At 60.4% G+C, this 57,671-nt stretch carries 45 protein-coding genes and 1 pseudogene; 23 read left to right on the forward strand and 23 right to left on the reverse strand.

Annotated features, from left to right (window positions below; translation table 11 throughout):
• Positions 1 to 532: 532 nt before the first annotated feature.
• The 8 genes from DWU98_RS19135 to DWU98_RS19170 all read right to left on the reverse strand — a co-directional run bounded on the left by DWU98_RS19135 (position 533) and on the right by DWU98_RS19170 (position 9,975).
• Positions 533 to 1,393, reverse strand: coding sequence for an AraC family transcriptional regulator (locus tag DWU98_RS19135; RefSeq protein ID WP_115497188.1), 861 nt, complete (start codon positions 1,391 to 1,393; stop codon positions 533 to 535).
• Positions 1,394 to 1,472: 79 nt separating this feature from the next.
• On the reverse strand, positions 1,473 to 2,030 hold the full coding sequence (locus DWU98_RS19140) for a YbhB/YbcL family Raf kinase inhibitor-like protein (protein WP_230474949.1): 558 nt from the start codon (positions 2,028 to 2,030) through the stop codon (positions 1,473 to 1,475).
• 112 nt (positions 2,031 to 2,142) lie between these two features.
• Entirely contained in the window at positions 2,143 to 3,348 is a 1,206-nt protein-coding gene (locus DWU98_RS19145; RefSeq protein ID WP_158545122.1) for a M48 family metallopeptidase, read from the reverse strand.
• A gap of 80 nt (positions 3,349 to 3,428) precedes the next feature.
• Positions 3,429 to 4,952: a glycerol kinase GlpK gene (glpK, locus tag DWU98_RS19150; protein ID WP_115497190.1), complete on the reverse strand. Its 1,524-nt coding sequence runs from the start codon at positions 4,950 to 4,952 to the stop codon at positions 3,429 to 3,431.
• An 88-nt stretch (positions 4,953 to 5,040) separates the two neighbouring features.
• Positions 5,041 to 5,601 (reverse strand): hypothetical protein, encoded by a 561-nt coding sequence (locus DWU98_RS19155; RefSeq protein WP_147293377.1) that lies wholly within the window; start codon positions 5,599 to 5,601, stop codon positions 5,041 to 5,043.
• A gap of 86 nt (positions 5,602 to 5,687) precedes the next feature.
• Entirely contained in the window at positions 5,688 to 7,049 is a 1,362-nt protein-coding gene (locus DWU98_RS19160; RefSeq protein WP_230474950.1) for a PepSY-associated TM helix domain-containing protein, read from the reverse strand.
• Between the two features lie 7 nt (positions 7,050 to 7,056).
• On the reverse strand, positions 7,057 to 9,360 hold the full coding sequence (locus DWU98_RS19165) for a TonB-dependent receptor (RefSeq protein WP_115497247.1): 2,304 nt from the start codon (positions 9,358 to 9,360) through the stop codon (positions 7,057 to 7,059).
• Between the two features lie 228 nt (positions 9,361 to 9,588).
• Positions 9,589 to 9,975: a DUF2946 domain-containing protein gene (locus tag DWU98_RS19170; RefSeq protein WP_115497193.1), complete on the reverse strand. Its 387-nt coding sequence runs from the start codon at positions 9,973 to 9,975 to the stop codon at positions 9,589 to 9,591.
• A gap of 160 nt (positions 9,976 to 10,135) precedes the next feature.
• Here DWU98_RS19170 and panE point away from each other — a divergent pair, with 160 nt between their 5' ends.
• The 5 genes from panE (at position 10,136) to DWU98_RS19195 (ending at position 18,672) form a co-directional block, all read left to right on the forward strand.
• The gene (gene panE, locus DWU98_RS19175; RefSeq protein WP_115497248.1) at positions 10,136 to 11,059 is read left to right on the forward strand and encodes a 2-dehydropantoate 2-reductase; all 924 of its coding nucleotides are present in this window, start codon (positions 10,136 to 10,138) and stop codon (positions 11,057 to 11,059) included.
• Between the two features lie 134 nt (positions 11,060 to 11,193).
• The gene (locus DWU98_RS19180) at positions 11,194 to 13,011 is read left to right on the forward strand and encodes an FAD-binding oxidoreductase (protein ID WP_115497194.1); all 1,818 of its coding nucleotides are present in this window, start codon (positions 11,194 to 11,196) and stop codon (positions 13,009 to 13,011) included.
• A 131-nt stretch (positions 13,012 to 13,142) separates the two neighbouring features.
• A complete protein-coding gene (locus DWU98_RS19185) occupies positions 13,143 to 14,819 on the forward strand; it encodes a hypothetical protein (RefSeq protein ID WP_230474951.1) in 1,677 nt (558 codons plus the stop codon).
• Between the two features lie 247 nt (positions 14,820 to 15,066).
• Entirely contained in the window at positions 15,067 to 15,843 is a 777-nt protein-coding gene (locus tag DWU98_RS19190; RefSeq protein ID WP_115497195.1) for an iron-containing redox enzyme family protein, read from the forward strand.
• 129 nt (positions 15,844 to 15,972) lie between these two features.
• Complete coding sequence (locus DWU98_RS19195; protein WP_115497196.1) at positions 15,973 to 18,672, forward strand: putative bifunctional diguanylate cyclase/phosphodiesterase; 2,700 nt, start codon at positions 15,973 to 15,975, stop codon at positions 18,670 to 18,672.
• Positions 18,673 to 18,764: 92 nt separating this feature from the next.
• On the opposite strand, the gene msrA is transcribed toward DWU98_RS19195, so the two are convergent.
• From msrA to DWU98_RS19215, 4 genes are all read right to left on the reverse strand, one after another.
• Complete coding sequence (gene msrA, locus DWU98_RS19200) at positions 18,765 to 19,448, reverse strand: peptide-methionine (S)-S-oxide reductase MsrA (protein WP_115497197.1); 684 nt, start codon at positions 19,446 to 19,448, stop codon at positions 18,765 to 18,767.
• Positions 19,449 to 19,512: 64 nt separating this feature from the next.
• Positions 19,513 to 19,737, reverse strand: coding sequence for an RNA-binding S4 domain-containing protein (locus DWU98_RS19205; RefSeq protein ID WP_115497198.1), 225 nt, complete (start codon positions 19,735 to 19,737; stop codon positions 19,513 to 19,515).
• Positions 19,734 to 20,177 (reverse strand): barstar family protein, encoded by a 444-nt coding sequence (locus tag DWU98_RS19210; protein ID WP_115497199.1) that lies wholly within the window; start codon positions 20,175 to 20,177, stop codon positions 19,734 to 19,736. Before DWU98_RS19210 ends, DWU98_RS19205 begins: the two co-directional genes overlap by 4 nt.
• Positions 20,174 to 20,605, reverse strand: coding sequence for a guanyl-specific ribonuclease (locus DWU98_RS19215; protein WP_230474954.1), 432 nt, complete (start codon positions 20,603 to 20,605; stop codon positions 20,174 to 20,176). Before DWU98_RS19215 ends, DWU98_RS19210 begins: the two co-directional genes overlap by 4 nt.
• A 160-nt stretch (positions 20,606 to 20,765) precedes the next feature.
• Between DWU98_RS19215 and DWU98_RS19220 the strand changes: the two genes are divergently transcribed.
• The 4 genes from DWU98_RS19220 (at position 20,766) to DWU98_RS19235 (ending at position 25,868) form a co-directional block, all read left to right on the forward strand.
• The gene (locus DWU98_RS19220; RefSeq protein ID WP_115497201.1) at positions 20,766 to 21,764 is read left to right on the forward strand and encodes a TolB family protein; all 999 of its coding nucleotides are present in this window, start codon (positions 20,766 to 20,768) and stop codon (positions 21,762 to 21,764) included.
• A 90-nt stretch (positions 21,765 to 21,854) separates the two neighbouring features.
• Positions 21,855 to 23,534 (forward strand): serine hydrolase, encoded by a 1,680-nt coding sequence (locus DWU98_RS19225; RefSeq protein ID WP_115497202.1) that lies wholly within the window; start codon positions 21,855 to 21,857, stop codon positions 23,532 to 23,534.
• Positions 23,535 to 23,602: 68 nt separating this feature from the next.
• Entirely contained in the window at positions 23,603 to 25,240 is a 1,638-nt protein-coding gene (locus DWU98_RS19230; RefSeq protein WP_115497203.1) for an alpha/beta hydrolase, read from the forward strand.
• A gap of 181 nt (positions 25,241 to 25,421) precedes the next feature.
• Entirely contained in the window at positions 25,422 to 25,868 is a 447-nt protein-coding gene (locus DWU98_RS19235; RefSeq protein WP_115497204.1) for a hypothetical protein, read from the forward strand.
• Positions 25,869 to 25,956: 88 nt separating this feature from the next.
• Here DWU98_RS19235 and DWU98_RS19240 read toward each other — a convergent pair whose 3' ends face one another.
• Both DWU98_RS19240 and DWU98_RS19245 read right to left on the reverse strand, forming a co-directional pair.
• Positions 25,957 to 26,382: a VOC family protein gene (locus tag DWU98_RS19240; protein ID WP_115497205.1), complete on the reverse strand. Its 426-nt coding sequence runs from the start codon at positions 26,380 to 26,382 to the stop codon at positions 25,957 to 25,959.
• Positions 26,383 to 26,446: 64 nt separating this feature from the next.
• Positions 26,447 to 28,942 carry a DUF3772 domain-containing protein gene (locus DWU98_RS19245; protein WP_230474952.1) on the reverse strand — a complete coding sequence of 832 codons (2,496 nt, stop codon included), beginning with the start codon at positions 28,940 to 28,942 and terminating at the stop codon, positions 26,447 to 26,449.
• 210 nt (positions 28,943 to 29,152) lie between these two features.
• Between DWU98_RS19245 and DWU98_RS19250 the strand changes: the two genes are divergently transcribed.
• Positions 29,153 to 30,994 (forward strand): ABC transporter ATP-binding protein, encoded by a 1,842-nt coding sequence (locus DWU98_RS19250; RefSeq protein ID WP_196239543.1) that lies wholly within the window; start codon positions 29,153 to 29,155, stop codon positions 30,992 to 30,994.
• Positions 30,995 to 31,178: 184 nt separating this feature from the next.
• Here the strand turns inward: DWU98_RS19250 and DWU98_RS19255 are convergent, their stop codons facing one another.
• Positions 31,179 to 32,966 (reverse strand): chloride channel protein, encoded by a 1,788-nt coding sequence (locus DWU98_RS19255; protein WP_115497251.1) that lies wholly within the window; start codon positions 32,964 to 32,966, stop codon positions 31,179 to 31,181.
• 284 nt (positions 32,967 to 33,250) lie between these two features.
• Here DWU98_RS19255 and DWU98_RS19260 point away from each other — a divergent pair, with 284 nt between their 5' ends.
• Both DWU98_RS19260 and DWU98_RS19265 read left to right on the forward strand, forming a co-directional pair.
• Positions 33,251 to 33,676 carry a heavy metal-responsive transcriptional regulator gene (locus DWU98_RS19260; RefSeq protein WP_115497207.1) on the forward strand — a complete coding sequence of 142 codons (426 nt, stop codon included), beginning with the start codon at positions 33,251 to 33,253 and terminating at the stop codon, positions 33,674 to 33,676.
• Positions 33,673 to 36,180 carry a heavy metal translocating P-type ATPase gene (locus tag DWU98_RS19265; protein ID WP_115497208.1) on the forward strand — a complete coding sequence of 836 codons (2,508 nt, stop codon included), beginning with the start codon at positions 33,673 to 33,675 and terminating at the stop codon, positions 36,178 to 36,180. Before DWU98_RS19260 ends, DWU98_RS19265 begins: the two co-directional genes overlap by 4 nt.
• Before the next feature lie 52 nt (positions 36,181 to 36,232).
• Here DWU98_RS19265 and DWU98_RS19270 read toward each other — a convergent pair whose 3' ends face one another.
• The gene (locus tag DWU98_RS19270; protein ID WP_230474953.1) at positions 36,233 to 37,537 is read right to left on the reverse strand and encodes an Nramp family divalent metal transporter; all 1,305 of its coding nucleotides are present in this window, start codon (positions 37,535 to 37,537) and stop codon (positions 36,233 to 36,235) included.
• 609 nt (positions 37,538 to 38,146) lie between these two features.
• Between DWU98_RS19270 and DWU98_RS22335 the strand changes: the two are divergent.
• Positions 38,147 to 38,386 (forward strand): annotated as a pseudogene (locus DWU98_RS22335) (KGG domain-containing protein); the annotation flags it as partial.
• A gap of 460 nt (positions 38,387 to 38,846) precedes the next feature.
• Here DWU98_RS22335 and ald read toward each other — a convergent pair.
• Positions 38,847 to 39,965 (reverse strand): alanine dehydrogenase, encoded by a 1,119-nt coding sequence (gene ald / locus DWU98_RS19280; RefSeq protein WP_115497210.1) that lies wholly within the window; start codon positions 39,963 to 39,965, stop codon positions 38,847 to 38,849.
• 166 nt (positions 39,966 to 40,131) lie between these two features.
• Here ald and DWU98_RS19285 point away from each other — a divergent pair, with 166 nt between their 5' ends.
• Positions 40,132 to 40,605 (forward strand): Lrp/AsnC family transcriptional regulator, encoded by a 474-nt coding sequence (locus tag DWU98_RS19285; RefSeq protein ID WP_115497211.1) that lies wholly within the window; start codon positions 40,132 to 40,134, stop codon positions 40,603 to 40,605.
• Between the two features lie 254 nt (positions 40,606 to 40,859).
• Here DWU98_RS19285 and DWU98_RS22340 read toward each other — a convergent pair whose 3' ends face one another.
• Positions 40,860 to 41,114 (reverse strand): hypothetical protein, encoded by a 255-nt coding sequence (locus DWU98_RS22340; protein ID WP_329955411.1) that lies wholly within the window; start codon positions 41,112 to 41,114, stop codon positions 40,860 to 40,862.
• A 638-nt stretch (positions 41,115 to 41,752) separates the two neighbouring features.
• Between DWU98_RS22340 and DWU98_RS19295 the strand changes: the two genes are divergently transcribed.
• From DWU98_RS19295 to DWU98_RS19305, 3 genes are all read left to right on the forward strand, one after another.
• Positions 41,753 to 43,654: a hybrid sensor histidine kinase/response regulator gene (locus DWU98_RS19295; protein WP_115497212.1), complete on the forward strand. Its 1,902-nt coding sequence runs from the start codon at positions 41,753 to 41,755 to the stop codon at positions 43,652 to 43,654.
• A 143-nt stretch (positions 43,655 to 43,797) separates the two neighbouring features.
• Complete coding sequence (locus DWU98_RS22345) at positions 43,798 to 44,073, forward strand: hypothetical protein (RefSeq protein ID WP_147293378.1); 276 nt, start codon at positions 43,798 to 43,800, stop codon at positions 44,071 to 44,073.
• Positions 44,074 to 44,168: 95 nt separating this feature from the next.
• On the forward strand, positions 44,169 to 44,477 hold the full coding sequence (locus tag DWU98_RS19305; RefSeq protein ID WP_158545123.1) for a DUF3247 family protein: 309 nt from the start codon (positions 44,169 to 44,171) through the stop codon (positions 44,475 to 44,477).
• Positions 44,478 to 44,483: 6 nt separating this feature from the next.
• Here the strand turns inward: DWU98_RS19305 and DWU98_RS19310 are convergent, their stop codons facing one another.
• Complete coding sequence (locus DWU98_RS19310; protein ID WP_115497215.1) at positions 44,484 to 47,429, reverse strand: bifunctional diguanylate cyclase/phosphodiesterase; 2,946 nt, start codon at positions 47,427 to 47,429, stop codon at positions 44,484 to 44,486.
• A gap of 346 nt (positions 47,430 to 47,775) precedes the next feature.
• Between DWU98_RS19310 and DWU98_RS19315 the strand changes: the two genes are divergently transcribed.
• On the forward strand, positions 47,776 to 48,186 hold the full coding sequence (locus DWU98_RS19315; RefSeq protein WP_115497216.1) for a hypothetical protein: 411 nt from the start codon (positions 47,776 to 47,778) through the stop codon (positions 48,184 to 48,186).
• A 37-nt stretch (positions 48,187 to 48,223) separates the two neighbouring features.
• Here DWU98_RS19315 and DWU98_RS19320 read toward each other — a convergent pair whose 3' ends face one another.
• Together DWU98_RS19320 and DWU98_RS19325 are read right to left on the reverse strand one after the other, a co-directional pair.
• Complete coding sequence (locus DWU98_RS19320; protein ID WP_115497217.1) at positions 48,224 to 48,616, reverse strand: nuclear transport factor 2 family protein; 393 nt, start codon at positions 48,614 to 48,616, stop codon at positions 48,224 to 48,226.
• A gap of 91 nt (positions 48,617 to 48,707) precedes the next feature.
• The gene (locus DWU98_RS19325; protein WP_115497218.1) at positions 48,708 to 49,733 is read right to left on the reverse strand and encodes an aldo/keto reductase; all 1,026 of its coding nucleotides are present in this window, start codon (positions 49,731 to 49,733) and stop codon (positions 48,708 to 48,710) included.
• A gap of 287 nt (positions 49,734 to 50,020) precedes the next feature.
• Between DWU98_RS19325 and DWU98_RS19330 the strand changes: the two genes are divergently transcribed.
• Positions 50,021 to 52,030, forward strand: coding sequence for a S1 family peptidase (locus DWU98_RS19330; protein ID WP_158545124.1), 2,010 nt, complete (start codon positions 50,021 to 50,023; stop codon positions 52,028 to 52,030).
• Between the two features lie 208 nt (positions 52,031 to 52,238).
• The gene (locus DWU98_RS19335) at positions 52,239 to 52,481 is read left to right on the forward strand and encodes a hypothetical protein (protein WP_115497220.1); all 243 of its coding nucleotides are present in this window, start codon (positions 52,239 to 52,241) and stop codon (positions 52,479 to 52,481) included.
• A gap of 23 nt (positions 52,482 to 52,504) precedes the next feature.
• On the opposite strand, the gene DWU98_RS19340 is transcribed toward DWU98_RS19335, so the two are convergent.
• Positions 52,505 to 52,882 carry a hypothetical protein gene (locus DWU98_RS19340; protein WP_147293379.1) on the reverse strand — a complete coding sequence of 126 codons (378 nt, stop codon included), beginning with the start codon at positions 52,880 to 52,882 and terminating at the stop codon, positions 52,505 to 52,507.
• A 694-nt stretch (positions 52,883 to 53,576) separates the two neighbouring features.
• Between DWU98_RS19340 and DWU98_RS21775 the strand changes: the two genes are divergently transcribed.
• Together DWU98_RS21775 and DWU98_RS19350 are read left to right on the forward strand one after the other, a co-directional pair.
• Positions 53,577 to 54,227 (forward strand): hypothetical protein, encoded by a 651-nt coding sequence (locus DWU98_RS21775; RefSeq protein WP_147293380.1) that lies wholly within the window; start codon positions 53,577 to 53,579, stop codon positions 54,225 to 54,227.
• Positions 54,228 to 54,414: 187 nt separating this feature from the next.
• Positions 54,415 to 55,479 carry a glycoside hydrolase family 18 protein gene (locus DWU98_RS19350; protein ID WP_115497223.1) on the forward strand — a complete coding sequence of 355 codons (1,065 nt, stop codon included), beginning with the start codon at positions 54,415 to 54,417 and terminating at the stop codon, positions 55,477 to 55,479.
• Between the two features lie 66 nt (positions 55,480 to 55,545).
• Here DWU98_RS19350 and DWU98_RS19355 read toward each other — a convergent pair whose 3' ends face one another.
• The gene (locus tag DWU98_RS19355) at positions 55,546 to 55,812 is read right to left on the reverse strand and encodes an XAC0095 family protein (RefSeq protein WP_115497224.1); all 267 of its coding nucleotides are present in this window, start codon (positions 55,810 to 55,812) and stop codon (positions 55,546 to 55,548) included.
• A 731-nt stretch (positions 55,813 to 56,543) separates the two neighbouring features.
• Here DWU98_RS19355 and DWU98_RS22025 point away from each other — a divergent pair.
• On the forward strand, positions 56,544 to 57,299 hold the full coding sequence (locus DWU98_RS22025) for a hypothetical protein (RefSeq protein ID WP_158545125.1): 756 nt from the start codon (positions 56,544 to 56,546) through the stop codon (positions 57,297 to 57,299).
• Positions 57,300 to 57,671: the final 372 nt, after the last annotated feature.

A 57,671-nucleotide genomic window follows, 5' to 3' on the forward strand; every position in this document is an offset into this window, starting at 1 on the left:
ATAGGTTTTGCGATGACGCGCGCGGTCTTCACCGCTGTTGGGCGCTTCGTGATGGTGAAAGCCTTGATTGGCCCGTTCGCCGTTGGCGGCTTCGCTAGCGCGTGCAGACATTCGTTTCATTCCCTTCCATGGCGAGTGATGGGTGCGCATGGTGTGTGCACATGCGGTGTGATCTTGCTTGGAGACAACGAACATAAAAGGTGCTTTGTTCGCAAACAAGGTCACCCACGCAACAGGTGCCAATCGTTGATAGATCAATCAGGGCTTTCCTACGCGCAATTCGAAGAACGCGCGGCATTAATCGCAGCAAGCGCATGTGTTGTCATGCGGACCTGCCTGTGCCGGTGAATTCAATTAGCCGATCAACTCGTGCCAGCGCGAGTTGCGCATGACGCGTTTTATCCGCAGTGGGTGTCGGCAGACATCTTGGAAGACGCCACAAGGCTTAGCCTGGAGCAGGCAAGGGCACGATGCTCGGGTTCGCCATATCGCTACGCCACATCTCACGATGAAGGCGTGCAAGCGGGCTGTGTCATCTCAGCGGCAGGAAGATATCGACGACCGTCTCATGCTCCGACACGTCCGGATAAAACCGCACGCGTTGCACGAAAAGCGGAAAATCACGCGGTTCCTCGCCACTCTGAGGCAGCCATTGCGAGTACAGGTAGGAAATAGACTGCAACAGATGGTCGTCCGAGCCGATGTGCCTGAGTCTCGCACAGCGACCGGCGGGGAGCGTTTTGCTCAGGATGCCTGATTCGTCGCTGGAAAAATCATCGTCGACAGCCACGCAAAGGTCAATGCGATCATCATCGTAGAAGATATTGAAGGTGGCGTGGCGGCTGGGGTGAAGATGGTGCTGCTTGCGCCATGCGATGAAGGTGCGGATCGAATCGCCGATGAGGTTGGGATGGCCGCGATGCTCCAGCACGGCGATGTTTGTGTGCGGGAAATCCACGACGTGAACGTCATGGAGCGATGGATCGGTCTGCATGTAGCGGGCCCTCAGTGTGGTGAGCGGTTGGTAAGCCTCATGCCAAGGTTCCCACTGCGGTTGTTTACGGAAATCACGGGGTGCTTGTCCGGCCCCTTTTTTGAAAGCGCGGGAGAACGATTCGCTGTTGTCGTAGCCGCTGTCCAGCGCGATGTCGGTAACCGTCTGATCGGCGCGAAAGGCAAGCTGATAGGCAGCGCGCTTGAGTCGGCACAGCTGCACGTACTTGTAAACGCCGATCCCGAAAAGCTCGGAAAACTGACGCAGAAAATGATGCTTCGAAAATGACGCCACGTCACTAAGCCGCGCTACGGTGAGTTCTTCGGACAGGTGCTCATCGATATACGCGAGTACTTTCTGGAATCGGAGGAGGTAGGCGTCCTTGTGGCGCGGGGTCAATGCGGTATCTCCTTGGCGAGGCAAAGCTTACCGATCGCTACCGCGCAACACCTGACAGAAATTGCTCAATGCATGCGGCTCAATCGCCGTCGCGCGCATACAGGCCGGTAATGTGGCCTTCTGCCAACACATGTCCCTGCAGTGCGGCGTTGACTTGCTCCATGCTCGCCCCGGGCGGTAGCGCTGGAATCACATCCAGCGCGTAGACCCGGAAGATGTAGTGATGCGGTTTGCCTGCAGGCGGGCAGGGGCCGCCATAGCCAATATGGCCGAAGCCGTTGGTGCCTTCGTTACCATGCACCAGTCGCTGCGAGGGCGTGGAGGCACCTTCGGGAAGACGCTGTGTACTGGCGGGGATGCCATAGGCGAGCCAATGCGCGAATGCGGCCGGTGCGTCAGGATCGTCGGTAACGATGGCGAAACTGCGAGTGGCGGTCGGTGGCGATGAAAAGTGCAGATCCGGCGACAGATCGGCGCCATCGCAGGTGAACTTGGACGGGATGTTTGCGCCATCGTTGAAGCTGGCGCTGCTCACCTTCAAGGATGCTGCCGGCTGCGCGGCCTGGACGGCCGTCATGGAGAAGGCCAGCATGGCAAGCCCTATCGCAGCGCGATGGAACGGTGGGTTGCAGGTCATTGCCGTGCACCGTCGAAGAGTCGGGGGCATCAAGCTTAGCGCCAACATCGTCTACATGGCGATGGAAGGAGTAACCGGCGTTGCTCCTTCCAAGGGACGGCCGCCTGCGTGGCTAGGGCGTGCGACATTCCTGTGGTAGTACCGTGGCCGGCATATCGCCGCCGCACGACCAGTGAATGGTGTTGTTGCTCACATAAGGCGTAAGCAAGAGCGTGTGGCCGCGTAGCGCTGCGTTGACGAACGTAATGCTGAGTTCGCCGTTCTGTTCCAGCTCGATGCCCGCAACGGTTCGATCGCCTGAAAATTTTGGCAAACCGAGCTGATCCACGCTGGTTGGCCATTGCTGACGGCTGGTGCCGTATTGTGCGATCGCCTCGCGATACGGTGCACTATCGCTCATGGCGGTGGTCACCGCGACGCGTTCCAGGTAATTCTGGTAGGCGGGGATCGCAATGGCAGCGAGGATGGCAATGTAGGCGACCACGATGATGCCGCCACCGATCCCCAGCCCAGGAATGCGCGGCAGCAACAGGCTGATGGCGTAGGCAAACGGGTTGCGCTGACCGAGTTTGGGCGCGCGTTGTTCGGCCATGGCGCGCAGCCATGCGTGGCGCTTGCTCAGCCACGGATAATCGCCGACCAGCTCGTGCAGTGACATCCAGAACCCCGGTGTGTTGGCCGCACTCTTGCTGTATTCCTCCAGGTCCACCGCCTTCCAGCGCCGCTTGCCGGCCGCAAGCGCAACCAGTCCGTACTGCGCATCTTCCGGGTTGTCGCAAACAGCAAGGCCATGCCGGTCGCAGGTGTACTCGCGTGCGCGCGAATAAGCCGCGCCGATCAACGGAAGAAACATGGCCGGTGCCAGGATCTTTGACCAGGTCAGATGATGGCGCCGCAAATGGCCCAATTCGTGGCCGATATAGAAATCCAACGCACCGGGCCGGTCTTCCATGCTGTCGACCACGTCCGACAGCAGGACGACAAAATTGCGACCGAGAAAACGGGTGGCAAACGCATTGAGCACACCGTTGCCGTTGACGAGATAGGCTTCCGGAACCTGTTCCATCCCCAGCTTGCGTGCGCAGCGATAAATGCGTTGGCACAGATCGGGCATTTGCCTGGGTGTAATGCGGATGGCGTTGCCGCGAAGATGGGCAATCAATGCCGAATGCGCAACGAGCGCGAATAATGCAATCAGCACGACGTAGAGGAGTAAAAACCCGACCGTGCCAAACAGCAGCAGTAACCAGATAATGATGGACAATACGAGCGCAATGGTGCGCAACGTCGTCTCGTTCCTATAGACGAGTTCGTTCATTTCCCTATCTCCCTGTATACGCATCCCCCGATGCGCAGGAGCAGTCTAAAGCAGCCCCGACGATGCGGCTACCGATGAACTCAGGTCAGGTTATTGGGAGGGGTAAACGCCAATACCGCCTGCACGGCCTGCCTCCAGCCAGCGTAAAGCGCCTCCCGGCGTGCGGGATCCATGCGTGGTGTAAATTCGCGTTCCACCTGCCATTGCCGGGCGATCTGCGCACGGCTTTCCCAGAACCCCACCGCCAACCCAGCCAGGTAGGCGGCGCCCAGTGCGGTAGTCTCTCTGACGGTGGGCCGTGCCAGGGTGACATCCAGGATGTCCGCCTGGAATTGCGCGAGAAAGGCGTTGCCGATGGCGCCGCCGTCCGCGCGTAAGGCTTTCAGCGTCAGCCCGGCGTCGACCTGCATGGCATCCAGCACGTCGCGCGTCTGGTAGGCCAGCGACTCCAGTACGGCGCGGACGAAGTGTTCCTTGCGCGTGCCACGGGTGAGGCCGAACAGTGCGCCGCGTACATCGCTGCGCCAATAAGGCGCACCCAATCCCACGAAAGCCGGAACGCAATAGACGCCGTCGGTGGAGGGGACGCGTTCGGCGTAGCTTTCCGATTCAGGTGCGGTATCGAGCATGCGCAAGCCATCGCGCAGCCATTGCACCGCGGAGCCGGCCACGAAAATGCTGCCTTCCAGTGCGTATTCGGTTTGGCCGTCCACATCCCAGGCGAGCGTCGTAAGCAGGCCGTGTTCGGAACGCACTGCGCGCGTGCCGGTGTTCATCAGGAGAAAGCAGCCGGTGCCGTACGTATTTTTTGCCATGCCCGGCTCGAAGCACGCCTGGCCGAACAATGCCGCCTGCTGATCGCCTGCCACGCCGGCAATGGGGATGCGCTGGCCGAAAAATTGTGCCGGATCGGTGTGTGCATACACCTCGCTGCTCGAACGGACCTCGGGCAGCATGACCGCCGGGATATCCAGCATGGCGAGCAGGTCGGGGCACCAGCGCCTGCGGTGAATGTCATAAAGCAACGTGCGCGACGCGTTGCTGACGTCTGTAACGTGCGTGCGATGCTCTGACAGGTTCCATATCAGCCAGCTATCGATGGTGCCGAACAACAGTTCGCCGCGCGCCGCACGTTGGCGTGCACCGTCCACGTGATCAAGTATCCACGCTATTTTGGTGGCGGAAAAATACGCGTCGATCAAGAGGCCGGTTCGTTCGCGCACCAGCGATGCATAGCCGCCGGCTTTGAGTTGTTCGCAGATAGCCACCGTCTGGCGTGATTGCCAGACCACGGCGTTGTAGATGGCCTGTCCGGTATGGCGGTCCCATACGACGGCCGTTTCGCGCTGATTGGTCATGCCGATGCCGGCGATGTACGCGGCGCTTACCTGCGTTTTGGTCAGTACCTCGACGATGGTGCTGCGCACGCTGGCGAGAATGTCGCGTGGATCGTGCTCCACCCAGCCGGGTTGTGGAAACAACTGTGGGAATTCGCGCTGCGCAATACCGACGACTGAGCCGTCATGATCGAACAGCATCGCGCGCGAACTGGTAGTGCCCTGGTCGATGGCCAGAATGTAGGCGGGTGTTTCGCGTTGGCTCATCGTCCGTGTAGCCGCCCCGATTCAGCGCACAGCACGCGGTCGCTCGCAACCTACGCCCGCGTGCGCGATGACTGCCTCGCGCCGCATGTCACTGGCCGGCGTCGGCAAGGCTGACCGTCACAAAGGTGCGGTGGTCGAAGCGGGCGTGCAGTCCGCCTTCGTCCGATGAAAACGCACGTGCGGGCATGGGATTTGGAGGCATCAGATAGGGTGTTTGCTGGCCAAGCAGCAGGAACGGATCCACGCGCGCAAATGACCACGGGCCATTGCTGGCGTTGAGCGGTGTGCTGAGCAGGCCAACCACGGGTTGCACCCAGAAGGAAATGTAGCCGCTCTGCGGCACGACGAACCGTGCGCTATTGGTCGTCAAACCCACCGCGTAGGCGCTGAGAGGCAAGGTGCCAATCAGGTGCACATGCGAGCAATCGCTGCCGCACGCCGCCACCTGCATCACCGTGATCTGTTGTGCGTTGGTTGCGTACACCTTGATCACGTCGCCCTTTTTTAAGGGGTGTGTGCTCTGAAAGAGCATGGGCTGACCGCTGTCGGTCTGCTCCAGTACGGTGAAAGCGGGGTTTTCTGCAGCTTGGGCGGCTAGCGTAACGCCCAAGCTGAGCATGACACCGGTGAGTAGACGTGACGTAAACATGGCCGGAATCCTCCATGTAGGCTGCGATCCCACGACCGCTACGGGCACCATCTTGCGCCGTTTCTTTTTCGTTGTCATGGCCCGTATCAGGCCCGCGAAGCAAGCCCCAGGAACATGCGCGCACGCGCCGAACGGCGCAGGAAAAAGCGCTCGATCATGCACATCGCCAGCATGGAGGCACCAAGCAGCGGCAGAACCACGCCCATGAGGACAAGCAGGCCGACCCATGCATAGGGATAGGCGGTGTCTGCCATCGGCGGCGGCGCACCAAGCACGCCTTCGGGGCGTCGTCGCCACCACATGACGACGGCGCTGATGCACAACGTGATCAATCCCAGTGCGGTGAAAATGCCGAGCATCTGGTTCAAAGGTGGAAACAGTGCGCCTTCGTGAATCGCAACACCGTAGCCGATGATGCGATCCAGCAAGGGTTTCTGCGCGAAGCTCGTGCGATGAAGAACGGCGCCGGTGGCGGCATCGAGCGTGATTTCACTGCGGCGCGGACGATCATCGGAATCCGACCGCGCGGTCCAATGGGGCGCGCGTTGTGAGGGCGGCGCGATGAGCACGGGCGGTACAAGCTGTTGTGCGGCCACAATCGGCACGAGACGGTCGATCGCGGCGTAGTCGGTGGGTGCGGTTTCCATGCTGTACATCGCCATGCCCGGCATATCCATGGCCATGGCAGGGTCGCTGGCGGGCGGCGTGTTCTGGGCGCGGATTTGGGCACGTTCCGATGCACTGCCAGTGGTCCAGTCCTGTGTGACCGCCGTCGATGCACGCATACTGCGCAGCGTGTGCAGCATGCCGCCCCACGATGATGTCCACGGTAGACCCGAAAGCAGCAGGAACAGCGCGAGCAAGGAAATCCACAAGCCCGTCACCGCGTGGAGGTCGCGCCAGAATACGCGCCGCCCGTGCGTGAGTCGCGGATAGAGCGCGCCACCCAGACGTGCATTGCGTGGCCACCAAAGGTAAAGGCCGGTAAGCAGCATAAGGATGGTCCACGAGGCGGCCAGTTCCACCAGCATCGAGCCTCGGCTTCCCAGCATGAGTTCGCCATGCAGATAGAAGATGACCCGCATGAAGCGGTCATTTTCACGCACCACCTTCAACACCTGAAGCGTCGACGGATTGACGAACACGCGGATCAGTTCGCTGCCGTGCCCCACCAATATGCGCGTGGCGGCTTGCGTCGATTCGGGCAGCACATAGGCGTTGAGTACTGAGCCAGGAACCGCGCGCAATGCCGCTGCCACTTGTGCCGAAGGCGGTTGTGCCGCAGCCTGCGTGACATGCGCGTAATGGCGTTCGAGCCACGGCTCCAACTGCGGCTTGAGCAGGTAGATCATGCCGGTGGTCGCCAGCCACAACACGAACGGCAGGCAGAACAGTCCGGCATAGAAGTGCCAGCGCCAGATCAGGCGATGCGCACGGCGTTGGCGCATCGGCCGCTCAGAGATGGAAGGTGAGATTGGCGACATAGGTGCGCTGCGGGAACGGGTGGTAGAGGAAGTATTTTTCGTTGTTGAGGTTATCGACACCCAATGCGACAGACAGCTGCCGATTGATCTGGTAGTTCACGTGCAGGTCCACCACCAGGAATCTGTCGAACGCACCGAACACGTCGGACGTGTTGTCGGTGTTATCCAGGGTGGAGTACTGCTTGCCGCTGTATCGTCCTGCCAGCGTAAAAGCCCACACGGGCGTGGGCCGATAGGTGGCTATGGCTGTGGCGCGCCAACGCGGTACGTAAGGCACATGCTTGCCATCGGCCGTGGTGCCGGTAGCGCTTGCGAAGCTGTCGTCGGACAGCGTGGTGGAATCGACGAATGTCACGCTGCCGGAAAGCGACAGGCCTTGGATCAACACATCATCGTGATCGGCCGCCAGCTCGATGCCGCGATTGCGTACCGCGCCCACGTTGGTCACAAACGTGACCGGCACGGCATACCCCGCTAGCGTGGAGGTCTGCGAGATCATCGCGTTGCGCGTGTTCTCCTGGAACAGCGATGCGCGCACATAACCATCGTCGAGCGTGTGTTCCACCGTCAGCTCGCCGCTAATATCGCGCTCCGGCTTGAGGTCGGGGTTGGGCGAACTAAACGTGGAACCGGTGGATACGAGCTGATACAGCTCCGAGACGGTAGGAAAACGCACGGCCTTTGCCAGTGAACCGGTGATCTGCCAAGTGGGCGTCGCATTCCAACGCAGCGTCGCCTTGGGCGAGAAATCCGAGGCATGCTCTGCGGGTTGATACACAGCCGTCTTGCCGCTGTCGTTGAATCCATCGCTAGCCTTCCACCATTCGTAGCGACCACCGATGGTCGCCAGCCAATCGGGCGCGAACTGCCAGGCATCCTGCAGCCATACCGCTTCGGTCCTGGTCTTGCCGCGACCGGCGGCATACAGGCTGGTGATACTCGACGGATCCTGCCATGTGCTGAGGTTGTACGTGGGATTGGCGAGCGTGTACTGATCCGCGTGTATCCCCGCAGACAATTCATGCGCGCCATCGTAGCCTTGCGGCCGCCAGATCCCTTTGAGGTCAGCCGTGGACCAGTTCGTGCCGCCATAGCTTGCGAGCAATCCGTTCGGCGTGAACGTGGCGCCACCCAGCACGCCGTACGGCGACCATTGGTTGTCCTTGATGAAATCGTAATGCGTCAAGACAAGGGCGCCATCCACATCGCCCTGGGTGTCCGTCTTCAACGAAAGCGCCTGCATCAGGTGGTGCGCGGCGAGAAAATAGTCGTTGCTGGCGAAAGCGGACGACTTGCCATACGTCGGCGCGCCTTGCGCATGGGTGAGATAGGTCTGCACCTGCGACTCACCGTGATTGCTCCAGAAGCCGACCCAGTACGCTGCTTGCAACCATGGCGTGATGTCGTAGGCGAACTTACCGTTCACGTTAAGCTGGCGCGTGTGCAACAAACCGCCCGCACCCAGCACATTGGCCGGCTGGCCCGTTTTGTTGCGCGCGGGGATGGTTCCGCTGGTGCCGGCTGGTGTGGATCCACTGGTAATGAAACTCAACGGCTGACTGAAGCTGTTAAGGCCGCTCGCCCCGACAAACCATGAAAATTTTCCGTCGCGACCACCTGCAGTGATGCTGGTCTTGCTCGTGGCGTATGTGCCCCGCGTGCCATACAGATTGAACGATTGAATCGCTTCGGTTTGCTGGATGGTTACCTCGGGCTTGTCCGGCGTGCGCGTGACGATATGCATCACGCCACCCATCGCATTGCCCGAATAGGCGGCCGAGTAGGGACCGTACAGCATGTCGATGTGATCGATTTCGTCCGGCGAAACCATACCCCAGCGTGGCGCGCCAAGGGTGTTGTTGTTGGCGATCAGCGCGGAGATCGGAATATCGTCCACATACACCAGCGTGCGCGCACTGGAGTTCACGCCCCAGTCGCGCGTGGCGATTACCGGCTGTGTATCGCCTTCGTTGCGCTTGCGGATGAAGATGCTGGGCATGTACTTGGCCGCATCTTCCACATCCACCGCATTCACCGTCGCCTTGATTTGAGCGGCGGTAATGCTGACCTGGGTGGCCGGGAAATCCGGTGTGGATGCCGGTGGCATGCGCGTGGGAGCCGAAACGCTGATCGGCGCAAGCGTGGTTGGCTTTTTCGCCTGGACATGCGTGCCGGGCGCGTGCGCATCCTGGCTGTTCTGAGCCAGCGCAAGGGATGAAGCCAACATGGCAAGCGGCAACGCAGCCAATGCGTTGATACGAAGGGCAGGGCGCATATGAAAGAAAATCTGCTCGATGGTTCCGCCGTCGAAACGGCGCAGAAGTGAAGGTCGATCAACGCATTCGCAAACGCGAGGCATCATCCTGTCGACGATGCGCGCGCACTCAACACAAGGCGGTTAGGCCGATGGGAAGAGCAACGATCCAAGGCTGCGCAGCGATGCACAGCCCAAGCGATGGGTCATGTGTTGATAGGGCAGGCAATGTCGCCAGACATCACACCGTCAGCCGTTGGCAAGTAACGGCGGCCCTCTTGGACGTGCGCTGAGCAACGGTTCGGCAGGAACATTACTCGGTAACGACGCCACTGGCACGAAGGAGACCACATGCGTCGGCAGCACCACCAGCGCGGTGCCACAGCCGAGCACCGGTGTATGTGAAAGCAGCACGCAGTAGCCGCAGCGCGCGGTGGGATCATCCGGATGAGCAGGTACGCCGGGGTGCTGATGACCCGCGTGCAGATGGCACTGATCCGTGCTGCCGGACGACATGCCGGCCATGGCGCCGTCCATCGGCATGGTGCGCGAGACTACCGGCATCAACACGATCAGCGCCATGGCGACCAGAGCCAGCCATGCCACGAGCCGTTGCTGTGCTGCGCGTTTGAACACGCCGGATATCCCGATGCCAAGAAAGCCTGGAGCAGGCTCCAGGTATCATCGCATCAAACGCCGCAAAGATCATGTGACAGGCGGCCACATCCGCAGCGGCATTCAGCGTCCAAGCACGCAGGTGGATAATGCGGCGAGTTTTGTTCACGAAGGTGGAATCATGAAAATTCTCGTCGTCGGCGCGGGCGCCACGGGTGGCTACTTTGGTGGCCGGTTGCTGGAAAGCGGGCAGGACGTCACCTTTCTGGTGCGCAAGGCGCGCGCCGAAGCGTTGGCTGCCAACGGACTGGTGATTCGAAGCCCGGCAGACGATGTCCATCTGCCGGCGCCGGCCACGGTGCAGGCCGGTGCCTTGCGCGAGACATTCGAGCTGATCATCGTGAGCTGCAAGGCGTATCACTTGCCGCAGGTGATCGAGGACATGGCGCCTGCCGTAGGCAACGAAACGGCCATTTTGCCGTTGCTCAACGGCATGCGGCATATGGACCTGCTCGATACGCGGTTTGGCACCGAGCATGTGCTCGGCGGTCAATGCATCATCGCGGCGACGCTGGATGCGCAAGGCGTCGTGCGCCATCTCAATGCATCGCACAGTCTTACGTTTGGCGAGCGGGATGGTTCCCGCTCGCCGCGTATCGAACGCATTGCGCAGGCCATGTCGGGCGTGCGCTTTGAGCCGCGCCTGAGCACGACCATCCTGCAGGACATGTGGGACAAATGGGTATTCCTGGCCTCGCTGGCAGGTATCACTTGCCTGATGCGCGCGCCGGTCGGTGACATCGTGGCAGCGGCGGGCGGGCAGCGCGCGATACTGGGTCTGCTCGATGACTGCCGCCGCGTGGCCCAGGCCCATGGTCACGCGCCCAGCGAAGCCGTACTGCAGCGCGCCCGCGCCACGCTGACGGAGCAGGGCTCGGCACTAAGCGCCTCCATGATGCGCGATCTGGAACGGGGCGGCCCGGTGGAGGCCGATCACGTCATCGGCGACCTGCTGGCACGCGGCGAAGCAGCGGCCCTGGACCTGCCCATGCTGCGCGTGGCTTACACGCATCTGAAGGCGTACGAGATCAGGCACGCACGCTGACCCCCATCGATGGGTTCTGTTCGTCCCTGAGGCGCCACCATTCGTCACCGCTCAGCCACCGCCCATCACGTGCCGGTGGCTGCCGCGTCGTGTGAGGGCCGACAGTGAGCCCATCCAGGTTACGGAGTGCGGACATGAACAGACGTGAGTTGCTCAAGGCAGCGCTGGCGATTCCCTTTTTGCCGGTTGCAGTGACGGGCGTGACATCGGCATGGGCCGCGTCAGGAAGAAAGATGGCCCACGCATTGCGTTCGCGCGTGCGGCCAGGCGAACCGGGCTGGCCGTCGCCGGCGGATTGGAATGCGCTGAAGGAATCGGTAGGCGGCCGCCTGCTGGCGCTGCAATCCCCATTTGCCGGCGGCGCTTCCTCCCCGACATGCCAGGAAGCGCTCAAGCACCTGCATAACCCGTTCTACATTGGCGATCAGCCTGCGTTGACGCAGACCAGCGGCTGGGCCGACGCGTGGGTGTCGAGGCCCAGCACCTACGCCGTCGCTGCGCAAAGCACGGCCGATGTGTGCGCCGCCGTGCGGTTTGCGCGCGAGCATCATTTGCGCCTGGTCGTCAAAGGCGGCGGCCACAGTTATCAAGGCACCTCCAATGCGCCCGATTCCCTGCTGGTCTGGACGCGGCACATGAATGCCGTGACCATGCACGATGCCTTCGTGGCGCACGGGTGCGAAGGCGTGCAGGCGCCGCAGCCGGCGGTAAGCGTGCAATCTGGCGCGATGTGGATCGACGCATACGATGCGGTGACCACGCACGGTGGGCGCTACGTGCAAGGTGGTGGCTGCACGACGGTGGGCGTCGCCGGACTGATCCAGAGCGGCGGCTTCGGCAGTTTTTCCAAAGCGTTCGGCACGGCCGCAGCAGGATTGATCGAAGCGGAAATCGTCACCGCCGATGGCGTGGTGCGCATCGCCAATGCATGTGTCAATCCGGAACTGTTCTGGGGCATCAAGGGCGGCGGTGGCGGAAGCCTTGGCGTGGTGACGCGTCTGACGCTGCGCACGCATGATTTGCCTGACTATTTCGGCGCCGTATTCGGCAGCATTAAAGCGGAGTCGGATGATGCGTATCGTGCGCTGATCGCCCAAGCGATGCGTTTCTATCAGCGTGAATTGTTCAACCCACACTGGGGCGAACAGATGGGCTTTCGTCCGGACAACGTATTGCGCCTTTCGATGGTGTTCCAAGGCCTGGATCAGCAACAGGCGCAAGCGGTATGGCAGCCGTTTCTGGATTGGGTGCGTGCGCGCAAAGAGTATGCGTTCGCCGACCCGGTGCGGGTGCTGGCATTGCCTGCGCGGCATTTCTGGGATGCGGAATTTTTCCGGCAACATGCACCCGGTTTCATGATTCCGGACGATCGCGATGGCGCTCCGAAAAATCATGTGTTGTGGGCAGGCGATGAGGGGCAGGTGGGCTGGTACATCTACAACTACAAGTCGGCATGGCTACCGTCATCGTTGCTGGGCGAGCAACGGCAAGCGCACCTGACGGATGCGATTTTTGCCAGCTCGCGGCACGGATACGTGGGGTTCCATTTCAACAAAGGGCTGGCCGGTGCGCCCCCTGAGGCTATTGCGGCGGCGCGCGATACAGCGACCCATCCACAGGTGCTCGATGCATTCGCGCTGGCCATCATCGCGGACAACGGGCCGCCAGCATTTCCCGGCATGCCCGGGCCAGGGCCGGATCTGGCTGAAGCACACAAGGCGTCGGCGGCCGTCGACAAGGCGATGGATGCACTGCTGCATGTGGCTCCGGATGCGGGCGCCTACGTGTCGGAAAGCGATTATTTCCAGCGCGATTGGCAACGCGCGTTCTGGGGCACGAATTACCCTCGGCTTGCGGCTGCCAAGCGTCGATACGATCCAGAAGGCTTGTTCTTCGTGCATCACGGCGTAGGCAGCGAAGCCTGGAGTGCGGACGGCTTCACGCCCGCGTGATGAGAATGGCCTTCACGTCGTCATAACAGCTGCGTGGCGCCACAGAGCTGTAAAAAAAACTTCATTCGTCGTGATTACCGTGGGTGGGTTGTGCGTAGTTGCTCCGTCCACCCCAACTCCCGGAGATCACGATGTCCACAGCTTCTCGCTTTACGCTTCGCCGTAAATATCTGGTCGCTTCGCTTGCCGTGGCGACATTGGCAGCCGGTGTCGTCGCCTATGCGGGCGATGGTTTTCATGATCGCGATGTCCACTTCTGGCCCGGAAACCTCGTCGTTAGTCGCAGTGTGTACGACAATAAAGCCAGCAATGTGCAGGTGGGCGAAGTACTGCCGCCCAATTGCCCGGCGGCGAGCGGGGCATGCGGCGCCGCGAGCGGCGCAACGAACGACGGCACGTATCCGTACGTGTGGAACAACGTAATCTACGATCCAAGCTTCGGCATCACTTCGCGCATTTATCTCGACCAGATCACGCCCAACGGTTGGCTGATCAATTCGCTGGAGGTTCCCAACAGCTTGCTTCCCGCCGCGCGCGAGGGTGCGCTGGTCACAAGCTTCAGTTCCAAATCCGAATTGGGGCTGCATTTGTCGTTGGATGGTCGCTATCTCACCTTTATGGGTTATGTGGCGCCGGTCAATGCCGTCGACGTATCCAATTCCAACACGCCGCTGGCGCAGGATTCGACCAATCCCGTGGGCGAAACGTTCGAGCGTGCGGTGGCACAAGTGGATGGAAACGGGCATTTCCATTTCACGGAAACGAATGCGTACAGCGGCAACAACGGCCGCGCCGCGATTTACAACAATCTCAACGGTGCGAACGTGTTCTACACCGTGGGCAATGCGGGCAATGGCAGCAATCCGCAGCCCGACGGCATCATTCTCGGCGCTGGCGCACAGTACATCGTGCCTTCAACGCTACCCGAAGCGCTGCAAAATCCCACCACGCCTGCACCGCTGGCGAGCTTTTCCGTCACGGCACTCGGTGCCAAAGCCGACAAGATCGGCAAGGACGACAACTTCCGCGGGATCACCGTTTTCAACAAGGTGGTGTATCTCACCAAAGGTAGCGGCAGTAACGGCGTAAATACCGTTTACTTCATCGACACCACGGGCAGGGCGTGCCCCAATGGCGTGGGTGTTCCGGGGGCGGGCGCGGCACTTCCGACCGATCCGCTCTCGTACAACGCCTCGACGCTGCAAACCACCGGTTTGCCGAGCAACATGTGTGTGCTGGCTGGGTTTCCCTCCACGCCGAACAAATCGGCGAAGACGCTCGCCTATCCCTTCGCGTTGTGGTTCGCGGATGCGAACACCTTGTACGTGGCTGATGAAGGCGATGGTTATACCGGCGGCACGGATCTCTACACGCACGCTGCCGCGCAAACCACGGCGGGCTTGCAGAAGTGGGTCTTCAACGCGACCACGCAGTCCTGGACGCTGGCCTATACGCTGCAGGCAGGTTTGAATCTCGGTCAGCCGTACACGGTGAAGGGCTATCCCACTGGCACCAATGCCGCCACGAGCCTTCCATGGTCGCCGGCGGCCGATGGCCTGCGTCAGTTGACTGGGCGCGTGGATGGCGACGGTAAAGTCACCATCTGGGCAACCACCTCCACCATCAGTGGTAACGGCGACACAGGTGCGGATCCGAACAAGCTGGTAGCGATTCGCGACGAACTTTCCAACGCGTCGGCAGCGTCGGCCGCCGACGAGCGGTTTGTGACGTTGCGTTCGGCATCGTTTGGCGAAGTCCTGCGCGGCGTGTCTTTCACACCTGACACGGACAACCGTAGCTGGCATTGATGCCGCCCTGCGGGCATGCCATTACCGGCATGCCCGCTTTCTCTCAAAGATCGCTTTGGCGGCGCACAAAAAAAAGGCCGCCAGGGCGTCTTGCGTGCGTGGAGAGGGGGCTCTGCGGCCAGCAATAGCCGAAAGTCGCATTGACTTCGCCTGACGCTCACTATGGTAGGGCTGGAGCCACTTTTTCGGACTCCAGTGTCAGCCTGCAACGGGCTGAGACGACCCTAATTACAGTGGAGATTCACACATGCACGCACATTTCGAACGCACCGGCGCATTGACCGAACTGTCCAGCTATCCGCGTTGGGCACAGGACCTGGTCACCGCCTGCGAACCGGTCAAACAAGGTGTCATTCAGCACGAGCTGTGGACCCTGATGCGCGAAAATCGCCTGGATGCAGCGGGCACACGTGATTTCATGGTAGGCGTATGGCCCGTAATCGAGCGTTTTCCCGGCTATATGGCGCTTAACCTGCTGAAAACCCGCTATGGCCGCAGCCACGGCGAGAACATGGCCCGGCGCTGGCTGGTACGTAACATCCGAGTAGAGCAGAATCACGCCGAATACTGGCTCAACTGGGCCGAGGGGGCGGGGGTGCCCGAGCACGAGGTACTGGATGGAACCACCCCGTACGGCACGGACGCATTGGCCAATTGGTGCGAGGAGGTAAGCCGCAGCGGCCCGTTGGCGGCGGGAATGATCGCCACCAACTACGCTGTCGAAGGGGCTACGGGGGAGTGGTCGCAACGGGTTTACGAAAGCGTGGCCTACCAGGAGGGGTTCCCCAAGGCAGCCAGGGCGGGTGCCCTGCGTTGGCTTCAGCTTCACGCAGCGTATGATGATACTCATCCGTGGGAGGCGCTGGAGATCGTATGCACCCTGGTGGGTACGTCCCCGCGCACGGATGAAGTGGCGTATCTGCAGGAATGCGTCAAGCGCAGTTACGTAAGTATGAGGATTACCCTGGATCGGTGTCTGGATGTGCGTCGTGAGCCATGGGCGGCCAGTGAAGCGGCTGCTTAAGTAAACGCATCCGTGGGGCGATACACATCAAGTCAGCAGTTTGGTTTGACTGTGGATGACAGGCTCTAAGATAGGGGCACGATGCGTACCGCCCAGAATGCTCAGCAACGACCGCTGTCACGGCGCCTTATGCCTTTGGCGTATGGCTTGGCGGCGGTCGTTGGCCTGGTTTTGTGCCTGACCTGGGGTGCGCTCCAGGTCCAGGTCACGCTGGCCGGCTTCCTGAACGGCGAAAGCCTGTGGTCGAAGGCGCAGAAGCAGGCCGTGATCGACCTTACCGCCTACGCGCGCAGCGGCGAGGCGGATCGGCTGGAAGGTTTCCGCCGCAACTATCAGGTGATACGCACGGATCGGTGGGCGCGCGAGGCCATTGATTCGGGCCACTACGACAAGCATGCCGTGGCCGATGCGTTCCGGCGCGGCGGGGTGATCCCCGCGGCGATCCCGGGCATGATCTTCATCCTCGATCATTTCGCGCAGGCGCCCTACGTTGGCGAGGCGCTGTCGGACTGGCGTTCCGTCGATACCAGCATCGATGAGCTGAACACCATAGCCGACCAATTGCAGCGGGCCTATGCGCAAGGGCCGCTCTCGCCCGAAGAAGCGGTGCGCCAGCGCACGCGCATCGATGTGCTGAACAACTTCATCCAGCCACGCAGTGATGATTTCTCGCTGCAGATCGCGCTTGGTGCCGCGTGGCTCGGGAAGGTGTTGTTCATCAGCGTATTGCTGACGGCGCTGCTGGCCTCGTTGCTGTGGGTGCGCATGGCGCAACGCATCCTCGCCGGTATTCGCGGCACCGAGGAACGCTATCGTTTGCTGTTCGACAGCGCCGCCGACGCCATCGTGATGGTGGACGAAGTGCACGGCCGCATTCTCGGTGCAAACCGTACCGCTGGCACGTGGAGCGGGCGCGATCCGCACGGCCTGGTCGGCATGAACTTCCATGATTTGTTCGTGGAGGGCAGCATGCGTTCGGCGGGTTCATCGACCATCGGCCTGCTGCGTGCTGCCAACGGCCTGGTTCGTACGGTGGAAACGCACAGCAATCTCACCACCTGGGGCACCCAGCCGATGCGCCAGGCGATCATGCGCGATATATCCGATCGCGTGGCAATGGAGCAGGAGCGCCGCATCGCCGCCGAAGCACTGGCCAGCGTGGCCGAAGGCGTGATCATCGCCGACTCGGAACGGCGCGTGACCACCGTCAACGCTGCGCACACACGTATCACTGGCTACACGCTGCAATATCTGCAGCATCACCGTTTCGACGAATTGCGCCGCATGGCCGATGGCTCGCCGCTACCCGCATCGATCTGGGACATGGTCGCCGAAGGTGGTAACTGGGTGGGCGAGGTGCAGAGCTGGCGTTCGGATGGTTCCTCTTATCCCGAATTGCTCAGCATCAGTGCCATTCGCAACAGCGAAGGACGCGTGCAACATTACGTGGCGGTGATTACCGATATCACGCGTAGCAAGGCCGACCGTCAACGTCTGGAATACATGGTGGCGCACGACCCGCTGACAGGGCTTGCCACGCGCAGCGAATTCCAGCGTCACTGCGCTCAGGCCATCGAAGCGGCTGGACGCATAAGCGGCGCGGCAGCCGTGTTGTTCGTGGACCTGGATGCGTTCAAAGCGGTCAACGACAGCTATAGCCATGCCATTGGCGATCGCTTGCTGGTGAAAGTTGCGCAGCGCATTCGTCGCGAGCTGGGTGAGCAGGATGTGGCCAGCCGCATAGGCGGCGATGAGTTCACCGTGTTGCTCGGTGGCCTGCGCACGCGCGAGCAGGCCGGGCAATTCGCCTCTCGCCTGCTACAAAGCCTGTCCGAGCCCATGCTGATCGGCGATTACGAAATCGTGATGAGCGCGAGTATCGGTATTGCCGGCTATCCGCTGGATGGCGCCGACCCGGTGACGCTGATCGCCAACGCGGATGCCGCCATGTACGCGGCCAAGACGCAGGAACGCAATACGTTCCGCTTCTATACGCCGCTGATGCACGCCGACGCGCGCATGCGCCTGATGTTGGGCGCCGATTTGCGCCAGGCTCTGATCCGCGATGAATTCCATCTCGTTTTTCAGCCCAGCGTGGAATTGCGCACCGGCCGCATCGTGGCGGTGGAAGCGTTGTTGCGCTGGCGTCACCCCGAACGCGGCGAGCTGATGCCGGACGAATTCATTCCCTTGGCCGAAAGCCTCGGGCTGATCCGTCGCATCGATGCCTGGACCATGCGCGCGGTCTGTGCGCAGATCCGTCAATGGGACGAGGCCAAGCTGCCGCCGATGCGCGTGGCACTCAATGCGTCGGCCGCCACCTTCGGGCATCCCGGTTTCATCGACGGCGTGAAACAGGCCTTGCAGGCGAGCCAGGTTTCGCCCAAGCGCCTGCTGTTCGAAATTACCGAAAGCGCGATCCTGCGTCTGGGCGAAGCCACCGAGCAGACCATGCATGCCCTGCACGCATTGGGTATCGGCATCGCCATCGACGATTTTGGTACGGGCTATTCATCGCTGGCATATTTGAAATTATCGGGTATCGACTATCTGAAGATTGATCGCTCATTCGTGATGGACCTGCCCGACAGTGCGAACGATGTGGCTATTGTCGAAGCCATGCTCGCCATCGCCAAGAGCCTTGGCATGTGCACCATCGCCGAGGGCATCGAAACCGCCGCGCAGCATGAGTTCCTGCTGCGCGCCGGTTGCGCCGAAGGGCAGGGGTATTACTACGCGCGTGGACTGCCGCCGGTGGAGATCGAGCGGATGTTGTCGCCTAACCCGCGCCATGAGCCGTCGCGGTTGCGGCTGGTGCCGCCGAAGTAGCAAGCGTCCGCAACGCTTGTTCTTGCCTCGACGTCACGCCGGCCTTCGTGGAATGACGTCGAGGCAAGATGGGTATCCCGGGGAATGGAAACTCAAAGGCTTACATCCACCACCATTTGCTCTGGCTGATACATCGCCGGAAACATCTGCTTCAAATGCGCCACCTTCGGCGCATCGTTGATCACGATGTACGGATCGTCCGGATGTTTGCGCGCATAATCCTGATGATAATCCTCCGCCGGATAGAAACCCTTCAGCGGCTGCACCAGGGTGACGATGGAATCATCGAAGACTTTGGCTGCATTGATCTGCGCAATATAGGATTGCGCAATCTTCTGCTGCTGCGCATTCGCGTAGAAGATCTCCGAACGGTACTGCGTGCCCGCATCCGGTCCCTGGCGGTTGAGTGTGGTGGGATCGTGGGCGACGGCGAAATAGATCTTCAACAATTGGCCATAGCTGATCACGGCAGGATCGAACTGCACTTCGATCGACTCAGCATGGCCGGTATCGCCTTCACTGACGTCTTGATAGTGCGCAGTGCTGGCATCACCACCGCTGTAGCCGGCCCATACCTGCCGCACACCGCGCACATGCTCGAAGACCGATTGCATGCCCCAGAAACAGCCACCCGAGAGCACGGCCGTTTGCGTGCCATGCATGGTGGTTTTTGGAGCATCGTCGGCGGGGTCAGGGAAGGTAGCCTGGGTGGCTGCAGCGGTACAGGCGGTCAGGCTGATCAGCGCGAACAAGGTGGCGAAATGACGGGTTTGCATGGTACGCCTCCGGAACAATCTGCTTGCTATTCGCAGGCTGCGTCCATGAGGTTACACGCGCAGGTCAGCCCGCGGCGATCACATGAATGCGCAGGTCATCCCACTGCACGGTTTGCCCCGCGTGGATCTTGCAGGTCTTGCGCAGTTCCTGCACGCCATCCACGTACACCGCACCGCTGGCAACGATCAGCTTGCCTTGGCCGCCACTGTCGCATAGGCCACTCAGCTTCAGGAGTTGGTTGAGTTCGACGTATTCGCGGTCAAGTTCGAAATCGATGTGCTGGGTCATGAGTGGCGATGCGAAGGCAGAGCCATGGGATGTTCGGGCAAGCTGAGGAAAGCGAAGAACGGACGCTCCTGCGTCATCGCAAAATGAGCCGCTTCATGCAGGATTGCAAGCAGTGTGTCGCAGTCTTTCGCTGCGGCCTGGCGCAGATCGTTGGCATGGTCGATCAATAAGACATGCCCCGCGCCATGCAGCCAGCCCAGGTCGCGCAGGCTATCCAGCAAGGCATCCCAGTTCTGCCCGAAACCCGATGGCAGCTTCAGTGCCGCGGCCAGGCGGCGCAGCAGCTCACCCTTGTCCTGGCAACCGGCCAGATCAGTGCGGCAGACGTACAGGTGACCTTGTTCGGCTGCGCTGACCAGCGCGTCGAAATCAGCGGCATCGACAAAATACACGCCACCGTCGTTGGCCTGCGTCAGGTCGAGGGCACCTTCCGCGCTCATCGATTCACCTGGAAGGGTTTGAAACTGCGGTAGTGATCGTCGGTGTAATAGAACGCCGTGGGCGGCGTGCCGCCGGTAATGATGCGCCGCGCGCCGCGGTTCTGTGCACCTGGCGTGGGCACGGTGTATTCATGGTAATAGCCGCGCGGTTGCTGCGGCAGAACGCCTTCGTAGTTACCGAACACAACCCCGTCCTGGCTGTACGGGAATGGGCCGCCGTGCAGGATTTCCGTCAAGGTCACGCAGGCTTCGGCGGGCATGAATGCCGGCAGATTGGATCGTGCGTCCGGGCAGTTGTCCTTGTCCACAGCGGGCAACGTAACGTTGCCGTTCGAAACCATTCCCGCGGGCCGTGGCGCATGGCGGTTCAAGTACACCAGCCCGCAGATGAGCGCGACGACGAGTACGAGGGGAATGAAGCGAGACAGGGACACCGCAGACTCCTTGTTGGCGATCCGCGCAGTGTAGTGCGTTGCGCGGCCGCGTGCCCAATGGTCTCTGGCGTCGTTGCGCAGAGTGACTTTAAGGACATGCACGGGTCACGGCCCAAGCTTATACAACGCTTACCCATTTGCGCAGGAGAACGACATGCTCCGCAAGGCTTTGTGGTTGACGGTTGCGCTTGGCCTGTACGGCGCGACGTGTGCATCGTTTGCGAGCGATGCGCCAGCCGATGCACCTCAGGTGTTCGCGCCCGGCGTCATCTCCGGCCCTGCCGGCGAAGCGTGCCCGGCGTTCACGCCGGATGGAAATACCGTGTACTTTGATGTGGGCATGATGATCCTGGTCTCGCATCGCGAACACGGGACGTGGTCCAGACCGGACATCGCGCCGTTTTCGGGGCAGTGGCTCGATCATGATCCGACCATGTCCCCGGATGGTTCTTACCTGGTATTCGTATCCAATCGTCCAATAAAACCGGGCGCGCAAGCGCTCTCGGTCACCGTGCATGGCAAGGTCTATCCGGCGCGTGGCGGCCATCTGTGGCGCGTGGATCGCAAAGGCAACGGTTGGGGTACGCCGGTGCATCTACCCGATGCCGTCAATAGCAGTGATCGCACCTACGCGCCGAGCATTGCGGCGGACGGAAGTCTCTATTTCATTCACCCCGATGGACAGGGCGTGTTTCACATCTACAGTTCGGCGTTCACGCATGGTGTTTATCAACCCGCCACGCTCGTCGCGGTGGGAGACCCATCGGCTACGACGCACGACCCGGCGATAGCGCCCGATCAGTCCTTCATGGTGTTCAATTCGGCCGACCCTAAAGCAGGCGGCATGGGCGATTTCTACATCGCGTTTCGCGAAGGCGGCCATTGGGGCAAGCCGATTGATCTGGGCGAGGCGATCAATGGCAAGCCGGGCAAGTGGAGCCAGTGGGGCGCGCACATCGCACCCGATCACCGCACGCTTTATTACACCAGCGATCGGCAAACAGAATTGACCTACCCCCTCACGCCCGAGCAGGCGAAGACCACGCTTGCGCGCATGGAAAGCTGGGACAACGGCAACGACAATATCTGGTACGTATCGCTGGCACCCTGGCTGGATGGGCGCCACGCCCAAGTCGCCGCAAAGGGGGGCTGATCGCACCGGCGCAAGGCAGCGTGACTTCTGGCGCAGAAGCCGGATGACCGGCGGCAAGCTAGACTGGTGCTTTATGTGTACGGAGCCGCTATGCCCCTCCCATCCTTGTCCTTGCGCGTAACCGGTTGTTGCGCCTTGCTGGCTTTCGCATCGGCCGCGCAAGCGTGGCCGATAGCAGCGTCTCCCGTGGCGCCGGCCGATACCGCACCGCAAAATGCCGGCACTGCGCTGCCGCCGATGCTGCAGGATTTCGGTGCCTACGTGGACGACGCGCGCAAGACCTTCAAGGTGCCGGGCATTGCCGTGGCGATCGTGAAGGACGGCAAGATCGTGCTCGAGGAAGGCTACGGCCTGCGCGAAGAGGGCAAGCCGGAAAAAGTGGATGCGCATACGCTGTTCGCGATCGCTTCCAACACCAAGGCCTTTACCGCCGCCGCGCTGCAAATGCTGGCCGAGCAGGGCAAGGTAGACATGGACGGGCGTGTGACCGATTACCTGCCCTGGTTCCAGATGTCCGATCCGTACGTGACGCACGATATGCGCGTGCGCGATCTATTGGCGCATCGCAGCGGCCTGAGCCTGGGTGCGGGCGACCTGCTGTACTGGCCGCCGACCAGCTACACCACGCAGGAAGTGGTACAGCGCTTGAGCAAAGTGCCGATCGCCAACGGTTTTCGCAGTCACTACGCGTACGACAACATTCTCTTCGCCGTGGCCACGCTCGTCATCGAAAAGGTCTCTGGCGAACGCTACGCGGATTTCATCCGCGATCACATCTTCAAACCCGTTGGCATGGATGAGTCACTGGTCGACATGACTTACCTCAAGCCGGGCATGGATGTCGCGATGGGCCACGCCTTGTACAACTTCACCGACCTCAAGCCGGTGCCCCCGATGGCGTGGATCAATAACCCGGGTGCCGGTGGCATCTACGCCAGCGTGCACGATCTGGCCAAATGGATGAACGTGCAGCTTGCTGGAGGTGCGTTGCCGTCCACCGATGCGAGCGGCAAGCCGCGGCAACTGTTCTCGCAAAACAGCCAGAACCAGATGTGGACCATGTTGACGCCCATTCCGGTCAGCAAGCCGCCGATTCCCCAATTGCAGCCGCTGGTACCCAATTTCTACGGCTATGGCGAAGGTTGGTTCCTCAGCGATTACCAGGGGCAGAAGCTGGTGTGGCATACCGGTGGTTGGCCTGGCATGGTGTCGCGCGTCACGCTGGTGCCCGGCCTGAAGCTGGGTGTGGTGGTGCTCACCAATCAGGAATCCGGCGCAGCGTTCAATGCCGTTACCTATCGCGTGCTGGATGCGTACCTGCATCCGGGTACCAAGACCGATTGGGTGGCCGTGTACGACGAGGCCGTGAAGCATTCGCATGGCGAAGCGGACCAGGGCTGGAAGAAACACGAGGCCGCGCGCGACGCCAAAAGCAAGCCTTCGCTGCCGCTGGCAAGCTACGCAGGTACGTATCGTGATCCGTGGTACGGCGACATCATCATCACTGACGAAGCCGGCAAGCTGCGTCTGCGATTCAGCAAGACGCGACAACTCGTCGGCACCATGACGCCATGGCAACACGATACCTTCACCGTGCGCTGGGACGATCGTGCCTTGAATGCGGATGCGTTCGCGGAGTTTTCGCTGGATGCGGATGGTCATGTGCGCAGCATGCGCATGCAGCCGATTTCACCGCTCACGGATTTCAGTTTCGATTTTCAGGATTTGCGCTTGACGCCAGTGAAGGCTGATGAGGCGAAAGTTGATTGAGCGTTGCTTCCATCCCTGAAAACAGGGGATGGAATGTCGTGGCGGGGCATTCATTTTAGGGAGAGATCATGCGTACACGTCCACTCGTGCTTGGGGCATTGCTCGGCTGCGGCCTGTTGGCGGCGGTCTACACCTTTGCCCGGCAAGAAGCGCCAACGGTTCCCACGCATCGCTTTTTCCATGTGCAACTTGGCGGGAGCGAAAACCAGCCTGTATCGGGTCGCCTGTTGTTATTCGCGGAGGAAGCGAATGCCGCCAAAGCCGATGCGAAAGATGGAAAAGTGCAGGAGGTCGATGCCAACCCCTTTCATCCCACGCAAACCGCGATTGCCGCGCGTGAGGTGAGCCGTCTTGTGCCGGGGCAGGTGATCGATATCGATGCGGATGCGGACACCTATCCGAATGCATGGTCGAAACTTCCCGCTGGCGACTATGTAGTGCAGGCGGTGCTGGACGTCGATCACAGTTACAACTACCTCGGGCGCACGAGTGGCGATCTGGTAAGCAGTGTGGAAACGGTGCATCTGCCGGATGCCGCCATTCCCACCGTGACGCTCGATCAGACCGTGCCCAAGAACGATCCCTGGGCCATGCCCGATTCAGCGCCAGCCGCCTTGCGCGATGCAGCCAAGACCTTGCATGAGCAGGCGCGGCCGATCGATTTCATCAGCCCGGTGCTTACTCAATTCTGGGGCCGACCCATCCATATGCGCGGTTATGTAGTGTTGCCGCCAGGCTATGCGTCATCTGGCCAGCGTTATCCCACGGTGTATTTCACCCATGGATTTACCGGCAATGTGGATCGCCTGCTGCGTCCGATGGCCTATGTACAGGCCGGTATGAGCAGCGGCCAGATGCCACCGATGATCTGGGTATTCCTGGATGAATCCAGCGTCACCGGCACGCACGAATTCGCCGATTCGGTGAACAATGGCCCATGGGGGCAGGCGCTCACCACGGAATTGATTCCGTATCTGGAATCGACCTACCGCATGGATGCGAATGTCCACGGCCGCTTCCTCAACGGGCATTCTTCTGGCGGCTGGGCCACGCTGTGGTTGCAGACGCGCTATCCGAAGATCTTCGGCGGCACCTGGTCGACGTCGCCCGATCCGAGCGATTTCCACGATTTCACCGGCCCAGATCTCTACGCGCCGCAGGCCAATGTCTATCACAAACCCGATGGCACGCCGTGGCCGCTGGTGCGCGATCAGGGCAAGGTGCTTGGCACGTTCCAGCAGTTCGCCCAGATGGAGCGCGTGCTCGGCCCCTACGGCGGCCAGCTGGCTTCGTTCGAATGGGTGTTTTCGCCGCGCGGTAAAGATGGCCGCCCGGAGCAGATGTTCAACCGTGACACCGGCGCTGTGGATCCGAACGTGGTTGCGTACTGGCACGACCATTACGACATCGCCTATCGCCTGCAAACGCATTGGCCTGAGCTGAAGCCGAATCTCGACGGCAAAATCCATTTGTACGTGGGCACCGCCGATACCTTCTATCTGGATGGTGCCGCCCATCGCCTCAAGGCCGTGCTGGATGGCCTGGGTGCGCACACGGATTTCCGTTTCATCCCAGGCCGCACGCACTTCGACCTCTACAAGGAGGGCGATGATCGCTTCGCCTTGTTCAAGGACATCAGCTGGGCGATGTACGCCGTGGCCCGGCCCGATTCCAAGCTGAAACCCAAGCTAAACCAGGCGCAGTAACGCGCGAGGATGTGGCGTGCCAGGGTGTTGCCAGCTCCAATTTGAGGCATAGTTGCCGGCACAGGCGCTGTAGGTGACTGGCGCTTGGGAGTGTCGTCTTCAATGAAGACGACACGTCGGGAAGCGTTCGTCACGGGCGCTGCGTTTCCTGCATTGGGGCAATCAAGCTGGAGGGAATCACATGAAATCCTTAGGGTTGATGGCAGTATTGGCGGCCGCGTTGATGGCCGCCCCATGGGTCTACGCGCAACAGGCTCCTGCCGCGGCGGGCAGCATGACGGTGCAGTGCAACGATGGGACGTCCCAAACGGTTTCCACTACCAAGGGTGCCTGTCGCGGGCACAAGGGCGTGAACAAGTCGGCCAGCAGCTCGGCCACATCAGCGACGCCCGCCGCAACAGCGACGCCCGCATCCAAGTCCACGACGATGTCCAAGGCCGAGCCGGCAACCACGGCGGCAGCGGGTGGTGGCCCTGGTCAGGTGTGGGTCAATACCGGTTCCAAGAGCAAGGCTTATCATTGCCAGGGCAGCAAGTGGTATGGCAAGACCAAGCAAGGCAAGTACATGAGCACGGCCGATGCGCAGGCGGCGGGTTATCACGCGGCGAAAAACGAGAAGTGTCAGTGACGGTGCGGCAGCCCTCGCTGCGCGGGGAGGGTTGCCTTCGCGCGCGCGGCGCGATCATCGCGCCTGCGCGTGCGCCATGGTCAGCCGTTCAAGCTACCTGCCACGGATCGTAGCTGCCGATCCACCACAAATGGCCTTCCGGATCGCGGCAGGCATAACCGGCGCCGCCGTACTCTTTCTCCGCATAATCCTCGACGATGTCCGCGCCTGCCGCTTTGGCTTGCATGTAATGCGCCTTGCAGTCCTTGACGATGATGCAAGCGCATTGTGTTTGGCGTCCTCCAATCTCGTCCGGCTGGGCCATGTACACCCCGAATCCATCCGGGCTGACCTCGCTCAACATGACCATCCCTGCGCCATACACCAATTGCGCGTGCATCACGCGGCCTTGCTCGTTCTCGTAAACGGCCTGTTTTTCGAAGCCGAGGGTTTTGCATAGCCAATCGATGGCGGCGTGCGCATCGCGATAGCGCATGCACGGGATGATCGTGCTGCCGTGAGCGGGGGTATTCATGGCGAAATCCCTTTGAATGGAGGCCCAAGCCTAATCCACTGAGTGCGTTGCGTCGTGGGACGTTTCACTGCCCCGGCGCCGCTGGACTGTCTTCGCCGAGCAACGGCCCCAGGTTGCGCACGACCATGCTTTGCGGCGTCGACAGCGGCAATTGGGCTTTGCCGAGCCGCGCCAGGATGTCGAACAACAACGCGCTTTTCACCGCGGAGGCTTCACGCGGGCCGCGCACATAGGCCACGCCGGTGAACGTCATGGCGGAGCTGGTGATGTCATCCAGCGTTACGGCCGGCGAGGGTGTATCGAGTGTGGACTCATGGGCATGCAGCGCCTCCAGCATGATCTCGCGCACCTTCGCCGCGTCCGTGTCCAGCGGCATCGGCAGGCTCAGCTTCACGCGGCCTAGCGCATTGCCATGCGTCACATTGCGCAGGTTCTGCGTGATGAACTGTGAATTGGGCACGATCATGGTGGAGCGATCGCTCAGCTGGATCTCGGTGGCACGCACGTTGATGCGGCGGATATCGCCTTCCACGCCGGGCATGCTCACCCAGTCGCCCACCTTCACCGGTCGTTCGGCCAGCAGGATCAGGCCGGAAATGAAGTTCGAGACGATCGCCTGCAGGCCAAAGCCGATACCCACGGATAACGCGCTGGCGATCCAGGTGAGGCTTTGCAAACTCACGTCGGCCGCATGCAAGGCCAGCGCGAACACGATCACCACCGCCACATAGTTCAGCAATGTGACAATGGAATTCTGCATGCCGATATCCATCGTGGTCTTGGGCAGCAGTTGTTCGGCCAGCCAGCGACGCACGATGCGCACCACCACCATGCCCAGCGCAAATACCAGCACGGCGTTGAAGATCGCACCGGGTTTGATGGTGAGTTCGCCAACGCGCAAACGCGTAAATACATCGCCGATCTGAGTGAACAGTTCGTGTGGGCCACCGCCAAAGGGCATGAGCACAGTGCCGACTGCAACCAACAGCAACAGCACCTGGCAAACGGCGGACAGCACGGTGGAGGTCTGCTCCAACGTGGTGTGCGCAACGCTGAAGGTCGATTGCAGGCGTTGGCCGCTGCGTCCATGCGGTGCCAACAAGGCATCGAACAGATCGCGTTGCAAATGCGACAGCATGTAGAACGCGGCCACGATCATGCCGATCCAGAGCATCTGCCACGAAATGAAGAAGCCAAGCGCCACATAGCCGCTGAGCACGGCCAGCCATGCCACCACCACCCCAAGCGTACCCAACCCAAACACTACGCCGATCCATAGCGCCTGACTGGGTGGTTTCTCGCCGTGCTTGCGTTGCGTAGTACGCGCGCGCTTGGCGCGTGCCAGCGCTGCGCCCACCAGTCCCGTAATCAACAGCGCGAGAAACGCGTGTGTGGCAACGGCTGCCGGCAGACTGGCGCCGGCCAGCGTATTGAAATGTCCGATGACCCCTAGCAGCAAAAACGCGCCACCCAGCAACCAGGGAAACCAGCGCAGATTACGTGCCGTGAATTTCGTGAGCGCAGGTAGCCGCCAGGAAGGATGGTTCACCGAGAGCAGCGCACGTCCCAGGCCGGCGATAAAGGCGGCAAAGAACACCGATCGCACGGTTGCCTGCGCGAACGTGTCGATCTCCTCATCCAGCATGTCGTTCCAGTTGAAACCCAGATACGCCAACCATGCGGCCACGCCGATCGACAGCGTTACCGTGAGCGTGAAGATCACCGCCATCGCACTGCGCCGCAGGTGCCCATCGGGCATGTAGCGACTTGCGAGTGCCAGTGTGACGCGCTCGATCAACCAGCGACCCGGCACGATCAGCAACAGGCCGCCAAACAGGCACAGCAGCAGCGGAGTGCGGGAATCGGGCGCCCATGCAAGCGCGAGATCTTCGACGAAGAGATCCTTCGCGCGGCCGACGCGCGTCATGTCGTCGGGAAAGGCTTTTCCCAGTTCTTTCCAGAAACCGATGCCCAGCGGTGAATCCGTGCGCGAGCCCAGTTGCGCCTGGACCTGCTCGTTGTGCGTTTGAACGATCTGCGAGGCGAGTTTGGCGGCATCCTGGCTCAGTAGCTGCGCCTGTTTGATCTGCCCATCCAGCTTGGACTTGTCGCGCTCGAGCTGGCGCCGCTGCTGGCTTATCGCCGCCGTTTCGGGGGGCGCCCCAGCGGACGGGGCAGGGCCGAGCACGGTGAGGCGTGTCTGCACACTCTGCAGTTCGGGTGCAAGTGTCTGCGTCAGCGTGTCGGCCTGTTGTTGTACATCGGTGGCAGTGGTGCGCAGATCGTTCAACGAGGTTGTCGTGCTGGATTTGCTGTTGAACGTGGTCTTGATGTCGTCCAGCTGCTTGCCGAGGTTGTCCAGCGCGCGCCCCGGGTCTTGCGTGGAGCTGGCGGCGGCGGGCGCAGTCGGGGTGTTTTGTGCGGCTACGGACTGCACGCCCAGCAACAGCGAGCCAAGTAGCAGAGGGGCAATGAGCTTACGGAGGGAAGTAGGCATGCCCGGCATGATCCGAAGCGCTTCGCCAATGGTCAATTGTTCCTTCATGGATTGGCTTTTCACGCGGGGTTTGCGTTCAGGCAAATGCGTGACCGTTTGCGCAAGTACCTCAATGTCGTCGCCCCGGCGAAAGCCGGGGCCCAGTGACTTTGAGCGTCGGCGTGCCACCAGTCCCAAGGCTTTCGCCGGGGTGACGATTTATGAGCCCTGTATAGTGGCCAATTCGCCCCCACTTTCACTGGCTCGCCCCATGGATACGGACTCCGCGCCATGATTTTCCGCTGGTTCGAATCGTTCATCGACCCCTTCAAGGAACCGGTCGACACCATGCCGCCCAAGCAAGTGGGGCGGTTCTACGTGTTTTACCTGCGCCAGGTGTGGCCCGTGTTCGCTGCGGCCATCGTGGTGGGGTTCGGTGTGGCGTTGGTGGAAGTGTCGCTGTTCGGCTTCATCGGCCGCATCGTGGATATGGCCAAAGGCGCGCCAGGAAAAGCGTTTTTCGCCGTGCATGGGCGCGAATTGCTGTGGATGGCGGTGGTGGCGCTGGTGCTGCGCCCGTTATTCATCGGTATCCACGACCTGCTGGTGAACCAGGCCGTGGTGCCCAATCTCACCAATCGCATCCGCTGGCAGAACCATCGCTATGTGATCCGCCAGAGCCTGGGTTTCTTTCAGAACGATTACGCCGGGCGCATCGCCAACCGCATCATGCAGACCGGCGCGTCATTGCGCGAATCGGCCGTGCAGATCGTCGATGCGATCTGGTATGTAGCGATCTACACCGGCAGCGCCATCGTGATGTTCGCCCATGCCGACGTATGGCTGGCGATGCCGCTGGTGGTGTGGCTGTTCGCCTACGTGGGCACGTTGTCCTTCTTTATTCCGCGCACGCGGCAGCGTTCGTGGCTTGCATCCGAAGCGCGTTCGAAATTGATGGGCCGCATCGTGGACGGTTACAGCAACGTCCTTACCCTCAAGCTGTTTGCGCACACCCAGCGGGAGGAAGCGTATGTGGCCGAGGCGATGGGGGAACAGACGCAGAAACTGCGCGCCATGACGCGTCTGACCACCGCCATGGACACCACCATCACTACGCTCAACGGCTTCCTGATCGTGGGCACTTCTGCCTTGGCCGTATGGCTGTGGAGCGAGGGCAAGGTCACCGTGGGCGCCATTGCGCTTTCCACGGGCCTGGTGATTCGCATCAACAACATGTCCGGCTGGATCATGTGGGTGGTGAACGGTATTTTCGAAAACGTCGGCACCGTGCAGGACGGCATCACCACCATCTCCCAACCACGGACCGTGCAGGATCGCGAAGGCGCCATGCCGTTGGAAGTGGTCGCCGGCGAGGTGCGTTTGGATGACATCCATTTCCATTACGGCAAGCAGGGTGGCGTGATGGCGGGCTTGAACCTCAAGGTTCGCCCGGGTGAAAAGATCGGCCTGGTGGGGCCTTCCGGTGCCGGCAAATCCACGCTGGTGAACGTGCTGCTGCGTTTGTATGACCTGGAAGGTGGCCACATCTACATCGACGGCACCGATATTTCGCACGTCTCCCAGGAAAGCCTGCGCTCGCAGATCGGCGTGGTGACGCAGGACACCTCGCTATTGCACCGCTCCGTGCGCGACAACTTGTTGTACGGTCGCCCCGATGCCAGCGATGCGCAATTGCAGGAAGCGATCCGCAAGGCGCGTGCTGACGAATTCATTCCCAACCTGGTCGACGGCGAAGGTCGCCGCGGCCTGGATGCCCATGTGGGCGAGCGCGGCGTGAAGCTTTCCGGTGGTCAGCGCCAACGCATCGCCATCGCACGCGTGCTGCTGAAGGATGCGCCCATTCTGGTGCTGGACGAGGCTACTTCCGCGCTGGATTCGGAAGTGGAAGCGGCCATTCAGGAAAGCCTGGAATTGCTGATGGAAGGCAAGACCGTCATCGCCATTGCGCACCGCCTCTCCACCATCGCGCGGATGGATCGCCTAGTGGTGATGGACAAGGGCAACGTGGTCGAGAGCGGTACACATGCCGAGCTGACTGCGCACGGCGGCCTGTACGCACGCCTGTGGCAGCGGCAGACGGGTGGTTTCGTTGCTGCGGACGATGCTCTGGTGTGAGCGCGACGGGCACAGTCGAACTGCTTTACAGCCGTCCGTGTTGGTGGGTTTTTCTTGACGTCATTCCCGCTTTCGCGCGCGGCTGTCCGGGAATTTTTTTGCGCGCCCTGCAGATGGCTAAACACCTTGTCGCCCCGGCTTTCACGGGGCGACAAGCAACCATCGCAGCACGTTGAACGATGCACTAATCGGGCGAGTAAGCCTCGTCCCGCCGCTTTCCACCCAAGTCCAGATGCCGCGAAAGCTGCCGCGCTTCGCGCAACCTGCGCGCATGCGCGGCAAGCAAATCGCCACGCGTAATGATGCCTACCATGCGGTGCGGCGAGCTCATGCTCACCACCACCAGACGACCCACCTCCGACTCCACCATGTGATCGGCGGCTTCGCGCAGGGTGTGGTCTTCGCGCACCACCAGCGGCGCGCGGTGAACCAGCGAGCGCATCTTCGCGGCGTCCGCCAGCGAGGCATCGTAAAGCTGGCGCCGCGTTACCACGCCAAGCACCTGGTCATCCGCATCAAGCACGGGGAAACCCTGGTGCTTGGTGGATGCGCCATCGGAAGCGAGCCACTGGCGCACTTGCCCAATCGTCTGTTCGGCACGCAGGGACACCACGTTACGGCTGCAGGCGTCACGTACGAAGATCTGATCCAGATAATCGGCCGCGTAATCGGAGGGCACACGCACGCCGCGGCGCACGATTTTCTCCGTCATGATGGTGTTGCGCATCATCAGGCCAGAAACAAGATAAGAGGCTGCGCATGCACCCAGTAGCGGCAGCAGGCCGTGGGGCTGCTGCGTGGTTTCGAAGGCAAACACCACCGAGGTGAGGAACGCACGCGACGCGCCGGCGAAGATGGCGGCCATGCATACGAGGGCCGCCATGTGCGGGTCCACTTGCAGCCATGGTGCGTGAGCCGCCAGCAGGATGCCCATTACGCCGCCCATCGTGCTGCCGATCGTGAACAACGGCGCAAGCGTACCGCCCGAGGTGCCGCTACCCAACGCTACCGTCCACGACAGCCACTTCAACACGCACAAGGCCAGCATGGCGCTCAGGCCGATCTGCCCAGCCAAGGCAGCGGTGATGTTGGTGTAACCCACGCCGAGCGTCAGCGGCATGAAGTAACCGATGACGCCGACCACCAGACCGCCGAGCGCCGGCCACCACATCCAATGGACCGGCAGCTTTTCGAAGTAATCTTCCACCGCATACGTGACATGCGTGACGCCTACGCTCACCACGCCCACGATCAGGCCGAGCACGATATAGGTGGCGATGGCCGGCAGCGTAGGCGTTGCCACCGCAGGCATCGCAAACATCGGCGCATTGCCTTCCAGCACATAACGGAAGCCCGTAGCGACAGCGGTCGCCAGTGCCACGGGAATCAGCGAGCGCGCGCGGCGTTCGAACAGCAACAGCTCGATCGCCAGCAGCACAGCGGAAATCGGCGCCGAAAACACTGCGGCCATACCGGCTGCTGCACCGGCTGCGAGCAAGGTCTTGCGCTCGTCGGCCGTAACATGCATGAGCTGGGCGATCAATGAACCCAGTGCGCCGCCCGTGGCGATGATCGGGCCTTCGGCACCGAACGGCCCGCCCGAACCAATCGCAATGGCCGACGACACCGGCTTCAGCCAGGTGATGCGCGGCGGAATGCGGCTTTCGTTGAGCAGCACCTGCTCCATGGCTTCGGGAATGCCATGGCCACGGATGGCCCGCGAACCCCAGCGCGCCATGATGCCGACGATCACGCCGCCGATGGCCGGTATCACGATCACCCATTTACCCAGATGATTACCGGCCGGGCTGCTGAAATCGAAGCTCCAATGGCCGTAGAAACTGAGATTGGTGATCAACCCGATCAGGCCGGTCAATACCTTGGCGACCACGGCCACCACGCCGCCCAGCAGCATGGCGACGAAACCGATCCACAGCACGCGTCCGTCCAGTGGACGGAATTGCCGCGGCATGTGCGCGGCGGCGAGGGTGGGGTCGAGCGAGGGAGCAAGGGGGAGCGAGGCGCGACTGTGGGATTCCACAGGGTCTACATGGGAAGGGGGCATGGATGGGTACGGTCGTAAAGGCGCGGCAAGGTTACAGGGATGTTAGCGCGGTAGCTGGCTGGAAAATGAATTGCCTGCACATTTTCTCGAAATAAATCGTAGGCGATCTCATCGACTTTTGTGGGTCTTTGTGCTCAAGGTGCCGCTGGATGCTTGACTCTGGACCTTGATCAAGGCTCTAGACTTGCCTCATGAACACGCCATCCGCCTCGCTTACCATCGGGTCCGTCGCCAAGCGCGCCGGCGTCGCCATCGACACCATCCGCTATTACGAGCGCGAAGGTTTGCTGCCCGCGCCACTGCGCCGCGCTTCGGGCTACCGCAGTTATGACGAAACGGCCATTAGCCGGCTGCGCTTCATCCGGCGCGCCAAGGAGCTCGGTTTCACGCTGGAGGAAATCCGCGATTTGCTGGCCTTGTCCTCGAATCGGCGCGGTGGGGTGAAGGCGGTGCGCAAGCGCGCCGAACAACGCCTTGCCAGCATCGATGCGCGCATCGCCGAGCTGATGCGTATTCGCAACGGGCTGCAGCAATTGATCGAGGCGTGCCCAGGACATGGCGATCCGCAAGGGTGCCCGATCCTGCGCGCGTTGTCGGACGAGGAGCCGCAGGCATGAGTGCGTGCTGCCCTGCCGCCACCGGCAACGCGCGCGATCCTATCTGCGGCATGAGCATGGACCCTGTATCGGCTGGGTACCGCAGCGACTATGCCGGCCAGACGTTTTACTTCTGCTGTGCCGGTTGTAAAGCGACCTTCGACGCGGAGCCCGTGCGTTATGCACAGGCCGCGCCTGTGTTGACCACCATGCATCACGTGCCACGAGATCGACACGAGGATGGCAAGGTAAAAGACCCGGTATGCGGTATGACCGTCGATCCCGCTGTCAGCCCTCATCACGCCGAGCATCACGGACAGACGCATCACTTCTGTGCAGCGGCTTGCCGGCACCGATTCCTCGCCCATCCCGACCACTACCTGCATGCAGAACGCGCAGCTCCTACGCCCGTGCAAGGTGCGGTGTACACCTGCCCGATGCACCCGCGCGTGCAACAGAACGGCCCTGGCGATTGCCCGATCTGCGGCATGGCGTTGGAGCCCATGATGCCGAGCCTGGAAGACGACGACGGCGATGCAGCACGCGCGATGCTTCGTCGCTTAGGGCTGTTGATCGGGTTGACATTGCCGGTGTTCGTGCTCGCCATGCGGCCGCACGTGGGTATGTATCTGTCGGGCGGGTGGGCGCACGCGGCCGGATGGATCGAAGCTGCGCTCGCCAGCGTCGTCGTGCTATGGGGTGGGGTACCCTTCTTCGCGCGTGGCTGGCGTTCGCTCAAGCCGTGGCGGCCGAACATGTACACGCTGATTGCCCTGGGCACCGGCGTGGCATGGTTGTACAGCGTGCTGGCTTTTTTTGTGCCGCAGATCTTTCCACCTGGTTTTCGCGATGCGCAGGGTCAGGTCGATGTCTACTTCGAATCCGCCGCGGTGATCGTCACGCTGGTGACGCTGGGCGACACGCTGGAATGGCGAGCACGTCGGCGCACCGGCGTCGCTTTGAAAGCGTTACTGGGCTTGGTTCCGAAAACGGCGCGCCGCATGCGCGATGGCCAGGAGCAGGATGTGCCGCTCGATGACGTGCAGGTCGGGGATGTGTTGCGCATTCGTCCCGGCGAAAAGCTGCCGGTCGATGGCGTCGTGCTGAGCGGTCACAGTCAGGTCGACGAATCCATGCTTACGGGCGAATCCATGCCTGTGACAAAGGCACCCGGCGACGCGCTTACCGGTGGCACAGTCAATCAGCAAGGCGCCTTGACCATGCGCGTGGAAAACGTCGGTGCATCGACCGTGCTGGCGCAGATTGTCGCGCAGGTGGCGCAGGCGCAACGCAGCAAGGCACCCTTGCAACGCACCGCCGATCGCGCCGCCGCGTGGTTTGTGCCGGTGGTTATCGTTGTAGCCGTGCTGGCGTTTGCCGGATGGGCCGGGTTCGGTCCGCAACCACGCTTCGCGCATGCGTTGATTGCTGCAGTGTCCGTACTCATCATCGCTTGCCCGTGCGCATTGGGGCTGGCAACGCCGATTTCGATCATGGTGGCAAGTGGGCGTGGCGCGCAGCAGGGTTTGCTGTTCAAGGATGCGGCGGCCATCGAAGCCATGCGCGAGGTCGACACGCTTGTGCTGGACAAGACCGGCACGCTTACCGAGGGTAAACCTGCGCTGGTATCGGTTTTGTCGCTCGATCACTACACGCGCGACGAATTGCTGAGCATGGCCGCGAGCCTGGAGCAGGCGAGCGAACACCCCCTGGCGAGGAGCGTGGCGTCAGCCGCCAAGGACGAGGGTATGTCCTGCCAGGATATCCATGATTTCCACGTGCATGCAGGCGGCGGTGTCACCGGCCGGACGCAGACCCATCGGCTCGCTTTCGGCAATGCGCTGCTGATGCAGCAATCGGGCATAGCGCTGGATGCACCAACGCTCGCACGTGCGGATGCCTTGCGCAATGAAGGTGCGACGGTGATGTTCCTCGCGATCGACGGCCACGTCGCGGGGTTGTTCGGCGTGAGCGACCGCATCAAGCGAGACACGGCTCAAGCCGTTGCAGGATTGAAAGCCGCCGGCATGCGCGTCGTGATGCTTACCGGCGATCACGCCACCACGGCCAATACCGTTGCGCGCGAACTGGCTATCGATGAGGTGCATGCCGGCATGTCGCCTACGGGCAAAGCCGCCGTGATCGAGCACTTGCGCCAGCAAGGGCGCCGCGTGGCGATGGCTGGCGACGGCATCAATGACGCGCAGGCGCTTGCTACCGCCGATATCGGCATTGCCATGGGGCACGGCACCGATGTCGCCATGGAGGTGGCGCAGATCACGCTGGTGAAAGGGCAGCTCGGCGGCATCCTGCGTGCACGCACGTTATCGCAGGCGACCGTGCGCAATATCCGCCAGAATCTGTTCTTCGCGTTCGTCTATAACGCCGTGGGCGTGCCATTGGCGGCGGGTGTACTGTACCCACTGTTCGGTATCACCTTGTCCCCGATGGTGGCGGCCCTGGCGATGAGCTTGTCATCGGTGTCGGTGGTGAGTAATGCATTGCGGTTGCGTAAGCTTGCATAGAAAGGCGCTGAGGGTCAGGAAATATGCGTAAATCTTCCTGGTCTATCGGTTGTCAATGCAGCCGGAATGCGCCAAAAAATTGCAGCAGCAAAAACGTATTTAACGCGAGCACGAAAACCGCCGAAGCGACCGTCGCCAACATCATCCATCTGCCGGTACGATAGGCGCCCATGACCTTTTCATCGGCCAGCAGTCGGATCAGCGCAATCATCGGAAAAGGCAGCGTGATGCTCAATACGACTTGACTCATCACCAGTGCGTCGGTGACGTTGAAGCCAAGCCAGACCACCACAAAGCTCGGCAGCATGGTGACCAGGCGACGCAGCCATAGCGGAATCGTCGCCTTGATGAAACCCTGCATCACCAGTTGTCCGGCCATCGTGCCGACGGTCGAGCTGGATACGCCCGATGCAATCAGCGACACCAGAAAGATGATCGCGGCCGCCGATCCAAGCAGGGGCGTGAGGGTGCGATAGGCGGTTTCGATGTGCGCCAGGTTCTGATGATTGGCGTGAAATGCACCTGCGGCCATGAGCACCATGGCGAGATTGATCAAACCTGCAATGCCGAGTGCGACCGTCACCTCGATGTGCGAGAAGCGCAACACGTGCTTGCGTTCCCATTCGTTGGCAGGTGGAAAGCGGTGTTGAGTGAGCCCGGAGTGCAAAAACAATGCATGCGGCATCACGGTGGCGCCGATGATGCCCGCGGCAAGCACGCATGCCTGCGAATCCTGCAGACGGGGGATCAGCAGTTGATGTGCGGCGCTGCCCCAGTTCACCGGTGCGATGAAAAGTTCCAGTAGATAGCAGACCCCGACTACGCCAACCAGCGCGCCGATCATCAATTCCAGCTTTCGAAAGCCGTGGCGCTCAATGAGCAATAGTGCATAGGTGGCTATCGCCGTGACAACCATGCCGATCCATAGCGGAAGATGAAAAATAAGGCTTAGCGCGATCGCACCGCCGAGGAATTCAGCCAGATCGGTCGCCATGGCGGCCACCTCGCTGATTCCCCACATCAGCCATACCAGCGGTGCCGGGAAATGCTCCCGGCACAACTCCGCCAGGTTTTTGCCGGTAACGATGCCGAGCTTCGCCGATAGCGCCTGAAACAAGGCGGCGATGACATTCGCCACCACCACCACCCACAGCAATCCGTAGCCATAGCGTGCGCCCGCCTGAATGTTGATGGCGAAGTTGCCGGGGTCCATGTAGGCCACAGAAACGACGATCGCAGGGCCAGCAAAAGGCAGCAACGCCGCAAGCCCCCGGCGCCGGCCGGCAAGCACCTCGCGCATTTCGCGCAGGGGCGTTTCGTCGGCGGAACGGAGATGGGGGTTGTGCCTGGCGTCCAAGGCGGCGGGTTTCCGTATCAATGAGCGGCATGAAGAATGCTAGGGAGCGTGGCGTGCAAGTCGCGCGTAGGGTATGGAGACCTTATGCTGGTTTGCGACGGCGGTTTCGTGATCGATCGTATGCGGGCATATGACCGTTTCCGCGACATGCTGTTGTCAGAGTCGCGTGCGCGTGGTGTGCGAAAGCGTGGACAAGTGCGTCTGCCTCACCGACGCAGCACTACCTGGCAATGGTGACCGCCTGTCGATGAGCTCGTTCATGTGCCGAAGACGGGCCTTTCGGCTGGGGCGGCTCATGCTTCCGCCATCTGGATGCGAGGGCTCGCCATGGAACATCCAAAAGGCAGCGTTATATCGGCAGGCACCCCGCGCGCCATGGTTACGATGTATTGACGCTTTTGCAGTAGAGGCGCCGCGCTGCCTCGTTACCCCCTCCGACCCGGCGCGCGCTTCTACTGCATCCTTGCAAGCACACAAGCGTTTGTCTCCTGGAACCTTCGTGCAAGTCTTTTTCACTGTGTCCAGACCTTAGCTACAGATGAGCTTCGCCATGATCAGTCCGTACGACACACAAGCGTGTCGTGCGCTGTATCGATCGGAGTTACGAACATGGCAAATGCAAATATCGGTAGCAATCGCGGGGGGCAGGGCGGTGGCCGCGGATTCGCGGGTATGGACGAATCGCGGCAACGCGAAATCGCCAGCCAGGGTGGGCGTGCGGCACATGAAAGCGGGCATGCGCACGAATTCACTTCGGAAGAGGCGCGTGAAGCTGGTCGTCGGGGCGGCGAAGCGGTAAGCCAGAATCGCGAACATATGTCCGCGATCGGCCAGAAGGGCGGCGAGGCGGTCAGCGAAAACCGCGAACACATGGCCGATATCGGTCGCAAGGGTGGCGAACATAGCCACGGCGGTGCGCGTTCGAGCGAGTCTCGCAGCGAGGCGCGTGGCGGCACCAGCGAGCAGCATGCCGACGCGGAAAGGCAAGGTCACAAGAACACGTGATAGGGAGAGGGTTGCTCCTTCCTTTGCACGCAAAGGAAGGAGTTTTCGCCGAAGGTTATCGCTCGTTGTCCTGGTCTGCGCCGGGGCGACGAGCGGCCATTGCTCGGCTGGGAAACGGTCAGGCCAATGCCAGCATCATGAAAATGCTATGGGGTCTTCTAGTAATCGTCGAACGGCGGACACGGCATGCACCCGTGGTGCTGATAGAACACGCGTGCGGGAATGAAGTAATCCCACGAGCCGGTCTCCAACGCCAAATTTTGCGTTCCCCCTCCCCGCGGGGAGAGGGAACCTGACCCAAGATTTACATGCCAAGCACGCTTTCTGCCGAGACGTAAGGCAGATTGTGCGCCTGCGCTACGGGCTCGCATGTGACCTTGCCTTCGATCACATTGAGACCGTTACGCAGATGCACGTCCTGCTGCAGCGCTTTCTTCCAACCGCTGTTGGCAAGCGCGAGCGTAAACGGCAGCGTTACGCTATTGAGCGCGAACGTGGACGTGCGGGCCACCGCGCCCGGCATGTTGGCCACGCAGTAGTGCACCACGCCATCGACGACGTAGGTGGGATCGGAATGCGTGGTGGCGTGCGAGGTTTCCACGCAGCCGCCCTGGTCGATGGCCACGTCGACGATGACCGAACCGGGCTTCATCGTACGCACCATGTCGTGCGTCACCAGCTTGGGCGCCGCAGCGCCGGGCACCAGCACGGTGCCGATCAGCAGATCGGCGTGACGCACCAACTCTTCAATCGCCGAGCGGGTGGAGAACACGGTGGAGATGGACGTGCCAAATTGCGTAGCCAGACGCTTGAGCGCTTCGGCCGAGCGATCCACCACGGTCACTTTCGCGCCCATGCCCACGGCGATGGTGGCCGCATGCGTGCCGGAAACGCCGCCGCCGAGGATCACGACTTCCGCCGCAGGTACACCGGGCACGCCACCCAGCAATATGCCGCGTCCACCCTGGGCCTTCTCCAGCGAGTGCGCGCCCACCTGCGGCGCCAGGCGGCCGGCAACTTCCGACATCGGCGTCAGCAGTGGTAGCGAGCCGTTGGTGGCGGTGACGGTTTCATAAGCGATGCAGACCGCACCGGAGGCGATCAGGTCGTGGGTCTGCTCCGCGTCGGGTGCCAGGTGCAGGTAGGTGAAAAGAATCTGGCCCTTGCGCAGCTTCTTGCGCTCCACCGCCAGAGGCTCTTTCACTTTCACGATCATTTCCGCTTCCGCGAAGATCTGATCGGCACTTTCCACGATGGTGGCGCCAGCAGCCACGTAGTCGGCATCGGACAAGCCAGCGCCTACGCCGGCGTCCTTCTGGACCATCACCTGATGGCCGTGGTGTACCAGCTCCTGCACGGACGATGGGACGAGGCCCACGCGATATTCATGATTTTTGATCTCTTTCGGTACACCGATACGCATGGTTGGCTCTCTCGCACAGAGGGTAGGGAAGGTAGGCGCCGCGAGCTTCCTTGTATGGCGCGGCGCGCAGTATGATCGAGGTCCTGTGCAATTTCTCGCTGATTACGGCGCCTGGTCTGGCATTTTTTCGCATCTGATGCGAAATAACCTGTAAAGCATAGAATTTATGACGAACCCTTATCCACCCCTGGACGACCGGGACCGCGCCATCCTGCGGCTACTGCAGGAAGACGGGCGGCTGGCCAATGCCGAACTAGCTTTGCGGATCAATCTTTCTCCATCCGCCTGCCTGAGGCGCGTGAAGTTGCTGGAGGAGCGCGGGTTGATTTCCCGCTACGTCATGCTGCTGGACGAAAAGCGGGCAGGCTTGTCAGGCACCGCCTTCGTATTGGTCACTCTCGATCAGCAGGGGCGCGCCGCGCTCGATGCATTCGAAGAAGCGATCCAGAAACATCCGGAAGTCACCGAATGCTGCCTGCTCGCCGGCGCGGCCGATTACATGGTGCGGGTGGCGTATGCCGATTCGGCAGACTTCGAGCGCATCCATACGGAGATCCTCACGCAGCTGCCGGGTGTGGTGCGTGTGCAATCGACGCTGGCGTTGCGCACCGTCAAACGCACCACGGCGTTGCCGGTGTAGCCAAATCTGCTCCCGCCCCTACGTGCAGTAGGGGCGGGTTGGGGTGAGGTGAAGCCATCTCGCGTTGAATTCAAACTTCGCCGCAAACACGTGCAACCCCACCCCAGTCCTTCCCTGCAAGCGGAGGAGGGAGCGGCATTACGCGTTGCTGGGGGTACCCCGCAAAGGCGGAGATAGGTCGGTTTGCGCAAACCTTCTCACAGCGCCATGACGGCTTGCATCAGCGGCGCAAGCGCACGCCAGGTCTGCTTAGCTTAAGCGCGCGACAAAAGCCGCTTACGTCGATGCTTCGCGTTCCGCACGCCGCTCATCCGTCGCGACCGGCCATGCGCAGTAGAACGCATGGGAGATGTCTTTTTTGTGTGGCTTTCGCGTGAAGAGATAACGCTGGACGGCGATATCCATGTCGGTGAACGTGTTGTGAAGTTGCAGTCGCCTGTGTTGTTTTCGCATACGGTGCAATAGAGTTCGTGTTTGGCAAGAATGCGATCCACGCTTCTTTTACGCACTTTTTCGCCTTGAGCGAAGTCGCAGTGATCACTTCGCTGGCGTTCGCCAAGGTTGCGAAACTCCTCACCAATCCCGCAGGTTTGCAGTGGCCCTGATGTCTTCAAGCAACAAACAGAGGAACATTAATGCTCAGGCGAACAAACGCACCCATCGAACGTTCCCCGGGTTGAAGAGTGCGTTCAAAGCCATCAATTAGAACGGTACAAGCGTCGTCGCGCATGCAATGACCTGGCACGTAAAGAACGCAAAGCGCCTGCCCGTTACAGGTGCTGCTTTCTTTTTTCCATCGTGCTCGTGCGCGCGGCGGTTAGCGAAGGTGACGCACGAGTGAACCTTTTTTCACATGCATAAGCGGCCCACACCTTGCAGGATTGGGTATCGGGGCTTTCGCGAAGCTTGCTTGAAGTTCACAATGAAACGTAACAGCTATGTGCAGCTGCGGTCATGGATCGGCATGAATTTGGCGCGTAACGCGCCATAAGTCCACGAAATCAGGGTTTTCCCCGTGAATTTTCATCTAATTTTTACAAACTTGAACAGCTCGCCTCGTTGCCCTATGCCGCGCATCGCATGGCATTCATCACTCAGGCTCTTGTTGCCTCTGTTGCAGCACTGATGGCGAGCAGAGGTACGCTTTATGGTCGAATCGATGGCTGACTGCGCGATTTTCATGCTGGATGCAAAAGGTCGCGTAGCAAATTGGAACCAGGGCGCCGAGCGCATCACGGGTTATCAGGCTCGCGACGTCATCGGGCGTCATGCCGAGTATTTGTATGCGCAGGACGTTCGCGACGATGGTTTGCCAAGAAGCTGCCTGCATATAGCACTGGCCGACGGTCATTACGAGGGCGAGTGCTGGTGGATTCGGAAAAACGGCCAGCGCTTTCTGGCGCAGCTGCGTATTGATCCCGTCCGGGATGAACAAGGCCAATTGAGCGGTTTTGTGGAGCTTGTCCGTGACCTGAAGGAGCGCGAGCAAGCGGAGGATGCGTTGCGCCGCAGCCAGGAGCAATTCCGGCTGCTGGTGCAGAGCGTGACCGATTACGCGATCTTCATGCTGGACCGACACGGGCGCGTTGCAAGCTGGAATTACGGTGCCGAACGCATCAAGGGCTACCGCCCGAGTGAAATCATCGGCAAGCATTTTTCGGTGTTTTATACGCAAGTGGATCGCGAAAAGGGCGAGCCGCACAAGAATCTGTCGCTTGCGACAACCGAAGGCCGCGTGGAGAGCGAAGGCTGGCGTGTGCGCAAGGATGGTTCGCGCTTCTGGGCGCATGTGGTGATCGATCGTATCCTGGATGATCATGGTGAACTCATTGGCTTCGCCAAGATCACGCGTGACGTGACCGAGCAGCGCGAAGCGGCCGCGGAGCTGGATCGTGCGCGCGAAGCGCTGTTTCAATCGCAGAAGACCGAGGCCATCGGCAAACTCACCGGCGGTGTGGCGCACGACTTCAACAACCTGCTGATGGTGATCCAAAGTTGCCTTGACATGGTGGAGCTGAAACTTCCGCACGAATCGCAGCTGCGCAGGCTGGTGCAGAACGCGCAGTCGGCCGTACAGCGCGGCGCTGCACTCACGCAGCGCATGCTGGCGTTTGCGCGCAAGCAGGAGTTGCGTGTGGCGCCGGTCGACGTCGTTTCGCTGGTGGCGAACATGACGGACCTGTTGCGTCGCTCGCTCGGCCCGCTGATCACTATCAGCACGCTTTTTCCGGCGGCGCTCAATGCGGTGAAAACCGATGCGAACCAGCTCGAACTGGCCCTGATGAACCTCGTCGTGAACGCGCGCGACGCCATGCGCGAAGGCGGCAATCTCACCATCGCCGCACGCAACGTCACCATTGACGCCTCGCACTCCACGCGGCTCTCGCCGGGCGAATACGTATGCCTTTCGGTCACCGACGAAGGTGATGGCATGGACGACGAAACGCTTGCAAAGGCCACCGAACCCTTCTTCACCACCAAGGGCGTGGGCAAGGGAACCGGCTTGGGACTGTCGATGGTGCACGGCCTTGCCGAGCAATCGGGCGGCCGCCTGGTCATCAAGAGCAGCAAAGGGTTTGGCACGCGGGTGGAAATGTGGCTGCCGAGCGTTCAAGCGGACGCCATGAGCCTGTTGCAGGACAGCGAAATACCGCCCTCCGTCCATCCGCTGCATCCATCCGCAAGCCTGCATATCGTGGTCGTGGATGATGATCCGCTCGTTCTCAACGCGACCGGCGCAGTGCTGCAGGATCTAGGGCATCGGGTGATCGAGGCAGCATCCGCCGAAGAGGCGCTGCACGCGCTGGAGAACCATACGGGTGTGGATATGCTGATCACCGACCATGCCATGCCGGGCATGACCGGCGCTCAGCTCGTCGGGGAGGTCAACATACGTTGGCCCGCACTGCCGGTGGTCCTGGCGACCGGTTACGCTGAAATTCCTACGGATCTGAGCGATGGCGCCACGCGCCTAACAAAACCTTACGATCGCGCGGGTCTGGCCCTTGCGATTAATAAGGCGATGGAAGACCGGCGGGTACAGGTATAAAGCCCGCCTGAGCGCGATGTTCGCCCAGTGTCATGAATTGCGATCGGCCACATTACGAGCGGCTAACGCTGCCTAGTGCACATTGACAGTCCGGGCAGCGCAAGGCTGCTGCGGGCAACCGTCTGCGTGGTGGAGGCCGATTCATGAATACCCCTCGCTCGCTCACCCCTGAATCAAGAATTCCGGGATCCATTCATTCACTGTGGCACATCAGTACGTGGTCAGATTACTTCACTCGCATGGTTAATCCAGCGAAGCTACGTGCGCGCGAAGCACCCGTGCACATGACGCGCCGCCAGGAGCTGCTCGCCGCGCAAGATCAAAAGCGCCGTGAACAACGCGCGCACGTGCTTGAACTGCTGCGTGAGGTCAAAGAGAAAAACCAGCACGTTCAGCACGTAACCAAACTCAACGTCTGACTGTCATTGGGCTGTGCCCGCGATGACGGGCCGGCCACATCCGCTTTACAGCGATGCGCCCAAGCTGGCCGCGTCACGTTAGAGTGGATCACGCTATGGGACGCAGAGCCGACCGTGTCTATACCGGCACCAGCGACATTGCCATGCTGGAAAAGTGGGTGGACGAATTGGCAGTAAATGCCGCGGTGCGCATCGTCAAGCACGATGGCGCGACGGTGGAGGGCGTGGTTAGCGTCACACCGACGGTGCAAGTTTTTCTCGATCCGAATGATCAAGAAGGTATGAATGGTGTTGTACGCCTGATCGACAGCAACCGCCCGGACTGGGGCGGGATGGTGTGGTTGGGCGATATTCGCAATGTCCAGCATCTTGATTCGGTGCGAACGGGGTCGAGCAGGGCGTAACGCTGTTCAACCTTTCTGTACGTTCGTCCAATGCGAAATCGGCGCGGGGCTTCCGAGCAGATAACCTTGCCCCATTTCGCATCCCATACTCACCAGCGTCTGCAGCTGCGCCTGCGTTTCGATGCCTTCTGCAATCACTTGAATGTTGAGGGCGTGGGCCAACGCAAGAATCGCGGCAACAACGGTTGTGCTGTTGCTGCTGCCGGTCTTGTCCAGCTCTTGCACAAACGCGCGGTCGATTTTCAGCATGCGCAGCGGCAGCGAGTGCAGGTAGCTCAAGGATGAGTAGCCAGTGCCGAAATCATCGAGCGCGGCACCGACGCCCGCAGTGCGCAGTCGCTCGAGCACGGCACGTACGCTTTCAGGGTTATCCAGCAATGCGCCTTCGGTCACTTCGGTAATCAGCCGGGAAGGCGCCAGGCCAGTGCGGTCGAGCATTTTCAGGACACGTGTATCGAAATCCGTGTGGCGCAGATGCAGGGCTGACACGTTGAACGTGATGAACATCTCGCTCGGCGCCTGCTGCGCCAGCAGCCTGCAGCTCACCTCGAACAGGCGCCAGTCGATCGCCTCGATCAGCCCGCTGTCTTCGGCGATCTTGACGAAATCGGAAGGGCGCAGCAAACCGCGTTGCGGATGATTCCAGCGGATCAGCGCTTCATAGCCCACGACGCGGCTGTCGCCAAGCCGGCAGATCGGTTGGAAATACGGCTCGAACTCGTTTTGCCGCAGCGCCTTGCGCAACTCGCTTTCCATGGCGAGCACGTCCACCATGCCTTTGGCCAGCGCTTCGTCGAATATGGCGAAGCGTTTGCGACCCAATTCCTTGGCCTGATACAAGGCCATGTCCGCATCGCGAATCAGTTCGTCCGCATCCAGATAACTGGCGTCGCCACACGCAATGCCGACGCTTACTGAAGGTTCCAGTTCCTTGCCGGAAATGCGCAGCGGCGTGGCTACGGCTTGCAGTACGCGATCGGCAACGACGGTTGCGGTGAGGGTGTCTTCGATGTTTTCCAGCAGGATGGCGAATTCGTCACCGGAAAGACGCGCCACCATGTCCGGCTCGCGCACGTGCGTGAGCAAGCGCATGGCAACTGCCTTGAGAAATTCATCGCCGGCCAAGTGGCCGAGGCTGTCGTTGATCACCTTGAAGCGATCCACGTCAATGTAAAGCAGCGCGCAGCGGCGATTGGGGTCGCTTTGAATACGATTGAGCACGCGATCGAGCCGTTCGCGCAAATAGCCGCGATTTGGCAGCCCCGTGAGCGGGTCATGCATCACCTGATGATGCAACTGCTGCTGCATCTGCTCGCGACGTGCGATCTCGGCGCGTAGTTCGCGCGTGCGCTCTTCCACGCGATGTTCCAGACGCAAGTTGGCCAAATGCAATGCCGCGGCGGACCGGCGACGATAAATGCTGTTGGCGATTTGCAGCGCGACGAAGCCCAGTAGCTCCTGCTCGGGTGCGCCGTACGTGGCGCCGGAGTCGTAGCTCTGCACGGCCACCAGGCCAATGACGGCTTCGTCCACTTTCAATGGCACGCCGAGCCAGCATGATGACGGTTCGCCGATATGGTGCGGTATCACTTCGCCGGAGCGGCTCAGCGCCATGATGTCCTCGCGTGTACCGGACCAGGGCTGCCCGCGGCGCAACACGTATTCGCTCAAACCTCGTCCGATGGGGCGCGAGAGCTGGTGGCGGAGGCCGGCGTCCATGTAGTACGGAAATTCCAGCTTGGTCCGGTCGTCGCTGAGCAGCGCGATGAAAAAGTTCTTCGCGTCCACCAGGCCCCCGACAACGGTATGCACGCGTTCGTAGAAGGTGTTCTCGTCGATGTCGGCGGTGGCCAGTTGGGCGACCTGGAACAGTGCCTCCTGCAGGCGCTCGGCGCGATGTCTTTCGCGCACTTCCTGGCGCAGGCCACGATTGACCTCGGCCAACTCTACCGTGCGCTGGCGCACGCGCTGCTCAAGTTCGTCCTTGCTTTCCTTGCGTTCCAGCGCGGTGAGGATGTGATTGCCGACGAAGGAAAGCAGCGCGAGATCTTCGCGCGCATACACCAGGCCCGTGCCGTAACTTTGCACCACCAGCGCGCCTTGCACCTGGTTGTTGCGCAGCATGGGCACGCCCAGCCAGTCATCGCTATCCGGGCCGGCAATGATCAGCGGGCCGTTGACCTGTTCCAGCAACTGTTCGTTGCTGCCCATCAGTGGCTTGCCTTGGGTCAGCAGATACCAGGTGAGTGTGTGCTTGCGCTCGTCCAGGTCTATGTCGCGGTTGGTCTCGGGCTGATCTTCGTCCTTGATGTCCGCGTAATACAGAAACCGCATGGTTTGCGGTTCGGGGTCGTAGCGGACAATGAAGAAGTTCTCCGCATACATCAGCCCGCTGACGATGCGATGGATTTCGCGCAGCATGTCCGGCATGTCCAGATCCGAGCCGGAAAGCTCGGAGATCGAAAACAATGCACGCTGCAGGTTTTCCGAGTGCTCCAGCTGGCTGTGCGAATCGTAGAGTTCGGCCAGCTTTATCGTGTGATGCAGTTGGCGCACGCCCAGCTGCAGGTACGAGCCGATGCGGATGAGCAGGGACCGGGTCGAACCCTCCGCGGCCATGGTGAGCACCAGCACCACTTGCTGCTCTTTGAGCAGGGGGATGGCGTAGCGCCTGCTGTCAGCCGATACGCGCATGCCCTCGTCGGATTTCAAGGCCTCGCGCGCGAGTGCCAAATCTTCAGGGGCGGCGGCGAGCGTTTCGGCTAGCTGCGGCGCGTCCTGATGCTTCAGCATCAGGACGCTGGCCTTGACACAATACGGTTGCGACTGCGCCAGCGCCTCGATGAGCGCGCACACTTCGCCCGGTGTCTCCGCCTCCACCAGGCAACCGAGCCAAGCCGTGTTTTCAGGCTCATGTGGTGATGCTGTAAGGATAGGAAGACTCAGGCTCATATCCACCCAATCTGCCGCTATGGCGAACCTATCAACGAGGACATGCAGTGCAAGAAACGTGAACCCCTGACGGTTATGAAGCGATGCTGCAGCAGCTTTGTCAATGTATCGACTAAACCGCTGATGTCTTTAAGGAATGCGTGCTGCTGCCGACACTGACATCGGCAAGCCACGCTAGCAAGCCTTAACTGCATATTGCGCAAGGCTTTCGAAACCGTAGTTGGATTCAGAGTGGGGTATGCGGGGTGGTTTCTCCGTGACTTTAGGCATGTATCGACCGGCGGTACTTTGGTTGAGCATGGCCGGCTCAGGACTCACCAGGCCTTAAGGACAAAAGGGGATGGGCATGAACAAGGTTGTTGTTGCGGCCCTGGCTGCGACGCTGTTGGCAGGATGCGCCACTACGGCGCACACATTCAATCCGGCGACCGTTGCCACCTTTCAACCGGGCATAACCACCGTTGCGCAGGCCGAGGCCGCCTTGGGTGCGCCGTTCCAATCCACGCGCATGCCCGATGGCAGTCAGCAATTGCAGTACACGAGCAAGCATGAGGAATTGGCCGGCGATGGCACGCCGACCACCGGCTCGAAAATTCCCAAGCGCATCGAAACGATGGTGTCCACCATGCTCGTCTTCGATGCGAGCGGGCATTTCGTGAAGACTTGGTCGAACTCGAAGACGAAGAGCACGACCTGGCCGAGCGACCTGGGGCATATCGACAGCGGCGAAATCGGGCGCAACAACGGCGGTGGTTAGGGATGACGCGCACCGGAACGGTCCCGGCGCCCCCAACTCACTGGTCCGTCACCACCGTGCCTTGGTGGTACACGATTTTCCAATCCTGCGCGGTGCGGCGCCATAAGGTGGCGCGGCGTGTAACGCGCCCGCCCTGCCTGAGCGTATAGGTAAGCAGATAATTGGCCGAAGCGATTTCCATGCAATGGAAGTCGCTCGTTTCCCAATGGTCTTCGAACGGTTGCCGGTAGCGTTCTTCTAGCACGTCGAGCACGTATTGGCGGCTGTAGCGCCGGCCGGACGCACCCACTTCCCAATAGTCGGGTTCGGTCATGGCCTCGAAATCGCCCCGGGTGATGCCGAATTCCGGTCGATGGAAAATTGGCTCGCGGCGGGTGAGTTCTTCAAGAACAGGCAGCAGTTCAGGCGCGGTGATGAGGTTGGGTTCCATGTCGGGGGCCGCGGACAAACACCTCGCAAGCATACCGCCGCAGCCACCGTTGGCCCTCTCCGGCCGGAGAGGGCACTGGCTTGCACGTCGTTCAAACCGGCGGTGGATTGCGTTCGCCAAAACCGCGCTGATGCCAATAGGGATACACGGGCGTCACATCGCTGGCGGCGTCGAGCTTGGCCATCTGCTCAGGGGAGAGATCCCAGCCCACCGCACCCAGGTTCTGCCGCAATTGCTCTTCGTTGCGCGCGCCGATCACCACGGTGGACACGGTGGGACGCTGCAACAGCCATTTCAGCGCGATCTGCGGCACGCTCTTGCCGGTTTCCTTGGCAACGTCGTCGAGGGCATCCACCACGCGATAGAGATACTCGTCCTCGATCTGCGGACCGGCGTCAGCGGTTTTGTGCAGGCGACTGGTGGCAGGCAGCGGCTGGCCGCGCCGGAGCTTGCCCGTGAGGCGCCCCCAGCCCAGCGGGCTCCACACGACCGTGCCGACGCCTTGGTCCAGTGCGAGTGGCATCAGCTCCCATTCGAAATCGCGACCGACGAGCGAGTAATACGCCTGATTGGCGACATAACGCGTGTAACCATAGCGATCGGCCACGGCAAGCGATTTCATCAGGTGCCAACCAGAGAAATTGGATACGCCCAGATAGCGGATCTTGCCCGCACGCACCAGGTCATCCAGGGTGGAGAGTGTTTCTTCCACCGGTGTCATGGCATCGAAGCCGTGCAACTGAAACAGGTCGATGTAATCGGTGCCCAGGCGCTTGAGCGCTGCATCGATGGCGTTGATGAGGTGATAGCGCGACGAACCCACGCTATTGGGCTGATCATCGAAACGGAACGTGGCCTTGGTGGAGATCAGCACCTGATCGCGACGCCCTTTGATGGCTTCGCCCAGAATCGATTCGGCCGCGCCCTTGGAGTAGACATCGGCGGTATCGAACATGTTGACGCCGGCATCCAGGCAGATATCTACCAGCTTGCGTGCCTCGGCGACATCGGTATTACCCCATGCGCCGAAGAACTCACCTTTGCCGCCGAACGTGCCGGTTCCAAAACTCAATACCGGTACCTTGAAACCCGATGCGCCCAGACGTCGATATTCCATACAAGCATCCTCGTGTTTGTTTAGATAGATGATGAAACCGATCCGCTAACGTCGGTTCAGTAACGTGAGAAAGCAACCATCGCCGGAATGACCACGGAGCATCAGGCAACGAATCCGGCTGATCGGGTAGGGCGCCACGATAAACCAATGCACAGTAAGAGCGCATGAAAATGCGCGATCCATGCCAAGAACGTGAGCAGAAAACATGGCACTATCGAAAAAATAGGACGACGCACATAGGGTTTTCCAGACGGAGATCCGGCGCCGGCCAGTCGCCGAGGTTGCTCATGGAAAAGCCGCGTCGTATTGCGCAAAACGTCATCCCCTTCCCAGACCTGTGTTCTGCCCTGCTGTTGCTGGTGGCGTTGCTGACAACGGCAGTGGCTCGTGCAGATACGCTTGATCCCTCGACGCTGGCCAAGGTACGGGCGGCCACCTTTGAAGTGGTGATGGCCAAGCCTGTCCACGATCCGCTTACGTATGCAAAGCCATTGCCGCTCGATCTGCTGCCATACCAGGAGCGCAACGACAAGTTCTATTCCGTAGGTACTGCATTCGCCATCGGCCACAATCGTTACGTAACCGCCGGTCACGTGATTGCACTGGCACTGCACAGTTTGTGGGGGCCGCCCGCACTGCGCGATGGCAGCGGCCATGTGTATGCCATCGACAGCATCGAGAGCTATGCATCCGATCGCGACTTCGTGGTTTTCTCCCTTGCCAACAACCCGTCAACCGCACCGCTGGAAGCGAATACACATCCGGTGCTCAATCAGCCCATTTATGCGGTAGGCGATGCGTTGGGGGAGGGCATCGTGGTGCGCGATGGCCTCTACACGTCAGATACGCCGGAAGATCAAGATGGACGATGGAAATGGATACGCTTCTCCGCAGCCGCATCACCCGGCAATAGCGGCGGACCACTGCTCGACAAAAGCGGCAAAGTGATCGGCGTGGTGTTGGCCAAATCGCCTAACGAGAATCTCAACTACGCGCTGCCCATTGCGGAATTACTCAACGCGCCGAAAAACCAGGGGGTGTTCAACGTACGCAATGCCTACGGCCTGCCGATCATGGACACGCAGGTCACCGGTACTTACAGCACCAGCTTCAGCTTGCCGTTGAGTCTGGCCGATTTCATCACCAAGCTCGAACAAGTGCACGATGCTCACTTCCAGGCGCAACGGGATGCATTGTTGAAGCAGGAAGCGCCCAATCTGTTTCCGAATGGAGCGGGCGCCGAGCGCATCCTGCATGCGGTGGCTCCGTTGAACATCGTGCCGGAACTGATTGTGCGCACGCAGGATGGATCCTGGCATGGAAGCGTGCAAAAAGGGTCCGCATTTCCGCTGCCCGATGGTGCGCAAGTGAGCACCGGTCACGCGGGGGCCGTCATCTTCTTCCATGTCCGCCGACCTGATCATCTTGCTGCGACCAGCTATTACGACAAACCCAAGTTGCTGATGGATACCATGCTCGCGACAGGGTTCAGCACGCGTGCCATCGGCACCGAAAAAATCAATATCACTTCCATGGGTGAGCCGGCGCAGACCATTCGCCACCTGGATGCATGGGGCCGCCCGTGGCGCATCGACATCTGGCCGATTCCATTCGGCAATACCTATGCAATCACTACATCGCTTGCGGTGCCAGACGGTTATGTCGTGATCTTTAACTATGCAGCCGCTCCGGATAAGCAGACGCGCATCGGCGACCTGGAGACCATCACCGACTTCGTGAGCGTTGCCTACAGCGGCACGCTGCGCCAATGGCAGGAATATCTGAGTAACCAGGCATTACTGCCCGCCTCACTGAAAGATGCAAAGCTCGATGTGAACTATGGCAGCACCTTTGCGTACGCCTCCAATCACATCAAACTCGCTTTCACGTCGAAGGTGCAGAAGATCGCTCCGGATAGCACGCTCAGGCTTGGCTTTGCGTTCTTCAAAAACCAAAGCCACCCGACGCTGGATGTGGCGGACGTTCGCGTAAAACCGCAAGACGGTGGCCCTGACCGCATCAATGTTCGCCGTGTCATCCAGCCGGCCGAGGATATGAGCGAGCAGTCCAAACAGGAGTGGCAGAAATATGCACTCGCCAAACATCCCTATGATGGCGTGGCCTATGTCGACAACGACGTGGCCTCCATTGCGAAGGTGCTCAAACCCACGCATGAGCGGTCGGATGTGCTCTATAGCGCATTCCTCGGTGTCGAAGGCAATCAATCGGCTGATGTGATGAAGACCAAGCTTGATCAGATCGTAAGTGGTTTGCAGATTAACGATACTGATTATTGATTAGGGGGCGTATCGAGTTATTGATTAAGGGGTGTATCGGGCTTGCCAAACGTGTCCATCTACCTTCGCCGGAATGACATCCTCAAAAAGATGAGGTCTCGAAACGTAGGGCGATTGGGTCACATACACGTATAGACGGTGACACGATGTATAACTTGCCAATGCCATCCAACCACACGAACAACAGTCACCTGCACCAGGAGACATTATGCCCACCACCGCCTCGACCGATGCCGACATCATCCACGACGCATACGCCGAAAAACTGAAAACCCTCTACGACACCTTGTTCCTTGCCCTGGTCCAGACGCCTGACAACCCTGGGCCGGCCAAGGATGCATTCGTCCGAGGCGTAGTGCTTGCACGTACCGTTCGCGACATGGCCATCAACGCACTGCCCGCCGATGGCACGCCGGCACCGAAGCCGTTTCATGAGATGACTAAAGGGTGATGTGCGCGAACTGCGCGGCCGGTTCAGTGCTTGGGTGAAACGGGTGCGATATCGTCAGCCATCATCCATGAAATGTCCGGCGGCATGTTAGGGCTGTCGGCAATAGCGACGGATATTTCCACTAACTTCTCAAAGCCGGAAGGGGCCTGAATGGTCTCGCGGCTCAGCACCGAAAACGAAACGGTCGGCGACACCGGCATGCAATTGCCTTGCACCATCAAGGCGTGGATCTGCGGATCGTTGGGATTGTGTTTTATGGCATCGATTAATGTCGGTATGACGGTCTTGTCTTTGCAGGCCATTTGCGAGCCGGCCGTCGTCGCATGAAAAAGCGTATTTGCATGGGCGCCAGGGCTTACCAACAGCATGGCAGTCGCAATAGAAGCTATTTTTGCCTTCATAATCAGCTCTCCCCGATGTCCTTAATATTTTGACTCCATTATTTATGGTCAGTCAATTTGCGAGAAGAGGCGGATATTTTTGCAGGCTGCTATCAATCTAATACATCTCGCCTATTTAAATGGATAAAGAAAGGGCGTCGTAATATCTCTCGAGTGCGGCATATAAAAAGATATTTGTTTCAATACATCGAGCTGCTGTTGCCCGGCAGCGCGATGAATGGCGCACCCTCGATTTTGCGTACTCCAGTCCCGTATGGGCCACAGTTTCCAATGATGCTGGGGCATGGGATGAACCAGAAGCGTGTAGTAGAAGGGTTGTGCAGGCCTTGGACGAGAGTGTTCGTATCCCTGGCCGACAAGAAATAGAACCTGCACTTTGAAGAGCGGGTGTTGGCTTCTTAGGCCTATATGTCGAATAACCCGACCAGGCTTTTATTTCACGGACTCTTCACGCATCTGGATGCTCTCCTATCCCGCGAGAGCTCATAGATGGCTCGGGTAGTGACAGTCATGGACTGGCCAGTGGTTTAGGCCAAACGCGCACAGGGGGCTGTGGCGTGACGGTAGCAAATCCATTCGAGTGTGCTGACACCTTGATAGACGCATCGAGGGAGATCGGCTGTTGCCGGAAGATAAGCAATTGGGCCTATATTCGAGGGGTGGGGTCGAGCTTTATTAGCACTGGGGGAGCGACATGAGTGGAATACTTGATGTACTGGATGGTTGGAAGGATCTGATAGTCAAAGTCTTTGGCGAGTATCCCCTGGCCGCATCCCTTGTGACTTTGGCTGCGGTGCCAGTTTGGCTCCAATTTCAAAACAAGGTATATCGAGGAAAAACGGTAGCCAACACGTTGCTCGTATTGTTGGGTTGGGCCATTGTCGTTCCCATTCTTGGCGTTCTCCTCTGGCTTCTGGGGGAGCTGTGGGACATCGTCAAGGCCGTTGTTCCTACCGCAGCAAGCTTCGTAGGTTCGATCTTCTCTATTTACCAGCATCATCCCTACGTGGTTATCGCGCTTGTTTGCATGGCCATCCCGGCGTATTTCGCATGGAAGCGCTGGCGGCCCAGGTTTCTTCCAAACCGCACGGTGCGTGTGCTTTGCCTGGCTGCGGCAGTGATCGTCGTTGCAAATATCGTGAGCCCAATCATTCCTGATTCGCAAACGAAATCCGAACCCGTTAAAGAGGTGGCATCGACGGCGCCCTCGTCACCGGCCAGTGATCCAAGTCGAAGTGGCGCGAAGCAAACGACCTCTAAACCTGGCGAAGGAAGTGAGCCTCACTCTTCTTCGTCGATACATACCGTACCGAGTGCAAGCACAGCCCCTTCGACCAACAAGTAGGGAAAACGGTTGTGCCCAGCTAAATCAGTGGACGTGACCTTGGCTTCGGTCATGGTGTCCAACCCTAATCGCTCAAACACTTGGTTCAACGCGCAGCCCAGCGCAGCGGCCGTTAATGGCGCTGTATCCGATCAATGCACAGTACGCCCGTTGACGCGGGCGTTCCTTTAGACGAAAGGAGAGCGTCATGCCTTGGATTAAAACCGCTAATGCCGCGCAATATGAAGGTGCGGACTGGTCCAACTTTGTAAAAACCGTACACAACTGTACGCCGGCCCAGGCGCAGTTGATTGCTTTTCAGGACCCCAGCATTTCTTATTTCTTCTATTGCCGGGAATACATGATTCTGACCAACGGGCGCAGCTTCAATCCTGGCGACGCCGTGTTCTTTAACAGCACGCGAGCCCCTTGGTATGGCAGCGCACCGCAATGCGATGCCTATAAGCGGCAGTGCGTGGCCGTGGCCTATGCCAGCCCCGGTGGGGTGAAGGCAGCGGCCGATCTCACTTACAACGGCGCACCGGCGCTGGATGCCATCCTGTTTCCTGCCAACCTCAACATGAAATCCACGGGCTTGCCGAGCGGCACATCCTGGGTGGACCCTAACGGCGCTGGGCCCACCATGCTGCGGGCCAATTCCGACGTCATGCAGGCGTTGACCGGCGATGACATCGCCTACGCCCACGCCAAGGGCATCGCCGTGCTGGTGACCGGCCTCAATAACCATGACGCTGCCGGCTGGTCGGAGTTTCCGGCGACGGCGGCCGGGCAGGCCGACGCGCAGCAGTTCGCGGGGCAGTGCCAATACACGCTATCCACCTATCAGGTGGACGGCATCGACATCGATGACGAGTATTCCGCCGGCACGCCCGTTGAAGGCTCGCTCGCCATGGTGGGTCACTATGTCCGCCAGAGCATCGGCACGGCCTCGTTCTCCAAGGCCTTGTTCGAGGACGTGAGCTATTTCCAACCCAGCTACGGCGGCACCAACCTAGGCCAAGACCTGACCTGGGGCTGGACCATGTCCTATTGGGAAGGCCCTCAGGACCAGTTACCCCCGTACCAGGGCCTGATGCCCAATAACCATTTGCTGTGTGGTTTCAATGCCGGCTCCGGCTTCTACAACCCCACGGCCAGCGACCTGCAATGGATGGCCCAGCAGGGTTATGCAGGTGTCATGGTTTACAACATCGATGCAACCGACGCCCAAACACTGTTAGCCACGCTGCTATCCGACTGGCCCACAGGCTGAGGCCGCTGCGCGGCCCGGATGAATGGACGTCTAAACGTAAGGACCATCTTCCCATGCTCACACCGCTCACTCCGTCGACGCACCAGCCTCCACCGCATCAACGCGTTCCAGTGCAAACAGGGCAAGGTTGAGCTGAAAGCTGAGATTGCCGAGCATTTCGCCGAGCAGTGCGCGACGGATGTAGAGCATGGCGTGGGGGTCGTTCAAGGACGTGCTGCTGCCGGCGAGTTGGGCCATCAGCAAAAGTTTGTCGCGGATGTCGCACAGTTCGAGGTAGTGGTCATGGGATAGCAGGTGGTTGCCTTCGTAGAAAAGGTCGCGAGGGGTGTTCATGGGGCACTCCATGTCGTTAAGTCACGCCACGTATTGCACGTGGCGTGAGGGGCTTGCAGGAAAAACCCTGCACGTAGACGCGGAAGGATCCGATTCCGTTTCTACGAAAGCCCTGAGTGGCCCGACACCACGCAGCATGCGTGGCGGTGAAGCGTTAGTAAAAATCGGCGTGGCGGGGGCACGCGGGTGCGTGCTTGCCGTATGATCGGGAGAACCATGGTCAACTCTCTATTCAGTTGGTTGTGGCCAGCGGATCGTCTGAGCTCCTACTCCGGCGATCCGCGCTTCACTCATGTCGGGTGTGCCGTGTTCATCAAAGACGGATGGGCACACCCGACGAAAGGACCATCGCACAAAGCGCGCCGCTAATCTGTCAGGGGAGGCGGATTTGATGCCGCCGATAAGGCTGATGAGCGTGGGCACGAAGCAGACGCAAGGCGCTATCAACGATGCGTATTGCATCGCGGCGCCGGTCCGACGACTGCTGCAGTTGATGCCAGATTCGGTCAACACGATTTCAGCAATAAAAAAACGCCCGATGATTTCTCATCGAACGTCTTTCTTTTGATGGTGAGGTTGCGGGATGTTGGAAAGCGCCCCTGGCAGCTAGAACCATTCACAAAAGCTACACATTACTCAAAGTAAAGAGTGCGCCACGTGAAGGCCTACGACGGCTTTGCGTCATTCAATCGAATCACCCGGGTCGCAATACCCTTCAAGGGGAGGGGAGTATGCGTGCTAGGTATTTCTTTGGGGCATCTATTCTTTTTCTTATCGGCGCATGTGCCCATGCGCCCAGTTGGCCGTGGAAAAACCCGTCTGAACTTTGTGCTGGTGATTGCAGTAAGGAAGCGCTTGCACAGACGATGGCTACGACTGTTGCTCGGTATTGCGAAAAATACCGGGAATACTATGCCAGCGGCGGAACGTACTCCAATGGTTGGCAATTGGCCGTCGGTTTGTCAGGTGCCTTTGCCGGCGCAGTTGGAGCACCTCTTGCGTCGAGCACGAAGGCGAAAAATGCGCTTGCTGGCTATTCGGGCGGCGCCAATGCGATGCAACAGTCAATCGGTAAGGCATACAGCACTATTGACTCTCTCAGCCAAGCCAACGCTGTAGCGCTAGCGTATACGCAGGGCGCGAAGGATTTTGCAGCCGCTGGCAGCGACACAAGTAAACTTGAGATGGTAGTTGCCCACACCGCGCTAACGTGCGCGACAGCCGGCAACGCAAGCAGCCAGGACGGTCTCTCAGCGTTTGCGGCTGCGACGTCTACAGGTCTTCCGGCGCCGGAGTCGTCGACTGCCGGGCCAGCCAAAGCATCGAACGTTGCCCCCGCTTCGGGATCAACCGCCGCCGCGCCGGCCAGAGCATCGAGTGCTGCTCCCGCTCCGGCGTCAACCGCCGCAGCCCCGGCCAAAACCACAAATCCCTCGCGGCCAAAAACGCATGTCCAGATGCTGCTGACACCCTTTAAACTCGATTAGCAATAAATAACGGTTCCAGGTTGGCTTAATTTTGGGCGGATGAATTCTGTTGACGTCAACGTGTGCTCGATAAAATCTGGCAAAAAAAATGCCAATGATTTCTCATCGGTGGCGAAGCCTTGTTGCCCAAAGTTGCCCCTGTGCGTACTCGTGCGGATTCCGGACTGTCTGAGCACCTATTCCGGCAAGGGCTGCTCACGCCGCTGGTGTTAGCCAATATTTCGGTGACCCCGCTGGTCGCCTCCTGTGGACTTAGCCCATGCTGAAAAGCTCCGCTTCCGCGCCCATTGCAGACGATCTTCAGCGGAACTTGCGAGCGCTCAATCAGTCTCCTGAACCTGGGGCGCGGAGCTCGCGCGGACAAGGGAAGGT

Origin of the sequence: Dyella monticola (assembly GCF_003363155.1) — a bacterium.
Taxonomy (GTDB): domain Bacteria; phylum Pseudomonadota; class Gammaproteobacteria; order Xanthomonadales; family Rhodanobacteraceae; genus Dyella_B; species Dyella_B monticola.

Bases quoted from the DNA above. Each gene is read 5' to 3' on its own strand.
- DWU98_RS19160 (WP_230474950.1), bottom strand. From the start codon at position 7,049: ATGCGCCAACGCCGTGCGCATCGCCTGATCTGGCGCTGGCACTTCTAT.
- DWU98_RS19165 (WP_115497247.1), bottom strand. From the start codon at position 9,360: ATGCGCCCTGCCCTTCGTATCAACGCATTGGCTGCGTTGCCGCTTGCC.
- msrA (WP_115497197.1), bottom strand. From the start codon at position 19,448: ATGCAAACCCGTCATTTCGCCACCTTGTTCGCGCTGATCAGCCTGACC.
- glpK (WP_115497190.1), bottom strand. From the start codon at position 4,952: ATGAGCCAACGCGAAACACCCGCCTACATTCTGGCCATCGACCAGGGC.
- ald (WP_115497210.1), bottom strand. From the start codon at position 39,965: ATGCGTATCGGTGTACCGAAAGAGATCAAAAATCATGAATATCGCGTG.
- DWU98_RS19285 (WP_115497211.1), top strand. From the start codon at position 40,132: ATGACGAACCCTTATCCACCCCTGGACGACCGGGACCGCGCCATCCTG.
- DWU98_RS19310 (WP_115497215.1), bottom strand. From the start codon at position 47,429: ATGAGCCTGAGTCTTCCTATCCTTACAGCATCACCACATGAGCCTGAA.
- DWU98_RS22025 (WP_158545125.1), top strand. From the start codon at position 56,544: ATGCGTGCTAGGTATTTCTTTGGGGCATCTATTCTTTTTCTTATCGGC.
- DWU98_RS19235 (WP_115497204.1), top strand. From the start codon at position 25,422: ATGAAATCCTTAGGGTTGATGGCAGTATTGGCGGCCGCGTTGATGGCC.
- DWU98_RS19265 (WP_115497208.1), top strand. From the start codon at position 33,673: ATGAGTGCGTGCTGCCCTGCCGCCACCGGCAACGCGCGCGATCCTATC.
- DWU98_RS19255 (WP_115497251.1), bottom strand. From the start codon at position 32,966: ATGCCGCGGCAATTCCGTCCACTGGACGGACGCGTGCTGTGGATCGGT.
- DWU98_RS19210 (WP_115497199.1), bottom strand. From the start codon at position 20,177: ATGAGCGCGGAAGGTGCCCTCGACCTGACGCAGGCCAACGACGGTGGC.
- DWU98_RS19335 (WP_115497220.1), top strand. From the start codon at position 52,239: ATGCCCACCACCGCCTCGACCGATGCCGACATCATCCACGACGCATAC.
- DWU98_RS19330 (WP_158545124.1), top strand. From the start codon at position 50,021: ATGGAAAAGCCGCGTCGTATTGCGCAAAACGTCATCCCCTTCCCAGAC.
- DWU98_RS19320 (WP_115497217.1), bottom strand. From the start codon at position 48,616: ATGGAACCCAACCTCATCACCGCGCCTGAACTGCTGCCTGTTCTTGAA.
- DWU98_RS19140 (WP_230474949.1), bottom strand. From the start codon at position 2,030: ATGACCTGCAACCCACCGTTCCATCGCGCTGCGATAGGGCTTGCCATG.
- DWU98_RS19315 (WP_115497216.1), top strand. From the start codon at position 47,776: ATGAACAAGGTTGTTGTTGCGGCCCTGGCTGCGACGCTGTTGGCAGGA.
- DWU98_RS22345 (WP_147293378.1), top strand. From the start codon at position 43,798: ATGAATACCCCTCGCTCGCTCACCCCTGAATCAAGAATTCCGGGATCC.
- panE (WP_115497248.1), top strand. From the start codon at position 10,136: ATGAAAATTCTCGTCGTCGGCGCGGGCGCCACGGGTGGCTACTTTGGT.
- DWU98_RS19350 (WP_115497223.1), top strand. From the start codon at position 54,415: ATGCCTTGGATTAAAACCGCTAATGCCGCGCAATATGAAGGTGCGGAC.
- DWU98_RS19230 (WP_115497203.1), top strand. From the start codon at position 23,603: ATGCGTACACGTCCACTCGTGCTTGGGGCATTGCTCGGCTGCGGCCTG.
- DWU98_RS19305 (WP_158545123.1), top strand. From the start codon at position 44,169: ATGGGACGCAGAGCCGACCGTGTCTATACCGGCACCAGCGACATTGCC.
- DWU98_RS19145 (WP_158545122.1), bottom strand. From the start codon at position 3,348: ATGAACGAACTCGTCTATAGGAACGAGACGACGTTGCGCACCATTGCG.
- DWU98_RS19355 (WP_115497224.1), bottom strand. From the start codon at position 55,812: ATGAACACCCCTCGCGACCTTTTCTACGAAGGCAACCACCTGCTATCC.
- DWU98_RS19185 (WP_230474951.1), top strand. From the start codon at position 13,143: ATGTCCACAGCTTCTCGCTTTACGCTTCGCCGTAAATATCTGGTCGCT.
- DWU98_RS19325 (WP_115497218.1), bottom strand. From the start codon at position 49,733: ATGGAATATCGACGTCTGGGCGCATCGGGTTTCAAGGTACCGGTATTG.
- DWU98_RS19260 (WP_115497207.1), top strand. From the start codon at position 33,251: ATGAACACGCCATCCGCCTCGCTTACCATCGGGTCCGTCGCCAAGCGC.
- DWU98_RS19195 (WP_115497196.1), top strand. From the start codon at position 15,973: ATGCCTTTGGCGTATGGCTTGGCGGCGGTCGTTGGCCTGGTTTTGTGC.
- DWU98_RS19295 (WP_115497212.1), top strand. From the start codon at position 41,753: ATGGTCGAATCGATGGCTGACTGCGCGATTTTCATGCTGGATGCAAAA.
- DWU98_RS19180 (WP_115497194.1), top strand. From the start codon at position 11,194: ATGAACAGACGTGAGTTGCTCAAGGCAGCGCTGGCGATTCCCTTTTTG.
- DWU98_RS21775 (WP_147293380.1), top strand. From the start codon at position 53,577: ATGAGTGGAATACTTGATGTACTGGATGGTTGGAAGGATCTGATAGTC.
- DWU98_RS19205 (WP_115497198.1), bottom strand. From the start codon at position 19,737: ATGACCCAGCACATCGATTTCGAACTTGACCGCGAATACGTCGAACTC.
- DWU98_RS19155 (WP_147293377.1), bottom strand. From the start codon at position 5,601: ATGTTTACGTCACGTCTACTCACCGGTGTCATGCTCAGCTTGGGCGTT.
- DWU98_RS19340 (WP_147293379.1), bottom strand. From the start codon at position 52,882: ATGAAGGCAAAAATAGCTTCTATTGCGACTGCCATGCTGTTGGTAAGC.
- DWU98_RS19190 (WP_115497195.1), top strand. From the start codon at position 15,067: ATGCACGCACATTTCGAACGCACCGGCGCATTGACCGAACTGTCCAGC.
- DWU98_RS19220 (WP_115497201.1), top strand. From the start codon at position 20,766: ATGCTCCGCAAGGCTTTGTGGTTGACGGTTGCGCTTGGCCTGTACGGC.
- DWU98_RS19240 (WP_115497205.1), bottom strand. From the start codon at position 26,382: ATGAATACCCCCGCTCACGGCAGCACGATCATCCCGTGCATGCGCTAT.
- DWU98_RS19225 (WP_115497202.1), top strand. From the start codon at position 21,855: ATGCCCCTCCCATCCTTGTCCTTGCGCGTAACCGGTTGTTGCGCCTTG.